This is a genomic window from Streptomyces sp. NPDC006610 (assembly GCF_040611575.1).
In the GTDB taxonomy this organism is placed as follows: Bacteria; Actinomycetota; Actinomycetes; order Streptomycetales; family Streptomycetaceae; genus Streptomyces.
Genome location: NZ_JBEXOP010000038.1, coordinates 1 through 57,671 on the forward strand (window position 1 = coordinate 1; position 57,671 = coordinate 57,671).

The 57,671-nt window shown below is 70.8% G+C and carries 44 protein-coding genes and 6 pseudogenes; 30 read left to right on the top strand and 20 right to left on the bottom strand.

Annotated features, from left to right (window positions below; genetic code table 11):
• Positions 1-283 precede the first annotated feature (283 nt).
• Complete coding sequence (locus tag ABZY13_RS26040; RefSeq protein ID WP_356634917.1) at positions 284-784, bottom strand: GNAT family N-acetyltransferase; 501 nt, start codon at positions 782-784, stop codon at positions 284-286.
• A gap of 123 nt (positions 785-907) precedes the next feature.
• A pseudogene (locus tag ABZY13_RS26045) lies at positions 908-1,042 on the bottom strand (hypothetical protein); the annotation flags it as partial.
• Here ABZY13_RS26045 and ABZY13_RS26050 point away from each other — a divergent pair.
• Positions 1,017-1,238 carry a hypothetical protein gene (locus tag ABZY13_RS26050; RefSeq protein WP_356634809.1) on the top strand — a complete coding sequence of 74 codons (222 nt, stop codon included), beginning with the start codon at positions 1,017-1,019 and terminating at the stop codon, positions 1,236-1,238. The pseudogene ABZY13_RS26045 and the gene ABZY13_RS26050 sit on opposite strands and share 26 nt — an antisense overlap.
• Before the next feature lie 156 nt (positions 1,239-1,394).
• On the opposite strand, the gene ABZY13_RS26055 is transcribed toward ABZY13_RS26050, so the two are convergent.
• The 3 genes from ABZY13_RS26055 to ABZY13_RS26065 form a co-directional block, all read right to left on the bottom strand.
• On the bottom strand, positions 1,395-1,526 hold the full coding sequence (locus tag ABZY13_RS26055; RefSeq protein ID WP_356634811.1) for a hypothetical protein: 132 nt from the start codon (positions 1,524-1,526) through the stop codon (positions 1,395-1,397).
• Positions 1,516-1,818, bottom strand: a complete 303-nt coding sequence (locus ABZY13_RS26060; RefSeq protein WP_356634813.1) for a hypothetical protein — start codon at positions 1,816-1,818, stop codon at positions 1,516-1,518. Before ABZY13_RS26060 ends, ABZY13_RS26055 begins: the two co-directional genes overlap by 11 nt.
• 438 nt (positions 1,819-2,256) lie before the next feature.
• On the bottom strand, positions 2,257-3,543 hold the full coding sequence (locus tag ABZY13_RS26065) for a cytochrome P450 (RefSeq protein ID WP_356634815.1): 1,287 nt from the start codon (positions 3,541-3,543) through the stop codon (positions 2,257-2,259).
• A 378-nt stretch (positions 3,544-3,921) separates the two neighbouring features.
• On the opposite strand from ABZY13_RS26065, the gene ABZY13_RS26070 reads away from it, so the two are divergent.
• A complete protein-coding gene (locus ABZY13_RS26070; RefSeq protein ID WP_356634817.1) occupies positions 3,922-4,584 on the top strand; it encodes a pyridoxal 5'-phosphate synthase in 663 nt (220 codons plus the stop codon).
• Positions 4,585-4,783: 199 nt separating this feature from the next.
• Here ABZY13_RS26070 and ABZY13_RS26075 read toward each other — a convergent pair whose 3' ends face one another.
• Positions 4,784-6,085 carry a hypothetical protein gene (locus tag ABZY13_RS26075; protein ID WP_356634819.1) on the bottom strand — a complete coding sequence of 434 codons (1,302 nt, stop codon included), beginning with the start codon at positions 6,083-6,085 and terminating at the stop codon, positions 4,784-4,786.
• 214 nt (positions 6,086-6,299) lie between these two features.
• Here ABZY13_RS26075 and ABZY13_RS26080 point away from each other — a divergent pair, with 214 nt between their 5' ends.
• A complete protein-coding gene (locus ABZY13_RS26080; protein ID WP_356634821.1) occupies positions 6,300-6,959 on the top strand; it encodes an acyltransferase in 660 nt (219 codons plus the stop codon).
• A gap of 89 nt (positions 6,960-7,048) precedes the next feature.
• Here the strand turns inward: ABZY13_RS26080 and ABZY13_RS26085 are convergent, their stop codons facing one another.
• The gene (locus ABZY13_RS26085; RefSeq protein WP_356634823.1) at positions 7,049-7,882 is read right to left on the bottom strand and encodes a PIG-L family deacetylase; all 834 of its coding nucleotides are present in this window, start codon (positions 7,880-7,882) and stop codon (positions 7,049-7,051) included.
• Positions 7,883-8,542: 660 nt separating this feature from the next.
• Here ABZY13_RS26085 and ABZY13_RS26090 point away from each other — a divergent pair.
• On the top strand, positions 8,543-8,968 hold the full coding sequence (locus ABZY13_RS26090; RefSeq protein WP_356634825.1) for a CBS domain-containing protein: 426 nt from the start codon (positions 8,543-8,545) through the stop codon (positions 8,966-8,968).
• 331 nt (positions 8,969-9,299) lie between these two features.
• The gene (locus tag ABZY13_RS26095) at positions 9,300-9,686 is read left to right on the top strand and encodes a nuclear transport factor 2 family protein (protein WP_356634827.1); all 387 of its coding nucleotides are present in this window, start codon (positions 9,300-9,302) and stop codon (positions 9,684-9,686) included.
• Between the two features lie 241 nt (positions 9,687-9,927).
• Here ABZY13_RS26095 and ABZY13_RS26100 read toward each other — a convergent pair whose 3' ends face one another.
• Positions 9,928-10,788, bottom strand: coding sequence for an SAM-dependent methyltransferase (locus ABZY13_RS26100; protein ID WP_356634829.1), 861 nt, complete (start codon positions 10,786-10,788; stop codon positions 9,928-9,930).
• A gap of 20 nt (positions 10,789-10,808) precedes the next feature.
• A complete protein-coding gene (locus ABZY13_RS26105; protein ID WP_356634831.1) occupies positions 10,809-11,150 on the bottom strand; it encodes an Os1348 family NHLP clan protein in 342 nt (113 codons plus the stop codon).
• A gap of 288 nt (positions 11,151-11,438) precedes the next feature.
• On the opposite strand from ABZY13_RS26105, the gene ABZY13_RS26110 reads away from it, so the two are divergent.
• Positions 11,439-12,230, top strand: a complete 792-nt coding sequence (locus tag ABZY13_RS26110) for a hypothetical protein (RefSeq protein ID WP_356634833.1) — start codon at positions 11,439-11,441, stop codon at positions 12,228-12,230.
• On the opposite strand, the gene ABZY13_RS26115 is transcribed toward ABZY13_RS26110, so the two are convergent.
• Positions 12,181-13,074, bottom strand: a complete 894-nt coding sequence (locus tag ABZY13_RS26115; RefSeq protein ID WP_356634835.1) for a hypothetical protein — start codon at positions 13,072-13,074, stop codon at positions 12,181-12,183. The two genes, ABZY13_RS26110 and ABZY13_RS26115, sit on opposite strands and share 50 nt — an antisense overlap.
• Positions 13,075-13,167: 93 nt before the next feature.
• On the opposite strand from ABZY13_RS26115, the gene ABZY13_RS26120 reads away from it, so the two are divergent.
• Positions 13,168-14,529: a 2OG-Fe(II) oxygenase gene (locus ABZY13_RS26120; protein ID WP_356634837.1), complete on the top strand. Its 1,362-nt coding sequence runs from the start codon at positions 13,168-13,170 to the stop codon at positions 14,527-14,529.
• The gene (locus tag ABZY13_RS26125; protein WP_356634839.1) at positions 14,511-16,667 is read left to right on the top strand and encodes a sulfotransferase; all 2,157 of its coding nucleotides are present in this window, start codon (positions 14,511-14,513) and stop codon (positions 16,665-16,667) included. Before ABZY13_RS26120 ends, ABZY13_RS26125 begins: the two co-directional genes overlap by 19 nt.
• A 3-nt stretch (positions 16,668-16,670) precedes the next feature.
• Here the strand turns inward: ABZY13_RS26125 and ABZY13_RS26130 are convergent, their stop codons facing one another.
• Positions 16,671-17,480 carry an aspartyl/asparaginyl beta-hydroxylase domain-containing protein gene (locus tag ABZY13_RS26130; RefSeq protein WP_356634841.1) on the bottom strand — a complete coding sequence of 270 codons (810 nt, stop codon included), beginning with the start codon at positions 17,478-17,480 and terminating at the stop codon, positions 16,671-16,673.
• Positions 17,465-18,229 carry a polysaccharide pyruvyl transferase family protein gene (locus tag ABZY13_RS26135; RefSeq protein ID WP_356634843.1) on the bottom strand — a complete coding sequence of 255 codons (765 nt, stop codon included), beginning with the start codon at positions 18,227-18,229 and terminating at the stop codon, positions 17,465-17,467. The genes ABZY13_RS26130 and ABZY13_RS26135 overlap by 16 nt, the downstream gene beginning before the upstream one ends.
• A gap of 162 nt (positions 18,230-18,391) precedes the next feature.
• On the opposite strand from ABZY13_RS26135, the gene ABZY13_RS26140 reads away from it, so the two are divergent.
• Both ABZY13_RS26140 and ABZY13_RS26145 read left to right on the top strand, forming a co-directional pair.
• Positions 18,392-18,958, top strand: a complete 567-nt coding sequence (locus tag ABZY13_RS26140; protein WP_356634845.1) for a DUF6492 family protein — start codon at positions 18,392-18,394, stop codon at positions 18,956-18,958.
• 36 nt (positions 18,959-18,994) lie between these two features.
• Positions 18,995-19,096, top strand: a pseudogene (locus ABZY13_RS26145) (AAA family ATPase); the annotation flags it as partial.
• Positions 19,097-19,106: 10 nt separating this feature from the next.
• Here the strand turns inward: ABZY13_RS26145 and ABZY13_RS26150 are convergent.
• A pseudogene (locus tag ABZY13_RS26150) lies at positions 19,107-19,223 on the bottom strand (5-methyltetrahydropteroyltriglutamate--homocysteine methyltransferase); the annotation flags it as partial.
• A gap of 27 nt (positions 19,224-19,250) precedes the next feature.
• On the opposite strand from ABZY13_RS26150, the pseudogene ABZY13_RS26155 reads away from it, so the two are divergent.
• A pseudogene (locus tag ABZY13_RS26155) lies at positions 19,251-19,406 on the top strand (IS5/IS1182 family transposase); the annotation flags it as partial.
• Between the two features lie 105 nt (positions 19,407-19,511).
• On the opposite strand, the gene ABZY13_RS26160 reads toward ABZY13_RS26155, so the two are convergent.
• Together ABZY13_RS26160 and ABZY13_RS26165 are read right to left on the bottom strand one after the other, a co-directional pair.
• Positions 19,512-20,765, bottom strand: a complete 1,254-nt coding sequence (locus ABZY13_RS26160) for a helix-turn-helix domain-containing protein (protein ID WP_356634847.1) — start codon at positions 20,763-20,765, stop codon at positions 19,512-19,514.
• Positions 20,766-21,298: 533 nt separating this feature from the next.
• Positions 21,299-21,688: a methylaspartate mutase gene (locus tag ABZY13_RS26165; protein WP_356634849.1), complete on the bottom strand. Its 390-nt coding sequence runs from the start codon at positions 21,686-21,688 to the stop codon at positions 21,299-21,301.
• Between the two features lie 431 nt (positions 21,689-22,119).
• On the opposite strand from ABZY13_RS26165, the gene ABZY13_RS26170 reads away from it, so the two are divergent.
• The 15 genes from ABZY13_RS26170 to ABZY13_RS26240 all read left to right on the top strand — a co-directional run bounded on the left by ABZY13_RS26170 (position 22,120) and on the right by ABZY13_RS26240 (position 47,752).
• Positions 22,120-23,913, top strand: a complete 1,794-nt coding sequence (locus ABZY13_RS26170; protein ID WP_356634851.1) for a non-ribosomal peptide synthetase — start codon at positions 22,120-22,122, stop codon at positions 23,911-23,913.
• Between the two features lie 17 nt (positions 23,914-23,930).
• Complete coding sequence (locus ABZY13_RS26175; RefSeq protein ID WP_356634853.1) at positions 23,931-25,364, top strand: condensation domain-containing protein; 1,434 nt, start codon at positions 23,931-23,933, stop codon at positions 25,362-25,364.
• A complete protein-coding gene (locus tag ABZY13_RS26180) occupies positions 25,361-26,272 on the top strand; it encodes a sugar phosphate isomerase/epimerase family protein (RefSeq protein ID WP_356634855.1) in 912 nt (303 codons plus the stop codon). Before ABZY13_RS26175 ends, ABZY13_RS26180 begins: the two co-directional genes overlap by 4 nt.
• Positions 26,269-31,371 (top strand): amino acid adenylation domain-containing protein, encoded by a 5,103-nt coding sequence (locus ABZY13_RS26185; protein WP_356634857.1) that lies wholly within the window; start codon positions 26,269-26,271, stop codon positions 31,369-31,371. Before ABZY13_RS26180 ends, ABZY13_RS26185 begins: the two co-directional genes overlap by 4 nt.
• Positions 31,368-34,925 (top strand): beta-ketoacyl synthase N-terminal-like domain-containing protein, encoded by a 3,558-nt coding sequence (locus tag ABZY13_RS26190; protein ID WP_356634859.1) that lies wholly within the window; start codon positions 31,368-31,370, stop codon positions 34,923-34,925. Before ABZY13_RS26185 ends, ABZY13_RS26190 begins: the two co-directional genes overlap by 4 nt.
• Positions 34,925-35,890: a 3-oxoacyl-ACP synthase gene (locus ABZY13_RS26195; RefSeq protein ID WP_356634861.1), complete on the top strand. Its 966-nt coding sequence runs from the start codon at positions 34,925-34,927 to the stop codon at positions 35,888-35,890. Before ABZY13_RS26190 ends, ABZY13_RS26195 begins: the two co-directional genes overlap by 1 nt.
• A gap of 52 nt (positions 35,891-35,942) precedes the next feature.
• Positions 35,943-37,250, top strand: coding sequence for an MFS transporter (locus ABZY13_RS26200; protein ID WP_356634863.1), 1,308 nt, complete (start codon positions 35,943-35,945; stop codon positions 37,248-37,250).
• Positions 37,251-37,254: 4 nt separating this feature from the next.
• Positions 37,255-38,055: an alpha/beta fold hydrolase gene (locus ABZY13_RS26205; protein ID WP_356634865.1), complete on the top strand. Its 801-nt coding sequence runs from the start codon at positions 37,255-37,257 to the stop codon at positions 38,053-38,055.
• Positions 38,048-38,281 (top strand): MbtH family NRPS accessory protein, encoded by a 234-nt coding sequence (locus tag ABZY13_RS26210; RefSeq protein ID WP_356634867.1) that lies wholly within the window; start codon positions 38,048-38,050, stop codon positions 38,279-38,281. The genes ABZY13_RS26205 and ABZY13_RS26210 overlap by 8 nt, the downstream gene beginning before the upstream one ends.
• On the top strand, positions 38,278-39,624 hold the full coding sequence (locus tag ABZY13_RS26215; RefSeq protein WP_356634869.1) for a cytochrome P450: 1,347 nt from the start codon (positions 38,278-38,280) through the stop codon (positions 39,622-39,624). Before ABZY13_RS26210 ends, ABZY13_RS26215 begins: the two co-directional genes overlap by 4 nt.
• Positions 39,625-39,660: 36 nt before the next feature.
• Entirely contained in the window at positions 39,661-44,136 is a 4,476-nt protein-coding gene (locus tag ABZY13_RS26220) for an amino acid adenylation domain-containing protein (RefSeq protein ID WP_356634871.1), read from the top strand.
• A 73-nt stretch (positions 44,137-44,209) separates the two neighbouring features.
• Complete coding sequence (locus ABZY13_RS26225; protein ID WP_356634873.1) at positions 44,210-45,346, top strand: acyl-CoA dehydrogenase family protein; 1,137 nt, start codon at positions 44,210-44,212, stop codon at positions 45,344-45,346.
• Positions 45,347-45,374: 28 nt separating this feature from the next.
• Entirely contained in the window at positions 45,375-46,256 is an 882-nt protein-coding gene (locus ABZY13_RS26230) for a 3-hydroxyacyl-CoA dehydrogenase NAD-binding domain-containing protein (RefSeq protein WP_356634875.1), read from the top strand.
• A 31-nt stretch (positions 46,257-46,287) separates the two neighbouring features.
• Positions 46,288-46,545: a phosphopantetheine-binding protein gene (locus ABZY13_RS26235; protein WP_356634877.1), complete on the top strand. Its 258-nt coding sequence runs from the start codon at positions 46,288-46,290 to the stop codon at positions 46,543-46,545.
• The gene (locus ABZY13_RS26240; RefSeq protein ID WP_356634879.1) at positions 46,526-47,752 is read left to right on the top strand and encodes a hypothetical protein; all 1,227 of its coding nucleotides are present in this window, start codon (positions 46,526-46,528) and stop codon (positions 47,750-47,752) included. Before ABZY13_RS26235 ends, ABZY13_RS26240 begins: the two co-directional genes overlap by 20 nt.
• A gap of 67 nt (positions 47,753-47,819) precedes the next feature.
• Here ABZY13_RS26240 and ABZY13_RS26245 read toward each other — a convergent pair.
• A pseudogene (locus ABZY13_RS26245) lies at positions 47,820-48,035 on the bottom strand (hypothetical protein); the annotation flags it as partial.
• 792 nt (positions 48,036-48,827) lie between these two features.
• Positions 48,828-49,295 (bottom strand): ATP-binding protein, encoded by a 468-nt coding sequence (locus tag ABZY13_RS26250; RefSeq protein ID WP_356634881.1) that lies wholly within the window; start codon positions 49,293-49,295, stop codon positions 48,828-48,830.
• A 613-nt stretch (positions 49,296-49,908) separates the two neighbouring features.
• Here ABZY13_RS26250 and ABZY13_RS26255 point away from each other — a divergent pair.
• The gene (locus tag ABZY13_RS26255) at positions 49,909-50,169 is read left to right on the top strand and encodes a WGxxGxxG family protein (RefSeq protein ID WP_356634883.1); all 261 of its coding nucleotides are present in this window, start codon (positions 49,909-49,911) and stop codon (positions 50,167-50,169) included.
• 627 nt (positions 50,170-50,796) lie between these two features.
• On the opposite strand, the gene ABZY13_RS26260 is transcribed toward ABZY13_RS26255, so the two are convergent.
• Positions 50,797-51,264, bottom strand: coding sequence for an SDR family oxidoreductase (locus ABZY13_RS26260; RefSeq protein WP_356634885.1), 468 nt, complete (start codon positions 51,262-51,264; stop codon positions 50,797-50,799).
• 97 nt (positions 51,265-51,361) lie between these two features.
• A pseudogene (locus ABZY13_RS26265) lies at positions 51,362-51,589 on the bottom strand (SDR family NAD(P)-dependent oxidoreductase); the annotation flags it as partial.
• Between the two features lie 300 nt (positions 51,590-51,889).
• Here ABZY13_RS26265 and ABZY13_RS26270 point away from each other — a divergent pair.
• Both ABZY13_RS26270 and ABZY13_RS26275 read left to right on the top strand, forming a co-directional pair.
• Positions 51,890-52,117 carry a helix-turn-helix domain-containing protein gene (locus ABZY13_RS26270; RefSeq protein WP_356634887.1) on the top strand — a complete coding sequence of 76 codons (228 nt, stop codon included), beginning with the start codon at positions 51,890-51,892 and terminating at the stop codon, positions 52,115-52,117.
• Between the two features lie 330 nt (positions 52,118-52,447).
• Entirely contained in the window at positions 52,448-53,683 is a 1,236-nt protein-coding gene (locus tag ABZY13_RS26275; protein ID WP_356634889.1) for a serine hydrolase domain-containing protein, read from the top strand.
• A 282-nt stretch (positions 53,684-53,965) separates the two neighbouring features.
• On the opposite strand, the gene ABZY13_RS26280 is transcribed toward ABZY13_RS26275, so the two are convergent.
• Positions 53,966-56,449, bottom strand: coding sequence for a SpoIIE family protein phosphatase (locus ABZY13_RS26280; RefSeq protein ID WP_356634891.1), 2,484 nt, complete (start codon positions 56,447-56,449; stop codon positions 53,966-53,968).
• A gap of 693 nt (positions 56,450-57,142) precedes the next feature.
• Here ABZY13_RS26280 and ABZY13_RS26285 point away from each other — a divergent pair.
• The gene (locus tag ABZY13_RS26285) at positions 57,143-57,613 is read left to right on the top strand and encodes a DUF6415 family natural product biosynthesis protein (RefSeq protein WP_356634893.1); all 471 of its coding nucleotides are present in this window, start codon (positions 57,143-57,145) and stop codon (positions 57,611-57,613) included.
• Positions 57,614-57,671: the final 58 nt, after the last annotated feature.

Sequence of the window (57,671 nt, forward strand, 5' to 3'; positions counted from 1 at the left end):
CACAACCCCCAACCCCACACCCAACACCCAACACCACCAACAAACCGCACGCTTGGTATATTTACCAGACCCACCCCCACCACCACACCCAAGCCCCCTTCGCCGACGGCGGCCGCACCCCCCGCTGGCCCCGCACACCCGCCCCAACCGAGCCCCGGGACCTGCTCCTCCTCCCCCTCACGCTCAAGAGACACCACCTCGTCGCCAGAACAAGCGACAAGAGCCCGCAGTCCGCCATGAGGACCTGCCCCCGGCGCGGCCATCGACTAGTGGCCGGGACCGCTCAGACGGCACGTTGCATGCACACCAGCCGGTCCCGCTCATCCCATGACCGGGCGACAGTGAAACCGAGTCGTTCGTACAGGGCGATCGCCGGGGTGCGCCATTCCCATACCGAGAGCCGGACGATGTTCACGCCGCTCTCGGCGACATGAGCCAACGCAACGCCGAGCAAGGCGGACGCAACGCCCCGGCCACGGAACCCAGGGTCCGTCCAGAGTCTCTTGATCTCCGACTGTCCATCCGCCAGGAAGGTCACCACCACACATCCCACAGCAGCGTCCCCCTGGACAGCCACCAATACGACATCTCCGTCAAAGGCGGTCCCAGGATCGGCGATCTCTGCCCGGTAGCGATCCGGCAACCCGCCCACATCCGCTACCGGCTCCCCCTTCTCAGCCTCGGTCCGCAGATGGTAGGCCGCCAGCAAGGCGGACAGCCCTTCCCCCACCACACGAGACCCACCGGGCCAGCGGACAACGGCAACCTCAAGGCGATCAGTCATGCCCGCCAGCATCACACGGCACTCACCGCCCACCCCAGCCCACGAAAGCACTCCGACACAGCGTCTCAGTGGCACGGAACCGAAGGCCGTGCGGGCCCACGGCAGGTGCACGGCGAGACCTCGCACGACGAAGGCGACGCCCAGGCATAGCCACAAGGTGCGGTTGCGAAACTGGTGCCACCCCGGCAGGGAGCCATCGTCTGTGCATGCACTCAGCGCATTCAAGAGCTGGATGAGCACGAACGCGGTGAACGCCATCGTCAGGGCGGTGTCCGGGTCGACGTACGAGCGGGGCGGGGGCGAGCAGGCCCACAGTGTCCAGGACCATGACCGCGCCGGCCCGGTCGGCGGCGAAAAGCCGTCGGGCGCCCAGCATCCGCGCCCCCGGGTCGCGCAGTGGGTGGCGCATCACGTCATCGCGGGCGAAGTCCACGACCAGGGCCATCGCCGGTGACCCGTCGAGTTGGGCAGCCGTGAGCCGGGCCGACCATCCGGTCAGGGATGGCGCCTATGTTGGTGGCCGGCTGGAACCGGACGAACTTGACGATGTTGTCGTAGACGGCACGCCCTTCGCGGACGGCTCGCACGATCGTGAAGAAGTTGACGTCGGTCAGGACCAGGTCGTGCTTCCTTGGCCACGTCCGTGCCGGTAGTGCCCCACGTCCGTGCCGGTGGTGCCCACGGCCACGCCGATGTGAGCGGCCCGCAGCGCCGCCGCGTCGTCGACGCCGTCACCCGTCATGGCGACGATGTGACCCTGACTCAACAGGGCCCGGACGATCGCGACCTTGTGGGGTCACCCGGGCGAACACTCCGATGTCGTCGACGCACGCGCCGAGTTCGTCCTCGGTCATCCGGTCCAGCTCAGCGCCGGTCATGACTCCGCCGGAGATGTGGAGTTCCCGCGCGATGACCGCCGCGGTGGCGGCATGGTCACCGGTGAGCATCCTCACGGCGACCCCGGCCGTACGGCACAGCGCCATCGCATCCCGTGCCTGCGATCGAGGTGGATCGGCGATGCCGGCGATCGACACCAGTGTCAGTGCGGACAGCGCGGGCAGCTTGGGCGGTGGGTGCGGGCGGCGCTCCGTCCGCGAGGTCGGTCGCCGCCCGCAGGACGCGAAGTACGGTACCGGCAGGTTGCGACGTCACGGTGAGGACGCCGATGCGTGTTCGCCGTCGAGGCCCCGCACACCGTCCTCGGCGCGGACATCGGTGCACAGGCCCAGCAACACGTCGACGGCGCCCTTGACGTGGACGCGAGCGGCCGTCGGGTTCGGTGTGGAAGATGGCCAGGTACGTGGTGTTCGCGTCGAAGGGCAGCTCGCCCACGCGCGGGCGCGTACAGATCGAGCAGACGGGCCCGAGCCGCGTGCGAGCGGCGAGCGGCGAGCGGCGAGCGGCGAGCGGCGAGCGGCCACGGTGCCACCCGGACGCGGACGCCGCGCCCCGCCGACCCACGCCGGACGGAATCAACCCGCAGGAGCCAGACGCACAGGCAGAGCGCGGTAGGAATTCACCAGGAAACTCTCCATGGGCCGCAGCTCCTCCGGCGCACACGCCAGCCGCATCCTCGGGAAACGCGTAAACAGCGCCGCGAACGCCTCCACCGCCTCCACCTCCGCCAGCGGAGCCCCCAGGCAGCGGTGCACCCCATGCCCGAAACCCAGACCGTCCCGATCCGTGCGCAGTACGTCGAACCGGTCGGCATCGGGACCATAACGCTCCGGATCCAGCCCCCCGGCCGCGAAGTTCACCAGTATCGCCTCCCCCTTGCGTATCAGCACCCCGTCCAGATCGATGTCCTCCACGGCGAACCGCATCGGTGAATACGCACCCGGCGTATGCACCCTCATCGTCTCCGCGCACACGTCCTGCCAGGACGCCCGGCCCGCCCGCACGTGCTCGAGCTGCTCCGGAAAACGCAACAGCGCCCCCACCGCATTCGTGATCAGCGCAGCCGTCGTGTCCTGACCTCCCGCAATCATCAAGAACAACGTCCCCAGCAACTCCTCCTCGCTGAGACGGTCCTCCTCATCCCTCGCCTGGATCAACGACGACGTCAGATCATCACCCGGCTCGGCCCGCTTGTCCCGCACCAACTGCGCCAGCAGAGCGAACGCCTCCTGCCGCGCCGCCTCAATCTCCCGCCCGGGCACGGCCGTCGCGAACACCCGGTGCAAGGCCGCGCACAACGCATCCGTCGCCTCCCCCTGCGCCACCCCGAACAACTCACAGATCACCCGCATCGGCAGCACTTCCGCGAACCCCGCCCGTACATCCACCACCTCCCCCGAGTCCGCCAGCCCTTCAACCAGCTCCCCCGCGATCCGCCGCACCCGCGGCCGCAACGCCTCCGCCCGCCGCACCGTGAACGCTCCGGCCACCAGCCGCCGCAACCGCCGATGGCTCTCCCCGTAAGCGAACAACATGTTCTCGTTCGCCACCCAGGGATAAAGCGGCCACTCCTCCGTCACCCGCCCCTCGATGAACTCCGGCCAGTGCAACCGCGCATCCTTCGACACCCGCCAATCCGTCAACAACCGCTCCACATACCTCTGACCCACCACGGCCCACGCCGCCACGCCCCCCGGCAACATCACCCGCACCGCCGGCCCTCCCGACCGCAGCAGCCCCATCTCCCCCGGCAGATCACTCCCCAAGACATCCAGCACATACGGACACGACGACCCACTCGCGCCCGACATCGCGACCCCGGCCATCCCCGACGCCCCGTCCATCCCCGACACCTCGGCCACCCCCGATGCCCCATCCATCCCCGACACCATTCCTCCCACGTCACCAACCGACGAACACAACACACGACCCCCACCACACACCCAACCCCCCACCCCGCCCCGCCACTACCCACCCCCACCCCCACCCAACCCAACCCGGCATGCGACGCCCCCTGCGCCCCTCCACAGCCACAACAATCACCGCGGGCCTCAACAGCCCAGGCATCGGCTGCGCAGGAGTCAAGCGACCTGCGGGACCGAACTCCCCGAGGCCGTCGCGAAGATCGCCAACTGCGACGCAGAGGGCTGCTGCGGCGTGCTTGACCACAACCTGCCGCTCAATCAAGCAGGTTGATAGGTTCGGTTCCACTTGAGCGTTCACGGCTGAGGGAGTGGAACGTGACCGGTGCGGCCAACCTGCGTCAAACGCTGCGGGACATCGAGGTCTTCGCGGGCGACCTTCCCGGGTTCGACCCGTCGATCGCGCCGGACACGCCGGTCGAGTTGTTCACCGAGTGGTTGCTCGCGGCGTTGAGCGCCGGGGTGCGGGAGCCGCATGCCATGACGCTGGCCACGGCGGACGTCGGCGGTGATCCGACAGCTCGCGTGCTGATCCTCAAGGACGTGAGCCCCGAGGGCTGGCAGTTCGCCACGGACGCGAACAGCCGCAAGGGCCGCGATCTTGCTGCCCGCCCTTATGCGGCGCTGACCTTCTACTGGGCACCGCTCGCCCGTCAGGTCCGGGTGCGCGGACCGGTGGTGCGGGAGAGCCCCGAACTGTGCGCTGCGGACTTCCTCGCCCGCAGCGTGGGGGCACGGGCCGAAGCTCTTCTCGGACGGCAGTCCCAGCCACTCGCGGACCTGGCCGAGAGGGATGCGCTAGTGGGGGCATCGATCGCGCGGATCGAGAGCGAGCCGGATCTCGTGGCCCCAGGCTGGACGCTGTACTCGGTGCGCCCGGAGTCGGTGGAGTTCTGGCAGGGCGACAAGCAGCGCCGACACACCCGCCTCGTCTACCAGTCCTCACCCATCGGGTGGACCAAGCAGATGCTGTGGCCCTGATTCCCCCGGCCCACGAGTACCGACAATTGCTCCATCGAACGATGAACACGCTCCCGGCGTCCCTTCGTCCCGTCGCGCCCAGATCTCAGGGCGAGATGGTCGAAGCGGTTGTTCCCGCAGAATGGAAGGTGCGTTACGGGATACATCGTGGATCTGCGGGCAATCCATCACCGGCTGACATCCCGTTGAGGGCTGCAGCCTAGTAACCGCCCCGGCATACGGATCGGATCTCCTGCAGAAGGGTCGGGTAGTCCTCTCCATACGCCGTCACACCCGCATACACCGCGTCCAGGGCCGCCCGCAGGGGATCAGCCCCGGCCGCGGCGAGCAGCGCGGGCAGAGCCATGTGGGGCTGGGACATCCGCAGGGACGGATCCGGCCGGCCTAGCGTGACCCGCATCGCGGACCCCCTACCCTTCCCTGTCTTCGGTGCCGACGGCTCGGGAGGACTCGACAACTGGGCCATGAAGGCCGCAGGACCCTCGAGACGCGGGCCGGAGGCGGGTTTGTGCATCGGTGCGTGCGCGTCGTCACGGGCGGGCGACTGAAAGGGTGGCCGCTCGGGTGGGACGGCCCGGCCGACCGTCCTGTCGGGCGCTTCGGGGTCGGAGTCCAGGGCCCGCCAGGCCCGGGCCGGGTCGTCGAGGGGCGGCGGCAGCGGGAGGCCCTCGGCGAGTGCGTTGAGCCCTGCGGCGATCCAGTACAGCTGGGCGAGACCGGCGGCCTCGCAGGCGCGGCGCGCCGCCAGCAGGGCCAGGGCCCTCTGGACTTCGGGGCCGGCCGCGTCGATGGCATGGACGAGGGACGGGTCGAAGGCGACCAGGCCGCGCACGTTGCCGCCGACGTCGCGCAAGGCCCGGCTCGGCAACCGACCGCCCCACCGCCACCGCTCATACGCCAGCAGGCGTTCCGTCTCGGCTCGTTCGTGCGCGAGACGTGCCTGACGTTCGGCTTCGGCGCGTTCGGCTCGTGTCGGAGGGGGCGGTTGCCGACGGGCGTAGTCGTGCCAGTACGCGGCGATGGCGGAGGTCTGCTTCAGGACGCGATCCGCTGCCGGCGGTGCGGGCCAGAACTGCAGGAGATAGCAGTCCAGCTGGGGCTCCTCATCCAGTCGCGTGTCCTTGCGGCGTGCCTCGTCCATGCCCCTGGCGCAATAGCGCACCCGGTAGTCGACCTCCTCCAGGCCGAGTTCCCAGGAGGCCTCCCCTGCCCACTGCACGAGCGCGTTCCTGGCCGACGCGGGGCGGAAGGACACCTCCACGACGTCCTCCCACGCCGGATCCACAGGCGGGGCCTGTTCGTGCACTTCGACGGTGAAGCCGACCCTGCCCGTGTGCAGGCCGGTGTGCAGCCAGAGCGTGCCGGGGAGTGCCGCCCCGCACAGCCCGGCGCTCTGCCCGGCGAACGCTTCCGCGAGGCCGGGGCCGTAGCTGTCCGGATCACTCTCGACGTAGATCTGGCCGTAGTGAACATGGACCTCGCCCGTGACCGGCCTGCGCACCGCTACCCCCCGTTTTCGCCATGAAGGTCTGTGTCCGGCAGCCTAGGGCGCGGCACTGACAGCGCCTCCCCCCACCGTCCTGCCGGAGCCGTTGCGGTCAAGTCCGTCTCAAGTCACGCCAGACGCGGCTGTGATGTCCAGGTCGTCGTGCCGCTGTGCGGACGAGGCTGACGCGCAGTTCGGCGGTGAGCGGCTCGCGCGGTACGGCTGCTCTGTGGGCGAGAATCTGCTCATGATTGCTGAAACGCAGGGAATCCGCATCCGGCATCGCGGGCATGAACCGCAGGTCCATCCCACCGCCTACGTCGCCCCGACGGCCACGTTGGTCGGTGATGTCCGCGTGGGGCCGAGAGCCAGGGTGATGTACGGCGCCGTGCTCGATGCCGAGGGATCCCGGATCGAGGTCGGGGAGGCGACCGTGATCTGCGAGAACGCGGTGCTGCGCGGGTCCGCGGTCGCCGGTGACCAGCCGGTGCTCGTCGGCGACCACGTGTTCGTGGGACCTCATGCCACGCTGCTGGGCTGTGAGGTCGACAGGTGCGTGTATGTGGCGACCACGGCGACGGTCCTGCAACGCGCACGGCTGGGGGCCGGCTCGGTCGTCGCCGTCGGCGCGCTCGTCCATGCGCGCACCGTTGTGCCGGACGAGTACTTCGTGCCGCCGCACACCGTGGCGCTCGACGAGCCGGTGCGTCTGCTGGCCCCTGGCGATCCGGGTCTGGCCGAGGCCGTCGGCCGGGTGGGTTTCGCCAAGGTGGCGTTCGGTGTCGACGCGGAATGGACCGACCGGGTCAGCCGGTACGAGCGCATCGCGGAAGTGCGCGTCGCCGAGTTCGGCGCGCACACGGACGACGAGGTCGTGAATCCCGGCTGACGTCGCCTCGGCGACTCGTGTGCCGTCCGAGGTGACGCTCCGTCCGGACGCGCGGTCGATGCCTTTCCCAGCCGGTCCGGCTTGGTCGATCAGCGCAGTCCGGCGAAGAGATCGTCTTCGGGGGTAGCCGCGCCGGTGGTGTCCTTGACACGCACGAAGGTCTCCATGCCCATCAATTCGCCGAACCTCTCCTTGCCCATCTTGAGGAAGAAGATGTTCTCGCCCTGACTGGCGTGCGCGGCCAACGCGTCGAACTTCTGACCGCTGAACCCGGTCGTGTCCACCCACGTGGTGATGTCCTCGTCGGGGAGTCCGATCTCGGCCATCGCGGCGGCCTCGGCCGAATCCGGCTCCGGCATGTCCTCATGAAACTCGCGCATGATCTCGCCGAACCGCTGCATCATCGAGCGGGGCATCGTGGTCCAGTACACCTTCGGTGTCAGCGCCGTCATCTCCAGCGCCGCCATCGTGATGCGGTGCGCCTGAATGTGGTCGGGGTGACCGTAGAAGCCGTTCTCGTCATAGGTGACGACCACATCAGGTCGGTAGTGCCGCATGAGCTCCGCGAGTCTGGCCGCGCCTTCCCGCACGGGAGTCTGCCAGAAGGATCCAGGGGCGTCGTTGCTCGGCCAGCCCATCATTCCGGAGTCGGCATAGTCCAGCGTCTCCAGATCGCTGACCTTCAGGACGTCACAGCTCGCTTCGAGTTCCTGACGGCGCATCAAGGCGACGGCCGCCGGGTCGTGCCCGGGATCACCCGGCTTGACACCTCCCGGACCGTCACCGCAACCGCCGTCGGTGCACGTCACGAGAACCGTGCGGATGCCTTCCGCCGCATACCGCGCGAGCACCCCTCCGGTTCCGGTCGCCTCGTCGTCGGGGTGGGCGTGTACTGCCATGAGCGTCAAAGGCCGGCCAGTCATGAAACAGTCCTCCTGCAGACATATGTCTTGGTCCGAGTGCACGACGGGCGTGCTGCGGTCTTGCGGCCCGGCTCCTGGTACGGCAAACGACCCTGTGGCCACCGTGTCCAGTCCCGTGCGGGCCGGTCCCTCGGTCACTGCAACTCTCCCAGTTGGCCCGTCTGTTCCCGGTGCGCTCGATTCCTGGGGCGGTCACCACCGGCACCTGGGACCGGTCGGCCCCGTACCCCGACACCGACCCGAAAGGCGACGCGCACACCGGCCGCGCCGACTTCGCGCAGGGCGTCACCGTCACCGAGTTGTCGGCGGCCAGCAGCCGGGTGACCCGCAGCGGCAGCATGGCGGCCCGGCGTAGGCCCTTGTCGCGGCCAGGCCGTTGGGAGCAGGTACGGGAAGAGGTGCCGCATGTGACTGCGGGCGTGGCGGAACCACCCGGCCTCGGAGATGAAGCCGAGCGTCGTCTGCAGCATTGCCCGCGTGACGAGTTCGGCATCGGTGAGCTGCGGGGCGAGCCGACGGCCGGAGGCCATGGCATGCGGCCGGCACGCCGCGGCCCGGGAGAGGGCGGGCCCGGGCGTCACTCGGATGACTTGTCCCGGGCGACGTGCGGCGCACACCTTCGGAGACTGGAACCGGCCGACACCGACAGAAGGAGCATCCATGACCACCGCCGCCGACATCATGCACCCCGGGGCCCAGTGGGTACCGGCGACCGAGACCCTGGACCGGGTGGCCCAGCTCATGCGAGAGCTCAACGTGGGCGCCATGCCGGTCAGCGATCCCACCGACACGAACGAGCGGATGTGCGGGATCATCACCGACCGCGACATCGTGGTCGGCTGTATCGCTGCAGGACACGACCCAGCGCAGACCACCGCCGGAGACCTGTGCAAGGGCACCCCACGCTGGATCAGCGCCGACGCCGGCGTGGAGGACGTGCTCAGGGAGATGGAGAACAACCAGATCCGCCGCCTGCCGGTCATCGACGAGAACAAGCGCCTCGTCGGCATGATCAGCGAGTCAGATCTGGCCCATCACCTGAGCGACGATCAACTCGCACAGTTCGTGGAACGCGTGTACGCCTGAGCGAGCCGGGCCGCAACCCGGCCGGGACCGGTGGACAGGCCCAGAGGCCCACGGACGGGCGGGCCGACAACGGCCAGGTGAACCGCTCCGGGATCGGTGGAGGCTCTATGCGTTGGCTCCAGCCCACCCGTGCGCGAGCGGACCGCGCTCCAGCTCCCGTTCCAAGCGTTCTGTCTGGGCCGGCCCCAGCCGTCGGACGGCCCGGCGCCCCTTCGACAGCAGCCCAACCTCACCCCGCTCGCGCCACGACCTGCGACAGCGCTCCACCGACCGCTCCGACACCCGTGAAATGGGTTGCGGCGGGAACCGTGAGTCCGGCGAGGATACGTCCATGGACGGTCCAACAGACGATGTGAACCAGGCTATCGCGTGCGAGTTGCAGCTCATGGATCCACGTGTCCGAGCCTCGCGGGAACGCGCCGCGCAGCTTCTCGACCCGGAGTTCGTGGAGGTCGGCGGGTCGGGGCGGCGATGGACGTATGAGGAGATGCTCGCCGAACTGGCCGACCATGTGGGCAGTTCGGCGGATGGTCCTCGCTACGAGCCCTCGGAGATCTCGGGAGTGCTGCTCGCACCGGGTCTGGTTCACCTGACCTTCGAGACCATGCTCGGCGAACGCAGGAGCAGGCACAGTTCGATCTGGCGCAAGAGGGATCAGATCGCAGGCTGGCGGATGTATTACCACCAGGCCACACGCGTGCCGCCCGGAGTGGACTGAAACCCCGGCATCTTGCCGACGAGCGAAATAGGACCCCATGGTGGCACCGTCACCGTCAAGGAGCTCGAACCAGGCGTTCCCCACCACGGCAGGACGACTGCCGTGGTGGGGAACGCTCCTCAGTAGGCCACCTTGTGGGAGGCAACCCACAAGGTGCACTCGGCGCGCTCCTTCCTCATCCGGCAGGGGCATGAACAGCCCGGGCCTGTGCCTGTGCAGGAGCCGGGCGCGGTGGCGGGGACTATCCCCGTGCACCGGATCCTGGTGCGGCGGTGTCGTGCGTGATGGCCCTGAGGTGGTCCACCGACTCGATTCTCTCGATCAGGTCCGTGTCGGCCACGGAGCGTCTGGTGAGCGGCGGGATGTAGAGCGTGAGCCCCTGGTGCAGCTGGTCGTGATGCTGCTCCATGGCACCCAGCGTGAACCTGACGACGGAGGCTTCGAACAGCGGGTGCGGGCTGCTGTAGACTGCGGCGACCTCGTGCTCCGGCGGGTAGAAGCGGAGCAGGTAGTCCTTGATGCGGAAGAACCGCTCGGGGCTGTTGGGCGCGCTGGAGTACAGGACCGACTCCACCGCCCCTACCTGCCACAGCATGCAGGGCACGTCGGTTTGCAGCGGGCGCTGGCGGACCAGCAGGTCCGTGGCCTCGTACATCTGAAGACCGTCGATGGCCGGATCGAAGTCCAGATCGATGATCATCGTGTCCAGCGCGGAGACGGCGGGGAGAACCCTGACGTTCAGTCCCAGGTACGGTGCGGCGTCGAGGATCTGACGGGTCGGATACACGTAGACCAGCGGGTGGCCGTAGGTTGCGAACGTCACCGGAGGATGATCGAGTGCCGCCTCGAGCACCATGGCGCTCATGGTGTCGTACGCGTTGAGCCGGTTCTCGTCCTCCTTGTAACTGACCGGGTGAAGGTCGGTGACCCGGTCGCAGAGGCTGCGCAGGAAGGTCATGCCCGCGGGCAGGGTGGGAACGGCCAGGATCTCCTGTGACCGCCGACAGGCGGATTCCGTCTCCCTGGTGATGTGTTCGATGCCTTTGATGCCCAGCCCGACGATGTAGACGTCAGGCTCCCTGCGGTCCGTGCGCGAAGTCATGTCGGTTCCCCTGCGTGCCGTCATCGGAAAAGAAGCAGCAGTTGCTTGAGCTGTTCGAAGCGGTCCCCCGGCGACTCGGTGATCCGGCGGCCCAGACGCTCGATCTCCGCCCTGCGTGCGTGATCGGAGGGAGCCAGCGCCACGATGTCGTGGTTGATCAGGGCGAACCTGATGGTGACGTGCAGGAAGCCGGGGAAGAGCGCTTCCACCCGGGAGAGGTCCCGCGAGAGCAGAACCTCGCGTTCCTCGCCGGTCAGGTCGTAGTCCTTCAGGGCATGGTCAGGGTCCGACTCGACGTCGGCCCGGAACTGTTCGTCCAGGAGCGCCCGGTCAAGGACCTCCTTCATGACCGTACGGGACATACGTCTCTCCTCGGCTCGGACAGGCGCCGGATGTTCCGGTCGGCAGAAGGCCGGGTCCTGTCGTCTCATCCTTGGCACGCCGCGGGCGGGTGCGCCTGCCCGACGCCGCCGAACAGGGAGGCACCGGGGCGGACCTGTACGCCGTATGGGTTCGTCGGGCCGCCGATCCTGCACGTCGTGCCGGGCCGGGAGCGCAGGCCCGGCTACCTTGCCGTTCGTGATCCCCTCCTCTTGCCGCGTGAACGTGTGCCAGAACTGCGGGCGTCGCGGCGCGCCCGGGCTCGCGGGATGACATCGGTTCGCCCGTCCGACGTCGTGCACGGGTCGGCGCACGGCGACATCGAGCTGCTGGCGGATCGTGCACGGAGCGCGGTCGTCGTCGTGCCGCCCGAGCGTCCGCCCTGGCTGGCGGAGCTGGACGCGGCCGTGACCGAGCGGCGGCTGGTCATTGCCCGCACCACCCTGGACTCGGTCGACCTGGACGGCTTCACGCGTTGGACGCGTGAAGCCCTCGCCCAGGCGCCCCCCGCCCTCACCGGGCCGCTCCTGGACGACATGACCGAAATCCTGAGGCGGGTCATGGGCGCGGCGCGCGGGAACCGGGTGATGGTGCGTGTGTTCACCGAGGCTCCGACGTGCCGGTGCGGCTTCCACGTGGACACCGTGCCGCCCCAGGCGCCCACCGTGGGCGCCGTCCGGGTCTACAACGGCCCGACGACGCAGTACGTGCACGGCGACGACGTGCGGGGGACGGCCGAGTTCTACGCCTACCTGGCCCGCAGGGAGCGCCTGTCCCGGATGGTCGCCGACGCCCGACGAGGGGAGCGGACGCGGCAGGCGGCGCTCGACGAACTCCGGGCCATGGACGCGGATCCGTCGTTCCTGCGTCCGGGGGCGGTGATCCGCCAGGTGCCCTCGGACGCCACCGTCTACTTCCGGCACATCGACGTCCGGCGCCACTGGTCGCCGCATCCGGTCCGGGACGCGTGGATCCACCGCTCCCCGATGCGCGGCGGGCAGCGGCTGGTCCTCAACGTGTCCCCGGCCGACCCGCGTGCGGTTCGCCCCGGTCGGCGGTGAGCAGGACGTGCGTGAGATCGGGCAGGGAGGCGTCGAGTCCCCGCAGCAGAGCGTGCACCCGCGCGCCGGCTCGCGCCGGCCCGTGGTGAGCGGTGAACCAGGCCCGAGGCCGGTGACTCCGGCCCAGCACGTCCTCGACCACTGTCACCACGTCGTCCTCGCCGTCGAAGAAGGCGCCGGTGAACGGGTTCACGTAGTGCCATCCGCCGAGGACCGCCCGGTTGACCACGACGGGGACACCGAGGCACAACGCCTCCGCGAGCACCCGGGGCGAGGGGTCCAGCACGGCCGGTACGAACAGACAGCGCGCAGCGCCGAGCACCGCGAGGAGCAACGGCCAGGGCAGGGGACCGATCAGGCGTACGCCCGGGACCGTCTGGGCCGTGGACGGCGCGTCGACGACCAGGACCCGCAGCCCCGTCTCCCGGGCCAGGCGGCGAAGGCAACGCGCGGCCAGCGGCCAGTTCTTGGCCTCCTGCTTCCAGGGGTCCCGCCCCGAGACGTGCACCACGTCCGCCCGCAGGTCCCGCGGCAGGGCAGCCGTCACCCGGCGCGGGTCCACTCGCAGCGGGTCCGTGAAGTCGGACTCGCTGACCAGGCGACGAGGCCCGTCACCAGGCAGGAAACGATCCGGGTCCCGGAAGCAGTGCAGCCACGCCTCGCACAACAGACCGTAGTCGCGTTCGTCGCGGAACCCCTCCCCGGGAAAGCCCAGATAGCTGGTGACGCCCGCGAACCGGCAGCCCTCCCGCACCAGGTCACCCAGCCGCACATGATGCGCCCGGGTGACCACCGGGGCCCGGACCAGCACCCAGGGCAGCACGCCCCCGCGGGGAGTGGTCACCCGTAGGAACGGGGTGTCCGCTACGGGATCCGTCCGTCGTCCGTCAGCCAAAACGGCACCTTCACTCAGCACAACGGCACCAGCAGGAGAGCCATGACCCAGCCCATCAGACGCGACTTCTTCTCGGATCTCAACGGCGGCACGCGGATCGAGATCTTCGACGAACTCAGCGACACCGCCAAAGCCGCCCTGCACGTGTTCTTCCGCCGCATGGGAGCGCCCCACCTCATGGACGAGGTCGTGGTGCCCCTCTTCTGCGACGGCGACTCGCAGATCTTCGCCGCCGTCCGCGACAGGCCGTGGCCGCCGTGGGGACTGGGAGCCCGCAATATCGTCGCCGTCCTCCAGACCCACCTCGTGGCGGACGGCTGCTGGGGACTGAGCCCGGTACAGGTGGCCGACGAAGACCTGACGAACGTGGGCCTGATCGCGGCCCTCTACAAGGAGGCCCTCGAGGCCCTGTCGGTCGACCCCACCGCGGAGGTGCACTACCTCCTCGGCGAGGACTCCCGGCTGGCCGACCTCGTACTGCGCCGTGTCGGCTTCGAATGCACCGAGGACGTCTTCCTCACCGAGGCCGCCCGCTACCTCACCTACCGCGCCCCGGTCGGCGAACTGCTGACCAGCCTCGGCCTGGCCGACCTGGACACCATCGACGTCCTCGCGGGCGCCCTCGACGACACGGCGTTCGAAACCAACGCCGCGTTCCACAGCACCGTCTACCTCGCCTCGCGGGCCGAGTGGGTCGTGGACCGGGTCTCGATCCCCTCCGAGATCGCCCGTCTGGTCCGCGGCGGCCACTACAGCAAACCGGCCGGCGTCCCCACCGGCACCGGACGCTTCGAGAGGGGCACGATCGCCGAGGTGGCTCAGGGCGTCAGGGAGTTCCTCACCGAAGCGGAACACAGCGACCTGCTGGCGTACGCGCTGCGCAGGAAGGACGACTTCACGCCCGCCGCCATCCAGCCGCGCGGCACGAACACCGCGGTGGTCGACGAGCGGGTCCGCAGCACGCTGATCCTCGACGACCTCGCGCACTTCGAGCGGCTGTTCACCGAACGCATCAAGGAGCACCTCGAAACCGTCCGCGCCCGTCTGAACCATCCCGCCTTCCCGCTGGGCCGCATCGAACTGCAGCTGGCGGCCAACGGCGACCGAGACTTCTTCGGCATGCACCGCGACAGCGACGACGGCGACACGCGAGAGCTCACCTTCGTCTACTTCTTCTCGCCCGAGCCCCGCCGGTTCTCCGGCGGGGAGCTGCGCATCTTCGAGACGGTCACCGAGAACGGGCAGATCGTGCCCACCGACCGCAGCCAGACGATCGTGCCCCGAGCCAACCTGGCGGTGTTCTTCCCCAGCCGCCACGACCACGAAGTCCTCCCGGTCCGGGTGCCGAGCAAGGCCTTCCCCGACAGCCGATTCAGCGTCACCGGATGGATCCACCGGCAGTGAGCGACCCCCGGCCCCCGACACCAGGAGCGCCCGAGCACGCCGACGTGGCCTGGACCGTCTGCGTCCACGCCGCGTTGGCACCCGCACGCGCCCGGCAGGCGGCGCGCCTGGTGCATCACGCCCCCTTTCCCACGGCGCCGCACCTGCTCGCCCGTGCGGTGACACCCGACGCCCACGGCCTGCGCGTGCGCTACCTCTTCGCGACAGCGGCGGCCGCCGCGGCCTTCGACGCGGGCACCGACACCGCGCTCAGCCCGTTCGGTTCCCCCCGCACGGGACGCGTCCGCGCGGTCCCGGCGGCCGATCTCACCGCGCCCGTCCTCATCATCGCGCCGCCCCGCTCGGGCAGCACCGCCCTGTTCGACGCCCTGGCCCGCCATCCCGGCCTGTGCACGACAGGCAGCGAGAGCGAAGGCGTGATCGAGGGGGTGCCGCAACTCCATCCCGCTGCCCGCCACTACGCCTCCCACGCGCTGGGCGCCGAAGACGCCGACCAGCACGGGGCAACCGTGCGGGCGGGGTTCATGGCCGGCCTGCGGGACACCACCGCACCGCACCGGCCCGCTCCGCCAGCCGCCCGCCTCCCCAGCCCGAGGCTGCTGGAGAAGACACCGGAGAACACCCTGCGCCTGCCGTTCCTGCTCCGGCTGTTCCCGGACGCCACGGTCATCCACCTGCATCGCGACGCCCGCGACACCGTGGCCAGCATGGTGCGAGCCTGGACCCATCCCGCGTTCGTCAACATCCCGGACCTGCCCGGCTGGCCCCGCCGCGCATGGCATCTGCTCCTGCCACCGGGCTGGCAGGCATGGCGAGACGACGACCTGTCACGCGTCGCGGTCCGGCAGTGGGGCGCCGCCGTGGAGGCGGCCCATCACGCCCGGGCGCTGCTGCCGCCGGAGCGCTGGCTGGACGTCGACTACGCCGAACTGTGCGCCGCCCCCGCCAGGACGATCCGCCGACTGGAGGCGGCGCTCGGGCTGCCCCCCGCCCGCCACGCCTGGGACCTGCCGCTGTCCGCCAGCACCATCAGCCCGCCGCGCCCCGGCAAGTGGCGCCGTACTCCCGGCTTCGACCCGGCAGCGCTCGACGCCGTCCAGCAGATCCGGCACCCACCCGAGAACGGACGCGCCCCCATGCCCCCTCCCCAGCTCCCGCCCCGCCGCCCGCCCGCCTACGCCTGCTGGCTGAGCGAAGCCCTCCCGAACGACACCGGCCAAGAAGCCCTCCCGAACGACACCGGCCAAGCTGGAGGCGCTTCCCCGTCCGAGCACGAGTGCGACACTGCCCGGGTCGACCCGACAGCCGTGCTCCAGACGGGCGTCACCATCCCGCTGGGCCTCGCCCGCCGCGCCCGGTTCAGAGACCGGTTCCTGCCCGGCTGCCCGATCCTGTGGACGCAGGACGCCCGCACCGGCGCCCTGACACCGTTCTGGGTCCGCCCGGAGGACCTGTGGCTGCTGCGCGACCTCGAACCCGGGCAGCCCCTCCCGGCCGCCTTCCCCGACCGGCTCAGGACCGCCATGACAGCGGCCGGGGCGCTGGGCCCGGCCGGTCACCGCGCCCGAACGCGGGCAGCGGCCGACTCCACCCTGTCCCGAGCCGCCGAGGACTTCGCGCACACGGACATGTGCCGCATCGGCCGGGCCATCCACCCCGCGCACCGCACCACGCTCCTCGACTACTACGAGCGGCTCATCTCCACCGGCGCCCGGCCGCTGGGCGACGCCCAGGTGCGCGGACGCTACGGATGGCACAACGAATCACTCTCCCGTTTCTTCCACCACCAGTTCCGCGACCTCGTCAGCCGGCTTGCCGGACGGCCCGTACGGCCGTCCTACTCCTACGTCTCCGCCTACCGGGGCGGTGCCGTCCTCGACCGGCACACCGACCGCGAACAGTGCGAGTACACCGTCTCGCTGCTGCTCGGGGAGTCGGGTCCCGGCATCGACGGAGGCTGGCCCCTGTTGCTGGACACCCCGCAGGGCCGCGTCTCGGTCATCCAGCAGCCCGGTGAGGCGGTGCTGTTCAGAGGAACCCGGGTACCGCACTGGCGTCCACCACTGCCCGACGGCAGCACCCACACCTCACTGCTCTTCCACTACGTCCCCGCGGAGTTCCGCGGAACCCTGTACTGACGGCTACTGGACGTCCAGGAACCCGATGTGACGGGCCTCGGCCTCGCGGACACCGGGAGCGATGCGCTCCCACCGCCTGACTGCACGCCGGCCGACCGGTTCGGCGACGGCCGGGGCACGCGTGAAGCCGGCCGGGGGCGGCCCCTGCCCGAACATCGCCGCACAGGCGTCCGCCGTCATGAGCATGTCCCACACCAGATGAATCCGCTCACCCGCCCCACCGTTCTCCGCGGCGTGCACACAGCCGTGGTTGACCAGGTAGACCGCCCCCGCCGCCAGGTGGTGCACCTCACCGTCGAGGACCACCACCGCCGCAGGATGCGTCACGAGCGGCAGATGGAAGCGGGCCCGCACACCCACCTGGCCGTCCCGCGAACGCACCACGCTGTGCTCCTCGTGCGGGGCCAGCGCGGCCCCTTGCCCCAGCACGTTGACCCGGAAGTTCACCAGGTGGGGAAGCGAACCGATCAAGGAAGCCAGCACCGGCAGCCGCTCCCCGTGATGGAAGCGTTTGCCGAAACAGGACAGATCATGGTCGCGGGAGAAGTCGTCGGCCCGCCCCGAGGCGTTGAGCAGACTGAACTGCTCGACCCGCCCCGTGGGCCCTGCCCACCGGGTCACATGCCCGACCGCCCCGGCACGAGACGGGCGCTGCCCGGCACGAAGACGAGCCACCTCTCTCAACAGGCCCGCGACCGTGGCCGCGTCCGCGGTCATCAGCCGCATGCACCGGATACCGGGGCGGTGGTAGTTGGCGTCCCGGATGCCTTCCAGGACACGGCGCAATCCGTGGTCGTTCACCGGAACGGACATCTCTCCAGGAGCAGATCGAGGTCGGGCAGCTCGACGGGCAGGGTCGCGAAATCCGCGAGACGGGCCGGAACCAGCCCCGCACCGAAACGGCCCACGGGGCATGGCGGTGGGACGGGCACACCGACGGAGAGGAAGTAGTCGTGGAACTTGCTGTCATCCCCCGCGGGAAGCGGCCCGTAGGTGATCCACACGGCCGGGATGCCGTACGCATGGCTCAGGATGATGCCGTGCAGACTGGACGAAGCGACCAGAGAGGCTCCCGACAGCCGGTCGACGACGTCCTCCACCGGCTGCTGCACATCGACGAACCGCCAGCCGTCCGGAACTCCCGCCAGAGCGCGTGCCTTGTCCGAGAAGTGCGGCACCAGCGCGACAGGCCCGCCCCGCGAACCCCCCGCACAGGGAAGGAAACGCGGCACGAGCAGGGCGGGATCACCGTACACGGGCGGGCAGACGGCACCCGAGCGCAGCGCGGCCTCACGCGTGAGCGGCCCGCGGACGCCGATCAGCTCCGCCCGCGGATCGACCACCTCACCGGCGTCCATCACACCGGCTCCCCACACGAGGGCACCCGGTCCCGCCAGGCTGATGACGCTCCCCGTGACGAAATGCTTGCGCCCCGGCCAACCCGGTGCGACCCAGCGCGCGGGGACGCCGCAGATCCGCCGGATCAGCCAAGGAGTGAGCCGGTCACCGACATTGCCCTGGCTGGGCGCCCGGCACCAGAAGGCGGGTACGGCCTCGACCACACGGGCGACCTTAACCGCCGTACGACGCTGCTGATCCGCACCTACCACCGGGATGTCGCCTGGTTGCACTACGCGCTGACCGCCATCCGGACGTGGTGCCGGGGCTTCACCGAAGTCGTTGTCGTCACCCCGCGCACCGGATCATCCGCCGTACGCCGCGCCGTGAGCGGCGACGTCCGCCTCGAAGTCTGCCCGGACTACCGCGACGACTACCTGGGACAGCAGGTCACCAAACTGTACGCGGACGACTTCACCGCGTCGGAATTCATCTGCCACGTCGACTCGGACGTCATCTTCACCCGCCCCGTCACCCCGGCGGCCCTGTTCGCCGACGGCCGCCCCTGGATCGCCCGCCGCCCGGTCAGCGACCTCGGCCGTCACCGGCCCTGGCTCGCTCCCACCGAGACCTTCCTCGGCCAGCCCGTCACCCACGACTTCATGCAGCAGCCCCCGTTCACGTACCCGCGCTGGATCTACCCCGAACTGCGGGCCCTGTGCGTCGAACGCCACGGCCTGCCCCTCGACCGCTACGTCATGGGACAGCGCCCCCGGGGCTTCTCCGAGTTCAACGTCCTGGGCGCCCACGCCCACACCGCCCACCCCGCCTCGTTCACCTGGTACGAGGCGACCAGCGGCCAGGCGCCCCGACTGTGCCGCTGGTACTGGAGCAGAGCGGGCATCGATGCCGACCTGCGCAGGGAACTGGACCGGACGGTCCACCGGGGCTGACGCCAGCCAGGCAGGGAGCACGGCGAGGCAGACGTCCGTCGGCGAAGACTCACCGAGCAGGCCGCCACCACCGCCGTCGACCAGGCATGCCGCATGCTCCGGCTGCCCACCGTCCGCTCCCGGATCCCCGACCTCGCCGTCCAGATACTGCTTCGGCTTCGGTGGTGCGGTCGTCGGGGAAGGCTTCACGGTGGTACCCGTCGATGCCATCGGATGGGTAGAGCAGGCTGAGCGCGGCCGGCGTGATGACGGCCTGTTTGGCCGGCGCGGTCGTGTGCCGGAGGACGGCGCGCTACCCCTGCTGGGCAAGGTTCCGGCCGTGGCCGGACTCGTCGGTCGGGCCCGGCGCCGACCCGACGCCCTCCTGGCCGACTGCGGCTACGACCATGACACGTACCGGCGTCCGCGGTGGCGGCGCGGCATCCACCCGGTCATCGCCGAGCGAGGACAGAGTGCCGGCATCGCGCTCGCCGTCGCCCGGTGGTCCATCCGCGCAGCCACTGGCCGGACGACGGGTGATGGCGGCGTCGCGCCCGGACGGGGCCGCGTCCGATCACTGGAGAATGCCGATCACTTCACGGATGTGCCCCAGCATGGAGTAGCGGTACTCCGCTCCGCGGCAGACCTGGAGCATGGATCGATCGACGAGATCGGAGACGAGGTCGAACAGATGCGGGAAGTCGTCGGCGACGGCCTCCCGGTCCGGGCGACCGAGGAGATCCCTGACCGTGAAGGCTTCGAGGAACGCCGACAGCCAGTGCAGAAGGCGGCGCTGCTCCTCCCCGAGCATCCCGTAGCTCCAGGTGACGCTCTCGACGAGGGTTCGCTGATGGGGAAGGCCGGCAACGCTCGGTTGGGCGACGATCTGGCGAACCGGTGCCTCGAGTAATGTGTCGATCGATAACGAGCGCAGCCGCAGCGCCGCCACCTCCAGCGCGAACGGCAGTCCGTCCAGCTTGCGGCAGATCTCCGTGACAGCGGACCCGCGGCCGGTCAGGTCCAGGTCCGGGCATGCGGCCTGCGCGCGGTGGAGGAACAGCCGCTCGGCATCGACCGGGGACAGCGGTCGAACCTCCACGGTCTTGACCCCGGCTGCGGCCACGGCATGTCGAGAAGTGATCAAGATCCATAAATCAGGAAACTCCGCCAGTAGCCGCTGGCACGCCCGGACCGCAGGCGTCTGCAGATGCTCGATGTTGTCGATGACCACCAGCCGCCGCATCGCTTCGGAATCGTCGCCCGGCGATCCCTCGCTCAGCAGAGCCTCGCAGACCGCGCGCCAGATAGCCGTCTCGTCGTGGTCCTCGGACTTCTCTCCGAGGTCGACGACCGATACGCCTCCTGCGAACTGACTTCGTGAACGGTCCGCGACGGCGAAAGCCAACTTCGTCTTGCCGACTCCCCCAGGCCCGACCAAGGTGGTCCACCGGTCTCGATGCAGACTTTCGCACATGCGGGAGATGTCGTTCTTCCGCCCAACCAACGAGTCGTGATCGTCTCCGGCGCGCACGCCGTTCGACGCCGACACCCCTGCCGACCGACCGGGCAGGGCTACAGATATCTCTATCCCGTTCCTATCGGTGAAATCCCGAAGCACATACTCCGCCTCAAAGCGACCCGCCGCCTGGAAAGCCGCCACCACGAGCGACAGCGACGAATTCCGGGGCGACTGCACCGCACCGGTCTCGATGTTCCTGACAGTTCGTACACTCACTCCCGAGCGATCAGCAAGTTCCTCCTGGGACCAACCCGCATCCATACGTTGCCGGGCAAGCAGTCCCCCGAGGGTATTGCCATGTCCCATCATTCAGACCTTCGGCCCCAAATCCTGAGATCGAGCACACACCAACTCGCGCAGCAATCCATCCAGCATCGAGAATCAGAAGTACTCACAGGCCCCCGGCGCGCCACCCTCAATGAAGTGATGACGAACAACCGTGCTACCAAGGCTTCCCGTCTGCAACCCAGGCGTCAACCCTTGGCCGAACCTTGATCGCTGGGCATTAGCAAAGTTTGGCGCCAGCCCGCCACCCCCTCGACACTCTCCTGTCAGGGATGACTTCATTCCGTAATCAACAACCGGGGATCCCCGTGTGATGTTGATCACATGAGAGATCATATGGCGTGTAGGGGTCTCAAGATGCTTGACGGTTCGGCCACGGGCGCTGCTTGACGACCGTCCGGTCGACCTCCGCCACGGCCGCGCCTGCGGCGCCGGCGCGTCTGCCCTTGGCCCGGCCCGGCGGGCGTCCCGCTGGACCACGAGCCGACCGGCGGCGTGTGCAGCCGCGACGTACGCGCCGAATGAAGGCGGGGCGGACGGCTGGCCGGCGCGGGCCATCACGACTTCCCGCCGACCAGCGCGCAGAAGGCGGAGGTGAATTCCCTGATCACCCTCGGGTTGTCGGAGAACACCGCGTCGAACCCGGCGGACAGAAGGCGCTCGACATCCTGTCGTCCTCGGCCGGAGGTACTGAGCTCGCCGCCGATGACGACAGCCATCCCGACTGGCGCGCCCGGCGCCCGCAGATGCTCGATGGCTGCCAACGCGTCCTCCGTCCCGTGACCGTTGACGGTCCCGAGGACAAGCACGTCAGGACGGAGCCGTGAGCACGCCTCCGCGAGAACCGGCGCGGGAACGCACGGACCGGCATTGCGGACGTGATGCCACGATTCCTCGAGCAGGAGCTGGAGGAAGACCAGCCGCCTCAGCGGCGATTCGTTCCCCATACAGCTCGATGATGTCCGGTGCCGGATTGCGTGGACCAGACACGAACACGGCAACTGACAGGCAAGTTCTACGCGGCGCGGGCGGGCCTTCGGCCTTCCGGCCAGCCGAGTTGCCGCCCGAGTTGCCTGGTGCCGCCCGGCCGGGGCGAGCATGATCGTGAACCACGCGACTCAGGTGAGGAGGCGAGGCAGTCGGATGGACAACAACCGCGAATTCGACCTCGTCGTCTTCACGGAGGATGTCGGATCAGGATCCTCGCGATGAATCACTGAACCTCGACGCGCTCAGAGGGCTGCTCAGCGTTGCCGGAGCCGGCCCACAGCGCGGGAAGTGGTAACGGGGAGTGGTAACGATGACTTCTGATTATGCTTCTGACCTGTCCGGAAATCTCTGGTCTCCGCGTGGAATCCGTACTCTGATCCAGGAGCGGGTGGCTGCCCACCCGGACGCCTTGGCGGTCTGTGACACCGCGGGCGCGGCGCTCAGCTATGCCGAACTCTGGGAGCGGTCCGGGTGGCTCGCCGCCGAGCTGGCCGGCCGCGGGATCGGTGCCGGCGACCGCGTCGCGCTGGCCCTGGGGCGCTCGGTCGATTTCGTGGTCGCGGTGCTCGGCGTGATCCGTGCCGGGGCCGCCTACATCCCGCTGGACCCGATGGCCCCGCCCGAGCGGGTGGACGGCATCCTGGCGGACGCCGAACCCGCCGTGATCCTGGCCGCGCCGAATCCGTTGCCCGCTCTGCCGCCGACACGGACACGCGTTGTCACCGGGCTGCCCGACCGGGACCCGGGCACCCCGCTCCCGGATCCCGCCTCCGATGCGGAATCCGTCTTCTACATCGGCTTCACCTCGGGCTCGACGGGCCGGCCGAAGGGCGTCATGATTCCGCACCGTGCCGTCGAGCGCTTTGCCACCGCACCCACCTACGTACGCTTACAACCGGGCCTGCGGGTCGCGTGCCTGGGAAACCCGGCGTTCGACATCATCCTTTTCGAGGTCTGGACCACACTGGCCGGCGGCGGAACCGTGGTGATCCTGCCGGACGCCGTCGACGTCCCGATCGCGGACTGGGCCGCCGTGCTGGCCGGGGAGCGGATCGACATGCTGTTCCTGACCACGGCGCTGCTGGAGATGATCGTCCTGGAGAATCCCGGCGCCTTCGCCTCGGTGCGGACGGTGCTTTTCGGCGGCGACGTCGTAGACCCGGGCGCACTGCGTGCGATCTGCGCGGCCGAACCGCCGCGCGAGCTCGTACACGTCTACGGCCCGACTGAGACGGCCACCTTCGCCAGTTCGCACGTGTGCCGAGGCGAGGAGCTGCGCGACGCTCGTCGGGTCCCGATCGGCAAGGCGGTCCAGTCGACGACGCTGTCGCTGCGCGACGCGGACCTGCGACCGGTGCCGTCCGGCGAGGTCGGCGAGATCTGCATCGGCGGGCCCCAGGTCGCACTGGGCTACCTCGGCCTGCCCGGGCCGACGGCGGAGCGCTTCGTCGTCCTGCCGGACGGCGAGAGGATCTACCGGACCGGTGACCTGGGTCGGCTGCTCCCGGACGGCACCTTCGACTTCGTGGGCCGCGTGGACCGCCAGGTCAAGGTGCGCGGCTTCCGGGTGGAACTGGGCGAGGTCGAGGCGGCCGCGCTGCGCACCGGTCTCGTGACAGCCGTGGTGGTGGAGCGGGTGGGCGAGGGACCGGAGGCGCACCTGGTGGGCTTCGCGGCCCCCACCGCCGAGGCCGATCCCACCGATCCGGTCGCCGGTCTCATCAAGGCTTTGCGTCAGGCCCTGCCCGAGTACATGGTCCCCCACCGGTGGCAGCTTTTCCCCACGCTTCCGATCAACTCCAACGGGAAGGTGGACCGGACCGGGCTGCTGGCCGGCCTGGCGGAGTCCGCGACCGCGGCCGACGTCGCGAACGGCGCGAGCGGCAGCGCCGCCCCGGTCGACGCGGACGCCGACGTCGCGACAGACTCCGTCGAGCCGGAATCAGAACTCTGCGCCCTCCTGTGCGAGGTCGTGGCCAGTGTGCTCCACCTCCCGCAGGTGAGGCCCGAGGACAACTTCCTCGACCTCGGCGGCACCTCCATCCTGGCGCTGCAGGCGGCGAGTCGGCTGCGCAAGGCGCTGAAGTCCGACGTCCTGTTGAACCCCGCGGAGATTCTTTTCGCGGACAGTCTCAGAGACCTGAGCCGAAGCCTCCTCGACCCGACCGACGCCGTACGGTGAGGGGCGAGTTCGGGCCGGTGCCGACGCGTCGCGCGGCCAGGACGGCGCCGCTGTCGTCGGCCCAGGAGTCGCTGTGGTTCCTGCGGGCCGCCGATCCGGAGGCGACGACCTATCACATACCCACGCTGTTACAGAGACCGCGGGGTATTGACGTCGGCACCCTCCGTGCCGCCCTGACCGCGGTCGCGGCGCGTCACGAGATGCTCCGCACCACCTTCCCCGTGCGGGACGGCGGGCCGGTACAGCGGATAGGGGATCCCGGCCCGATCGACGTCGAGGTGGTCGACGTGCGAGACCGCCCTGATGCCGAGAGCTTCGTGGTACGCGACGCCCGCGCCCGGTCCGCCGCGGCCTTCGATCTGGAGGACGCGTCGCCGCTCCGTTGCGTCGTGTGGCAAGGACTGGCCTCCGGCGACGCGGTACTGCTCTGCGTCCACCACATCGCCATCGACCAGTGGTCCCTGGCGATTCTGGTCGAGGACCTGGCCACGGCCTACGACGCCGTCGAAGCCGGGACCGACGTCCGGCTTCCCGAGGTCCCGCTCCAGTTCGCGGACTTCGCGGCCTGGGAGAGGGAAGCGCTCGGCACCGATCGGGCGCGCCTGACGGAATCGCAGCGGATCGCGGACCTGCGCGGTTACCCGTACCAGCTGCGGCTCGGCGCGGCGCCGCCCGGCGACGCCGCGCAGGCCGGACCGGACAGCGAGCGCGGGCTGCTCGACCTGATGTTCCCTCAGAGCGTCCGGGAACTGTTGCCGCGACGGGCCCGGGAGCTGCGGGCGACGCCGTTCCTCCTGGCGTTTGCGGCCTTCCAGGAGACTGTACGGCGCTGGTCCGGTCAGGAGCGGTTCCTGATCGGCACCACGTTGACCCAGCGCTCCGGCGCCGAGCTGGACCGGACCGTCGGCTACTTCCTGAATACGGTGCCGCTGCGCTGCCGCGTCCGGGCGTCCGCGAGTTTCGCGGAGCTCTGCGGCGTGGTCCGCCAGGAGTTCACCGAGGGCATGCGGTGCCAGGCGACGCCGTTCGACCGCCTGGTCCGGGGCCTTTCGGTGAGCCGTGCCGGCCGGCCGCTGACGCAGCTCGCGTTCAGCGTGCTGCCGGCCGGGCCGACCGAATCCGTGGGCCCATGGCGAGAGTTGCCCGTCCCTCCGCTCGGCAAGGCGGCGTTCGACCTCACCGTGCTGGTGGCCGCGGGCGGCGGCCGGCCGACCGGGGTGATCGAGTTCGACCCGGCCGTCTATCCGCGGCAGACGGTCGCGGCGCTGCATGACGACTTCACAACCCTGTTGGCTGCCGCCCTGGCCGACCCGGGCGTCCCGGTGTCCCGGCTGCCGCTATCTCCCCGCCCCGGCGGCGGATCACAGGGAACGTTGATCGGGCCGCAGATGGATCTCGTGACCATGGTCCGTAGCCGCGTGGCGGCCACGGGGAAGGAAGGACGCGGATGACCGAGCAGACCGCCGACCAGAGTGCCGAGACAACCCCCCAGGTGATTGCCGAGCCCTGGAAGGCCAGCGTGGGCCTGGTCGTCGACCAGGCGTACCTGGGCTCGCCGTACACCGGCGTCGACGCGTGGCGCGCGGCTGCGGAGGCCGGCGCGGAGTGGCTCAGCGTCGTCGTGGAGGCGTACGACCTCCCCGCGGAGAGGATCCACCAGCTGCGCGACGACGCCGACAAGGCCGGCATCCCGATCAACCTGGTCGCCTGTCCCGCCTTCGGGCTGGCCGACCCCCGCGACGCGGTCCGCGCCTTCAACCTGGAATGGGCCAAGGCCCAGGTGGACTTCGCCCGGGGCGTCGGCGCGCGCCGGGTGAAGGTCCTGCTGGGCGAGTGGATCTGGAAGGGCAACTGGTCGAACGAGCTGCAGTGGCAGCTGGTCGTCGAGAACCTGCGCCGTCTGTGCGACTACGCGGAGCAGCACTCGATCATGGTGAGCGTTGAGCCGGAAGCGCTGGAGAACGCGTACGTCAACGACACGTACTCCTTGGTGCAGCTGCTGGACGATGTGGCCTCGCCGGTACTGTCGGCGAACGTCGACACCTCCCACCTCGTGGTCCGCGCGGTCCACCCGAGTGGAATCAGGCTCCTGAAGGGCCGACTGGACACCGTCAACTTCTCCGACTCCAACGGCCGCTGGCACGAACACCTGCCGCCCGGCACCGGGGTGAGCGACATGGCGGCCTTCGCCGCCGAGGTGAGCAACGCCCGGCAGTCCGACGACGCTCTGGTCGCGGTGGTGGTCGGCCCGTTCGCCGACCCGGAGAACGCCTACGAGAAGGTGGCCGCGTCGGTGGGCGCCACCCGCCGGCTGTTCGGTGTGCCCCTGGATCCGGCCGGCGGCGGGACGGATCTGTGACGCCGGGCGCACCGGACTCCCGCACACAACTGCTCGACCTGGTCGTCGCGCAGTTGGCGACCGCCCCGGCGACCGCGGGCGTCACCTGCGGCGGCCGTTTCACGCCCTACAGCCGGATCGACGCCTGGGCCTGGGAGGTCGCCGACGCTCTGCGAGGCGTCGGCGTCGGCCGCGGCGACATCGTGCCTGTCGCGTCCGGCCGGGGCGCCGCCATGGTCGCCGGCTGGCTCGGCGTGCTGCGCGCCGGGGCCGCCTACCTGCCGATCGACGTCGACCTGCCGGACGAGCGCGTCGCCTACCTGGCCGCCGACAGCAAGGCGCGGGTGGCGCTGGTCGACGCATCTCCGGGTGCGCCGACGGCAGCGTTCGACTCCAGCGTGGCAGTGCTCAGCATCGACGATCTGCCGACGCCGGTTCCGTCCGTGGGCCTGGATCCCGCCGCGGACACCGGACCGGCCGGCGCGTCGGCCGCCGGTCCCGAGCTGACCGAGAGCGACCCGGCGTGCGTCCTCTACACCTCCGGCAGCACCGGCCGGCCCAAGGGCGTGGTCATCGATCACGGCACGCTGCTCCAGGCGGCGCTGCGCTGGTGCTGGCTGTTCCCGTTCGAGCGCGGCGGCCGCGTCCTGTCGGCTGCCTCCGTGTCCTTCGACGCCGGCAACGCCGACATCGCCGCGGCGCTGGTGTCCGGCACGGACCTGATACTGGCGACCGACGCGCAGCGCCGCGACCCGGCGCTGCTGGCTCCACTGCTGACCGCCGAGCCCGGTGTGAGTGCGCTGTTCGGGACCCCCAGTGCCGTGCACGCCGCGCTGGCCGAGGTCGCCCCCGGCACCGGCCGGGTGCGGCACGTCGTCATGGGCGGCGAGGTGCTCACCGGCGGCCGGGTACGCGAGGTTCGCGCCAAGCTCGGCTGCCGGGTCACCAACGTCTGGGGCGTCACCGAGGCCCCGGCGATCACCACGACGCACACCGCCGACCCGGAGACGGATCCGGAGCTGCCCGGCATCGGGACGCCGGTCCCGAACACCCGGGTCTACCTGCTCGGCCCGAACCTGGAACCGGTGCCGGACGGAGCCGTCGGCGAGCTCTACATCGCCGGCGCCGGGGTCGCCGGCGGATACTTCGGCAGTCCCTCCCTGACAGCGCGGCGCTTTCTCCCCGACCCCTGGTCCCAGATCCCAGGCGCCCGCATGTTCGCCTCGCGCGACCTGGCGGTCCTGCGGCCGGACGGCGGCCTCGAATACCGCGGCCGGGCCGACCAGCAGGTCAAGGTGAACGGGAACCGCGTCGAACTCGGCGAGGTCCAAGCGCTCCTGGAGGCGGTACCGGGCGTGCGAAGCGCGGCGGTGCTCGCCGGTCGCGAGGCCGACCGTGACCGGCTCGTCGGCTATGTCGAAGTCGACGAGTCCGCCCCGCCGACCGCTGGGCAGGTCCGCACCGCCCTGCGCCGCTGGCTGCCCGCGGCCGTCGTCCCCACGTCGGTCCGGGTCGTCGCGACCATGCCCCGCTCCGCGCACGGGAAGCTCGACGTCGCTGCGCTGCGCTCGGCCCCGTGGCAGGAGCTGGCTTCCGCGGCGGATGAGAACGGTCCCGACCCGGCGGCCGGCTCCGCCGACCACGCTCTGTCCGTGCGTTTCTTCGCCCGAGCCCTGGGCCGGGACGAGGAGACCGCCGACTTGGCGGCGGACGCCGACTTCTTCGCCCTCGGCGGCACGTCGATGCTCGCTGCACGGATGATCACCGAAGCTCAGACCCCGGACCACCCCGCTCTGGCGCTGCGCGACTTCCTCGCCGACCCGACGGTCGGCGGGTTCGCCAAGGCGCTGGCCGCTGCGGCGTCCCCGTCACCGCAAGCCGCGGCGTCGAGAACCACCACATCGTCCCTAACCGCTTCCTCGGACGCCGGACACTCCGACGGAGTCGGTGACACGTTCCCTGCCGACAGCGCCCAGCGGCGGCTCTGGATCCTCAACCAAGTTCCCTCCTATCGGACCGCCTATCTGATTCCCGGTGTGCTGGAGCTGACCGGACCGGTGGACCCAAAGACGGTGTGCTCGGTGGTGCGGAGGGTGCTGGAACGGCATCCCATGCTGCGCGCCCGCTTCCGTCTGACCGCCGACGGCCGCGGTGTCGAAGGCCGGCTCGGGCCCCCGCCCGAGGTCGGCCGCCTCGATGCCGCAGGCCTGGACGACGCGGCGCTCGCCGCTCACATCGACGCCCTGTGCGGCGACCCGTTCGACCTCCAAAACCAGGCTCCGGTGCGGGCCGAGGTGATCACCCACGGCACGCGGGTGCTCCTGGTGCTGTGCGCGCACCACATCGCCGTGGACGGGGTGTCGCTTCGCTTGCTGCTCGGCGAGATCGCCTCGACGTACCGGGCCCGTCGATCCGGCGCGCCGGACGCGGCGCTGCCCCCGACCCGGCTGCCGGCGCTGCCGGCGACGACCCAGGAGCGCACCGACGACCTGGTCGCGTCGCTGCGCGGCGCGCCGACCGACGTGCTGCTGCCGCACGACCGACTGCGGCCGCAGACCGCCGACACCGCCGCCTGCTCCTGTCCGGTGCCGCTGGACGCCGCGGTGGCGGCCCGGATCGCGGACTTCGCCGCCGACCACGACGTGAGCGTGTTCATGGTGCTGGCGGCGGCCGTGGCGGTCGCCCTGGCCCGCCGCTCCGGACAACGCGATTTCCTCCTCACCTCGCCGTGGGCCGGCCGGGAGGACGCGGACCGCGCCGAGGTCATCGGGATGCTGGTCAACACCCTGGTCATCAGGGCGGACCTGCGGGGCGCGCAGACCTGGACCGACGTCCTGGCCCGTGTTCGGATCGCGGCGCTGACCGCGTACCGGCACGCCGACGTGCCGTTCGACGACGTGGTGGCCCGGCTCCAACCGGAGCGGGACCTGAGCCGGCCGCCGCTGACCCCGGTCGAGATCTCCCTGTCCGACGGCACCCTGCCGCCGATGGACCTCGGTGCCGACGTCGTGGCCCGCTGGCTGCCCACCGGGTTCGCGCGGGCCAAGTACGAGCTCGTCGTCGACGCCCAGACCACTGACGCCGGGCTGGACCTCGCTCTGGGCTACGTGACCGCGCTGTTCGACGCCTCCACCGGCGCCCGGATCGCCGCAGACCTCGGCCGCGCGCTGACCGACCTGGTCACCGACCCGGCCGCCGGGCTCGGGCTTCCCGAGACCGGCCCGGCCCTGCCGGTGGCGCTCGGTGCGCTGCCCGGCGCCCCGGACGGCACGGTGCTGATCCACCGCGACACCGAGCTCACCCGCGCCGAACTCGACGCCTGGGCCTGGGGCGTGGCCACGCGGCTGCGGGCGGCCGGCATCGGTCCCGGCGACGTGGTACCGGTCGTGGCCGCCCGCGGCACCGGAATGGTGGCCGGCTGGCTGGGCGTGCTGCGCGCCGGGGCCGCGTACACGCCGGTCTCCGCCGACGTCCCGCCGCCCCGGCTGGAGTACATCGCCCGGGAGGTGCGAGCCCGTGTGGTCCTCGTCGTCGACGGGGCTCGCGCCGCCGTCGACGACCTGGCGATCATCGACATCACCGGCCTGAGCGGGCCGGCGACCGCGCCGCCACCGGTCACCGGGACGGATCCGGCCGCGGTCCTGTTCACCTCCGGCACCACCGGCAATCCCAAGGGCGTCGTGGTCACCCACGGCAATCTGACCTCGTACATCGCGGCCCTGCACGGGACGTACCCGGGCCTGGTCGGCACCCGGCACCTGCTGGCCAGCACCGCCGACACCGACTTCTCCGGCACCGTTGTACTCGCCCCGGTCGCCACCGGCGGGTCCACGGTCATCGCCGATGACGCCGAGTGCCTCGACGGCCGTCTGCTGGCCGACCTGATCCGCCGGCACCGGATCGAGGTCGTCAAGCTCACGCCGTCGCACGCGGCGCGGCTGCTCGACACCCCGTTCGGCGCCGCGCTGCGCGATGTCGACGTGCTGGTGCTCGGCGGCGAGCCGATCACTGCCGCTCTGGTCGGGGAGCTTGCCGCGGCGCGCCCGCCGGGCACGCTGACGATCAACCACTACGGCCCGACCGAGACCACGATCGGCGCCGTGACCCACGCGCTGGACCCGGGTGTCCCCGGGACGCCGCCGGTGGGCCGGCCGCTGCCGGACGTCAGGGTCCTGGTCCTGGACGAGGACCTGCGCCCGCTGCCGGACGGCGAAGCCGGGATGCTCTGGATCGGCGGCCCACAGGTGACGGCCGGCTACCTGCGCCGCCCCGCCGAGACGGCGCGCGCCTACCGCCTCCTGGCCGCCGACCCCGGGGCCGGGCCCATGTACCGGACCGGCGACGTGGCGGTCCGGTCGGCGGATGGCACCATCCGTTTGCACGGACGCATGGACGACCAGGTCAAGATCCGGGGATTCAGGGTCGAGTTGGGCGAGGTCCGCGCCGCGTTGCTGGCCCTGCCCGAGGTGCGTCAGGCCGAAGTGTTCGCCCACGACGGCCGGCTCGTCGCCTTCGCCGTGATGGACGGCGGGGGAAACGAGGGCGGGGCGGGCGGCGGGTTCGACGCCGCAGCCGGCCGGCACGTGCTCGACCGGCTGCGCTCGGCACAGCCCGCCCACTTGGTTCCCGAACTCCTGGTTCCCGTCCCGGCGATCCCACTGGCCCGCACCGGCAAAGCGGACCGGGCGGCTCTGCGGGCCCTGCTGAACGGCGAACCGGGCGCGGCGCCAGGGGTGGGGCATCAGGCCTCTGTTCCGCCCGGGGCATCCGGCCCGGCCGCCGGCGAATCCGGTCTGGACCAAAAGATCCGTGCCATCTGGTGTGCACTGCTCGACCGGCCGGATGTGGGGCTCGACCAGCCGTTCTTCGAGGCCGGTGGCAACTCGCTGCTGCTGATCGCGCTCCTGGAGCGGCTTCGCGCACTGGGCGTCCGAGAGGTGGCCGTAGGTGACTTGTTCTCGCACGTCACCGTGCGGGCGCAGGCCACCCTGCTGGCCGGGGGCGACCTTCGGCTCGATGATGGGCGACCCGCCCCGACGGGGCGGCGCGACGGCCTGGCGGCCCGTCGGAGCCGGGCGAAAGCGGGGACGAGTCAAGACAACGGGGTGCGAGAGCGATGACTTCACAAACCGACATCGCCGTGACCGGCGTCGCGGGCCGGTTCCCGGACGCCTGGTTGCCGACGACGTTCTGGCAGAACGTTCAGGACGGGCGGGTCTCCGTCCGGGAACTCGATGACGAGGAACTCCGTACGGCCGGGGTGAGCGAGGACATGATCGCCGCGCCGGACTACGTCCGGTTCGGTACGCCGCTGCCCGGCTACGACCTGTTCGCGGCCGATTTCTTCGGCATCACCCCGGCCGAGGCCGAGGTCACCGATCCTCAGCAGCGACTGTTCCTCGAAGCCTGTTGGGAGGCGCTGGAGGCGGCCGGGCACGCCGGTCGGAGCCGCGAACGGCTGGTCACCGGCGTCTACGCCGGGGCGAGTTTCAGCACCTACGCGATGGCCCAGTACCTCGCACGGGCGCGGGAGGCCGGGTTCTCGGCCTTCTCCGACGGGGACATCCGGCGCGGGAGCCTCCCCGACTTCCTCCCTGCGGTCGTCGCCTACCGCCTCGGTCTGCGCGGGCCGGCGATCTCGGTCCAGACGGCGTGCTCGTCGTCGCTGACCGCGGTGCACCAGGCCGTGAACGCGCTGCTGGCCGGGGACTGCGACCTGGCGTTGGCCGGCGGCACCTCGACGGTGCACCCGCCCGACGGCCACCGGCGCGACCCGGCCGGGATCATGTCGGACGACGGCCAGTGCCGCAGCTTCGACGCGGCCTCGACCGGCACCACAGCCGGCGCGGCGGTGGGCGTCGTGGTGCTCCGGCGACTGGCGGACGCGCTCGCCGACGGAGACCCCGTTCTCGCGGTCGTCAAGGGCAGCGCGGTCAACAACGACGGCCCCGACCGGCCGGGGTTCACGGCGCCCAGTCCGGCCGGGGTGGCCGACGTGGTGTCGACCGCGCTGCACACCGCCGCCGTCCCGGCCGACCGCCTGATCTACGTCGAGGCGCACGGCTCCGGCACGCCGCTGGGCGACCAGGTGGAACTCCTCGGCCTGACCCGCGGGCTGCGCCAGACCACCGCGCGCACCGGGTTCTGCAGCCTGGGCTCGGTCAAGGCGAACATCGGCCACTGCGGCTCGGCGGCCGGAATCGTCGGCATGATCAAGGCCTTGCACATCGTGCAGACCGGCGAGATCCCGCCACTTCCGCACCTGCGCACTCCCCGCGATCCGGGCCTGCTGGCCGAAAGCCCGTTCGTCCTGGACACCGTGGCCCGGCGGAACGCCGCCGGCGACAGGGCCGTGCTGGTCCATTCGATGGGACAGGGCGGGACCAACGTCGCCGTCGTGCTGGAGCCGGCGCCAGAGGCGGTCCGGACCGACCCATCAGGCGTGGCCGATACGGTCGAGCCACCGGTTCGGCTGATCCTTTCGGCGCGCACCCGGGCCGCGCTGGACGCGGCGTCCCGCGAACTGGCGGACGAGTTGGCGGCCGGTCGGCACCGGCTCCGGGACGTCGCACACACCCTGCGCGTAGGGCGGCGGCACTTCGAGCATCGCCGGGTGGTGAGCGGCGACCGGTCGGCACTGATCGCCGCGCTCCGCGTCCCCCGGCCGCCCGCGGCGCGCACCGCGTTGGTCGAGCCGCGCTCGGCGCTGGTCGTCCGGACCGCCGACGGCGCCCGGCCGACGCTGATCGCCGACGCCGTGGCCCGGGCGCTGGGGTGTCCGGTGACCGTCGCGGACGAGGCCGCCGAGCAGCTGCCTTCCGAGCGCGCGTTCGTGATCGTCGCCGGCCCCGGCGCGGCCGCCGCGCACTGCCACGTCATCCAGTCGGCGACCGACGCGGACGACGACGAGATCGCCGGCCTCGTCGACGCGGCCCTGACCGCCGCGTGGCTCGACGGCGTCGACGTCGACTGGGCGACCTCGACACCGACTGTGGCCGGTGCCCGGCGTGTGCCGCTGCCGACCTATCCGTTCCAGAGGCGGCGGTTCTGGGCTCTCGACCGCATCCGACACGTCTTCGCCGCCGGCGGGGGGACTGTGCCCGGCGGTTCCGTCGAGGGCGACGGCCCGGCCGCGGCGGACGGAACCCGGCCCGAGTACCTGCCGTCCGCCGTGCCCGCGGCCGACGATGTCGAAGCCGCTCTGGTCGGGCTGTGGCAGGAGATGTTCGGCTTCGCCCCGGTCGGCGTGACGGACGAGTTCTCCGCTCTCGGCGGGACCTCCCTCACCGCGACGCGGATGGCGCTGGAGATCGCGCAGCGCCACGACGGCTTCCAGGTGAACCTGCACCGCGTCGGCGGAACCCGGACGACGGTGCGCCGCATCGCCTCCGTACTTCGCGCACGCGGGCTCGGCTCCGCCGCCTACGGCTCCGCCGACGCCGAGGGTGCACTGATCGATGCCGACCTCGACCTGCCGCTGGGCACGGCGCGCCCGACCCGGTCGGATCCGCGCCGCGCGGTGCTGCTGACCGGCGCGACCGGTTACGTCGGCGCATTTCTTCTGCACGAAGCGCAGATCGCAGGCCACGACGACATCCGCTGCCTGGTGCGCGCCCGCGACGAGGCACACGCCTGGGAGCGGGTCCGAGCCGCAGCCGCCGCCTACGGCCTGCCCGCACCGGACCCGGAGCAGGTCCGGATGGTGCCCGGCGACCTGACCGACGTCCGGCGGGCGCTGACCAGAGCGGGCAGTGGGCCCGACGGCGAACTCGGGCGGGCCGTCGGCCAGGTCCTGCACTGCGCGGCGAGCGTCGTCTTCACCGAGACCTACCGGACATTGCGCGCCGACAACGCGGTGGCCACCGCCGAACTGCTGCGGTGGGCCCGGGAGAACGGAGTCCAGGACTTCGGCTACGTCTCCTCGTTGGCGGCGTGCTCGCCCACCGGCCCCGACATGCCGATCGCCGAGACCCGCGCGCAGCCGCTGGCCGACCGGGCCGGCGGGTACGGCACCGGCAAATGGGTCAGCGAACGGCTGGCCGAGCGCGCCGAACGGGACGGGATGCGGGTCCGGATCTGGCGACCGGGGCTGATCCTCGGCGACTCGCGCAGCGGTGCCTGCAACCCCAAGGACATGACATGGCGGCTGATCGTCGCCGGCCTGGCCGTGGGCGCGCATCCGGCCGACGACCGGCTGCTGTACTCGGCCCCGGTGGACGTGGTGGCCAAGGCGATCGTGGCCGGGCTGACCGAGCCCGGCGCCGTGGGCCGGGCCCAGCACCTGGTCCACCACGAGCCGCTGTCCATACGCGGCCTCTTCGCGGCGTTGTCCGCAGCCGGGCTGCCGACCGTGCCGCTTCCGCCCGCGCGGTGGCAGCAGCTGGTCCGCGAGCGGGCACTGGACGCAGGCGACGACGTACTCGCCCCGGTCGCGCTGTTCGGCTTCAGTGAGGAACCGGGCGACCTGATCCGTGTCGAGGCGGAGGCGTGGCGGGGCTGGCTGACCCGAAGCGGACTGAGTTCCGCCGTGGACGGCCCGGCGCTGGTCCGCAGCATCCGATGGCTGGCCGGCACCGAGGGCGGGATGTACCGGGAAGTGCTGGCGGACGTCCTCGGGCACGGAGATTCCCCACGCCGCGCCGACGGCGTAGCGCTCGGCAGGAAGGTCGTGTGATGAACACTCCCATCGGCATCGGCGATATCGGCATTCTGCTGCCTGACCGCTTCGTCACCCCGGCCGAGCTGGCCGAGGCCGAGCAACTGGACAGCCATCAGCGGGAGTTCGTGGAGCGCACGGGTGTCCAGACCGTTGGCGTGCTGGATGAGGAGGCCCGGGCCCTGGCCGCCCGGGCGGTCCGGACGCTGGTCGCGGACACCGGTGCCGACCCGGACGTGCTGGTGCTGGCCGCACCGCGGTCGCCGGACGTGCTGCTGGGATCCGACGTCGCCGCCGTCCAGGCCGCCGCGGGACTGCGCCGCGCCTTCGGCTTCACGGTCGACGGCCTGGGCTGTGTCGGGTCCAGTGCGGCCTGGGCACTGGGCGCCGACCTGCTGCGCGCCGACCCCTCCCGATCGTCGGTGGTGATCGCGCACGCCAGCCGGCCGACCGGACCGGACCGGGTCCGGTTCCCGGTCACCGTCGTCGGCGACGGAGCGTGCGCGATGACGCTCGTGCCCGGTGAGCGCCCGGTGTTGCGGGCGCACCGCGCCGAGATGGACGGGCAGTTCCACGACCTGTTCCGGGTGGACTACAAGGCGGGCCCGGCATACGAGTGGCGCGAGGTCTGCGACAACGTCGACGAGTACCAGTTCAAGCTCGCGCTGCACAGCCGGGACAGACTCAAGCGGCTGGTCGACCAGGTCCTCGTCGACGCCGGAGTCGACGCCGGCCGGGTCGCGGCGACCCTGATGCAGAACGTCACGGTGGGCGCCTTCGACTTCTACGAGAGTCTGCTGTCCCTGAACATCCACGACGTCTGCCGCGAGAACCTGCGTCGCTACGGCCACCTCGGGGCCATGGATGTGGTGCTCAACCTGCGCGATCTGCTCGCGGGCGGCGACCTGGCGCGGGGCGACCTCGTGCTGGTCCTCAACAACAGTCAGGTGGCGGCCTGGGCCGTGACCCTGTGGGAGGTCTGATGCGGCCAGATGCGGTCCCAGTGACGGTCCGGAGACTGCGGAGGAGGACGCGGTGAGCGACGTGGACGACGCGGCGGGCTCGCCTGCGGACACTGCCGTGCTGGAACGGACGCGCGGATGGGGCGGCGCAAACCGGCTGATCGCGGCGGCGGGCGTGTCGGCGCTGGGCGACGGCCTGCGGGCCACCGCGCTACCGCTGCTGGCGGTCACCTACACCACCGATCCCACGCTGCTCGCGCTGGTCACTGTGGCCGGCACCGTGCCGATGCTGCTGTCGCCGCTGGCCGGGGTGGCCGCCGACCGCTGGCCGCGCCGGAGCCTGATGGTGTGGCTGGACCTGGGGCGCGCGGTGATCGTCGGATTGGTCGCCCTGCTGATCTGGACCGAGTCCGCCGGTCTGGCCGTGCTCTACGTGGCTGCCTTCCTGCTGGGTATCGGCGAAACAATGTTCGGCATCACCGCGCAGGCCTACTTGCCGGAGGTGGTGTCCAAGGCGCGGCTGACGTCGGCCAACGGCCGGCTCCAGGCCGTCCAACTGATCTTCCTGGACACCGTCGGGCAGCCGCTTGGCGGCCTGCTGTTCGCGGTATCCGCGGCGCTGCCGTTCCTCTTGGACGCCGCGTCGTTCGCGATCGGTGTCGTAATTCTGCTGACCGTGCATTCGCTGTCCACCTCCGCCGCGACGTCCGCGGCGACATCAGTCGCCGGCACCGGAACCGGCTCGGCCCCCAAGCCGCCGGGCTGGGGCGAGATGGTCCGGGACGGATTCCGCTACCTGCGCGGCGACCGGCTGCTGATGCTGCTGGCCGTGATGCTCGGGTGGCTCAACTTCTTCTTCGCGGGGGTCAGCGCGATCCTCGTGCTCTACGTCCTGGAGGTCCTGGACCTGGGCAAGATGGCGTACGGGTTCTTCCTCGCTGTCGCCGCGCTCGGCGGGCTGGTCGGCGGGCTGGCCGCCTCCCGGCTGCGGGAGCGGTTCGGGACGTTCCCGGTCGTGTCCACGGCGCTGATCGCGCTCGGCGCAGCCTGTCTGCTCATGGGCCTGGTGCACGACCCGGTGGCCGGAGTGGCAGGCTTCTTCGCCCTCAACCTGGCCGCGGTGGTGTACCAGGCGCTCACCGTCGCGTTCCGCCAGACGACGGTCCCGCGCGAGGTGATCGGCCGCATCAACGGTGTCTACCGGCTGATCGGCACGGGGGGCGCGCCGCTGGGCGCGGTCTGTGCCGGCCTGGTCGCCGGGCAGACCGAGATCTGGACGCCGTTCGTGGTCAGCGGGGCCGCGTTGCTGCTGCTCGCGGCGGTCACCTGGCGGCCGCTGCGGCGGCTGGGCGGGCCGCGCGGCGCCGAGGCGGAGGGCTGACCCGATGGCGATGATCACCGCGAACTGGTGGAGTCCTGACGACGTGGCCGCGCCGGACCAGCCTCGCGTGCTGCTGTTCCCCTTCGCCGGCGGCGCGGCGCACTCGATGCGGGAGTGGATCGTAGAACTCGAACCCGAGTGGCGGCCGCTGGTCATGCAGTACCCGGGCCGGGGATCGCGCTCGCGGGAGCCGTTCGCCGCCTCGGTGGCCGACCTGGCCGCCGCCGCGTTCGCCGACTTCCTCGCCATGGACGACGGACGACCGCCGCTGGTGTTGGGACAGAGCCTGGGGGGCTACGTGGCCCAGGCGTTCACCGCGGCCCTGGAGACAGCCGGAATCACACCTCGGTCGCTGGTCGTGGTGTCGGTACGGGCGCTGGGCGACGCCGGCGGTCCGCCGGATGCGGCCGCCGGCCGGCTCGGCCGCACCCGGTGGCACCAGCAGTCGGACGATGACCTGCTTGCCCGTCTCCATGAGCTCGGCGGCGCCGACCTGGAGGTGTTCGAGCATCCGGCGCTGCGCGAGGCTCTGCTGCCGATCGTGCGAGCGGATCTCGCGATCGGTGACGACCACATCGCGCACGCCAGGCCGCACCGCGTCCGCTGTCCGGTGCTGGCGGTGCACGGCATCGGCGACCGGCAGGTCAGCGCGGCCCAATCGGCGGCGTGGGCCACCTGGACAACAGGCGCCTTCCAGGCCGTCTCCCTGCCCGGCGGCCACTTCCTCCAACAGCGGGGCCCGGTGGGCCTGCGCGGGATTCTCGCCGGCCTGCCGGCTCGACGATCGGAGCTGAACGATGACTGACACACCGACCGAAGATCAGCGGATGCGGGTCCTGATCAACGATGAGGAGCAGCACGCGATCGTCCCCGAGGAATTCCCCGCACCGGCCGGCTGGCGGGAGGCGGGGTTCGCCGGCAGCGTCGACGCCTGCGAGCGCTGGGTCGAGGAGCACTGGCCGGACATCCGGCCGCGGTCCGTCCGGGAGGCGATCGCGGCTGCGCAGACAGGAACCACGGGGACGGTATGACCATCGCACACGGGGCGGGCGGGTCCGCCGCGGCGGGAGAGACGGCCGACGCAGACCGGGTCGTCGCGACCGGCGGGCCCGGTTCGCCAGAGGCTGTCGCATCCGCCGCGGAACCCGGAACCGGCGTCGGGCTCGACCTCACCCGGCCGAGGGCCTTCGTCACCGGCGAGCTCGACCCCTACTTCGCCGAGCTGCGCCGGGACTGTCCGCTGGCCTGGCACGAGCCGCCCGCCGCCGGCGGGCGGGGCTTCTGGGTGGCCGGCCGGCACGCCGACGTCGCGGCCCTGGCCCGGGACACGACCCGGCTGTCCTCGGCGCGCGGCAACATGCTGGAGACCCTGCTGGACGGCGGCGATCCCGGCGGCGACCGCATGCTCGTGGTCAGCGATCCGCCGCGCCACACCGCGCTGCGCGGTCTGATGAAGTCCGGGTTCATGCCGGCCGCGCTGGAGTCGCTCGCCCAGCGGATCCGTCGGGTCGCCCGTGACCTGTGGATCCGGGCCGCCTTGGACGGACACTGTGACGTGGCGGCGGACATCGCCGCGAAGATCCCGCTGGCGGCGATCTGCGACCTGCTCGGGGTCCCGGAGACGGACCGTGAGTACGTGGGCGAAAGGACCACCGCGGCACTCGGCTCGGACCTGGCCACACCGGTGCAGGACGCGTCGCGGCTGGCGCAGGCCGAAATCCTCCTGTACTTCTCACGGCTGGCCCGCAACCGGCCGCGCGCCATGCTGCGGGTGCTGGCCGAGGGATCGCTGGACGGCGTCCCGCTGACCCGCGACGAACTCGTCCTCAACTGCTACAGCCTCATCCTCGGCGGCGACGTGACGACCCGGCTGTCGATCGTCGGCGGGGTCGCCGCGCTGGCGGCCGACCCGGCGCTGTGGGAAGGGCTGCGGGACGGCGAGGTAGAGATCGGGTCCACGGTCGAGGAGGTGCTGCGCTGGGCCACGCCGGTGGTCCACCTGGCGCGCACCGCGGTCGCCGAGATCGACCTGCACGGCCGGCGAATCCGGCCCGGAGACATCGTCACCCTATGGCCACGGTCGGCGAACCGGGACGAGCGCGAGTTCGCCGACCCCGGGCGCTTCGATCCGGCGCGCCGCCCCAACCGGCACCTGACGTTCGGGTTCGGGCCGCACTTCTGTCTGGGCGCGCACCTGGCCCGGATCGAGGTGACGGCGGTGCTGGAGGGCATGCGCCATGCCGTCGATCGGATCACGCCCGATGGTCCGCCGCAGCCGGTGTACTCCGCCTTCGTTGCCGGGTATTCCGCACTGCCGGTCCGCCTGACGCCCAGCGTCGACGCCCTGCGATCCGCCGCCGGCCGGGCCGGCTGAGCGCGCTGTCGCCATCGAGCCTTGCGGAGGTTGCCCATGGACATCCCAGACATCCCGGTCCGCCCGACGACTATCACCGCCCGCTTCGACGCGGTCGTCACCGCGCACGGCGACCGCGTCGCGCTCCAGGACCGCGCCGAGGCCGTCACGTACATCGAGCTGCAGCGGCGGGCCGAGGCGCTGGCGGCGTCCTTCGACCGCGGCCTGGCGCCGGAGACCCGGGTCGCGCTGCACCTTCCGCGCTCGATCGACCTGATCGTCGCGATGCTGGCGGTGCTGAAGGCCGGCGGGACGTACGTGCCGGTCTCGCCGGAGTACCCGCCCGAACGTGTCCGCCTTCTGCTCGCGGACAGCGGTGCGTCACTGGTCCTCACCTCCGACGGGTTCCGGCGCGACCCGGCGCCGGCCGGGCCGGCCACGGCCGCGGTCGACGATCCGCCGCGGGTCGCGGCGTCGGCGACACCGGCCTTCGCGACCGGCACTGCCGGCCCGCTGTCGGCCGCATACGTCATGTACACCTCGGGTTCGACGGGACGGCCCAAGGGCGTCGTCGTCACCCAACGGGGCGTGCTGAACCTGGTGCTGGACCAGGACTACGTCGCTTTCGGCCCGGACAAGACCGTGCTTCAGATGTCGCCGGCGGCCTTCGACGCCTCGACGTTCGAGATCTGGGGTGCGCTGCTGCACGGCGCCCGGCTCGTGGTCGCCGCTCCGGGCTATCAGGCCGTCGACGAGCTCGCCGCGACGGTCAAGGAGTTCGGCGTCAGCACCCTGTTCCTGACTCCGGCACTGTTCCACGAGCTGGTCCGCGGCCGGACGGACGTCTTCGACGGCCTGGCGGAGCTGGTCGTCGGCGGCGACGTGCTGTCTCCGGCGCGCGGGGCCCGGTTCCTGGAGTACGCGGCCCGGACCGGGGGACCGAGGCTGGTCAACGGGTACGGCCCCACCGAGACGACCACGTTCGCACTGACCCACCAGGTCCGTACCGCGCCCGCCGAGGGCGGCTCGGTCCCGATCGGCACCCCGCTGCGGAACGTCCGGATCCACCTGCTGGACGACAGACTGCACCCGGTCGAGCCCGGCGAGATCGGCGCCATCTGGATCGCCGGCGACGGGGTGTCCCGCGGCTACCTGGGCCGGCCCGGCCAGACCGCGCGCAACTTCCTGCCCGAGCCCGAGCCGGCCCCGCCGGGCGCCCGCATGTACCGCTCTGGTGACCTGGGCCGCCTGTCGCCCGACGGGACCGTCGAGTTCCTCGGCCGCCAGGACGATCAGGTCAAGATCCGCGGCTTCCGGGTCGAGCCGCGGGAGACCGAGCACGCGCTGCTGTCTCTGGCCGACGTCACCGACGCCGCGGTCGTGGTGGTCTCCGACGCGGACGGCGCCAAGCGCCTGTCGGCGTTCGCCGTGCCGCGAGCCGGAAGCGGGCTGACGGTGGAGCGGATCAGGACGCTGCTGGCAGACCTCCTGCCCGCGCACCAGATCCCGGCCAAGGTCGCGCTGACGGACGCGTTGCCGCTGAGCCCTTCAGGGAAGATCGACCGTACCGCCCTGGCCCCAGGCGCCAAGCCGGGGCCGGCCGCCGCTTCCGTCGCGCCCGCCTCCGGACCGACGACGGATCAGCGGCTGCTCGCAGAGATCTGGGCCGAGGTCCTGGACGTGCCCGAGGTCGGGCTGGACGACGACTTCTTCGGCCTGGGCGGCGATTCCATCCTGGCGATCCGGGCGATCGCGGACGCCGAGGTCCGCGGTCTGGAGATCTCGCTGACCGACATGTTCGCCACGCCGACTGTCAGGGATCTGTGTCCGGGCTCGGGCGGTGCCGACACGGGCCCGGCGACCGGCAGCGCCTCCGATGAAAGGATCATCGACCGCGGGCACGAGGACATGGCCTCCGACGGCCTCGCCGCCGCCCCGCCCGATGCCGCGTCGGCCGTCGAGTCGTCCGTCGACCTGCCCGCCGACGTCGAGCGCGGCTATCCCGCGACACTCCTGCAGCTCGGCTTGGTCTATGAGGCCGCCGGCAGCCCGGACCAGTCGCTCTACCACGACGTGGCCGGGTACCGCGTCGAGACCGCTCTGGACCCGGAGGCGCTGCGGACCGCGCTCCACCACGTCGCCGCCGCGCATCCGACGCTGCGCACCCGCCTGGATCTGGCCGACCCGGCCGGTCCGCGCCAGCTCGTCGAACGCGAACCGCGGCTGCCGCTGACCGTGCTGGACTGGCGAGAGCGCGACGATGCGACGCTCAGCGTGGCGTTGGAGAAGCTGGCCGCCGAGGCGGGCCGGCCCTTCGACGTCGAGGACGGACCGATGATGCGGGTGTACGCGGCCGCGGTCGACGACGCGTCCTTCTGGCTCGTCTACGGCTTCCACCACGCGATCATCGACGGCTGGAGCGAGTCCGTCTTCCTGGTCGACCTGCTCACCGCCTATGCCCGCGCCCGCGACGGCGCACCGCAGCCACAGCGACCCGCGTGGGCGGATGGCGGACGGCATGCCGAGTTCGCCCGGCTTCAGGCCGCAGTCCTGGAGTCGGAGGACAGCCGCGAGTTCTGGCGCGGGCGCTTGGCGCGGATAGGGTCGGACTCCCCGTCGCCGGCACGACCGCACTCGCGCAGCGTCGAGCGGGTCCGGATCGGCGCGGATCTGCCCGCCGGTCTGCGCGCCCGGCTCGAAGAGGCTGCGGCGAAGCTCCGTCTTCCGGTGAAGTCCCTGGTGCTGGCCGCCCACCTGGCGGCGCTCGGTCGGCATCGGGACACTGCGCGGCCGGTGACCGGGATCGTGCTCAACGGCCGTCCGCAGACCGCCGACAGCGATCGGCTGATGGGCCTGTTCCTCAACGTCATGCCGATGGACGCGGACCTGGACGCGCCGAGCTGGGCTGTGCTGGCCCGCAGGCTCTTCGAGGCCGAGACGGCGATGCTCCCGCACCGGCGCTATCCGTATCCCGCGCTGCGTCAGATGGCCGGGCGGCCGCTGTTCGACACCGTCCTGAACTACGTTCATTTCCATGTCCGCAACCGGCTCGCCGACACCGGCCTGCGGGTTGGCGATTCCCGCATGTGGGACAAGTCCAGCCAACCGCTGCTGGTCGACGTGATCGCCGACGCGGCGTCCCGCGAGCTGCGGTTGGACCTGACCGGCGACGCCGGCGTCTGGGACCAGGCCGCGCTGACCCGCTTGTGGGGGCACCACCACGACGCCCTGGTCGCGCTGGTCGCCGATCCGTCCGGCGCGGTGCGGCCCGGCGGGCCCGAGGACGGTGTGCCGCTGACGCCGATACAGCGGGCGATCTGGACCCAGCAGCAGATCACCGGCGACGCCACGCTGTACCGGGAGCACATCGGCTACGAGATCCGGGGACCGGTGCACAGCGCCGACCTCGGCCGGGCCGTGGAACGCGCGCTGGCCGACCATCCGGGCACCGGCGCGGCGCTGGCCGTCGTCGGCGGCGTCCCGGCGCTGTTGCCGGGCCGGCACACCATCAGGGTCGAGCACGTCCTCAGCGACAGTCCGCCGGACCCGGTCGCTCTCGCCGCGCTGGTCGAGGAGCAGATCGAGACCGGGGTCCAGGTGCCCGACGGACCGCTGTTGCGCTGCGTGCTGATCACCGTGAGCCCCGAGCGGCGCCTGCTGTTGTTCGTCTGGCACCACCTGGTGATGGACGGGTTTTCCTTGCGCGTCCTGCTCGGCGACGTCGCCGCGCACTTCGCCGATCCGGCCCGCGGACCCCGGGAGCCGGGCGTGAGCCTGGCCGAGGTGCACCGCCGCCATCTCGCGCACGCCGCCGACCCCGAGGTCGACGGCCGGGCCGCCACCCTGGCCGAGCGCTACGCCGGTCTCGACCCGGCGCCGCTGGGCGCCCGGGTCGACGGCGCCGGGCGGGCCGAGGTCGTCGTCATCTCCGACCGGCGCGGCCGGCTGCCCGGCCTGCGCGCGGCGGCGCGCGCGGCCCGGGTGACCGAACCGGCGGTGCTGGCCACCGCCTATCAGCGCGCCGTCGGGGAAGTGCTGGGCCTGCGCGAGTTCCTGATGGGGTGCGTGGTCGCCGGGCACACCGCCGAGGACGAGGAGCGCGTGGTGTCCTGTCTGCTGAACACCGTCCTGATGCGCGGTGAGGGAGCGGCCGACACCGAAGGCGCCGACGCCGCCGCGCTCATGGCGACCGCCAAACGCCTCGTGGGCGCGGTCACGGACCAGGACATCCCGTTCTCGGCGGTGGCCAACCGACTGCTCCAGGATGTGCGGCCGAGGCCGCGCCAGTTCCCGCAGCTGTATCTGAGCATGGACTCACAGACCCCGCTGGACCTGCCGGGCCTGCACTGCGCGGAGTACGTGATCCGGCTGCCGCAGCCCAAGTTCGACGCGGCGCTCATCGTGCACTACGGCCAGGCCGGGATCCGGGGCATGTTCCAGTACCACACGTCGGTCCTGTCCGCCGGCGTCGCACACGACCTCGTCGACTCCTTCCTCGATCATCTCGCCGACCTGTGCCGGGGGCACGCATGAACAGTTCTGAACCGTGTCGTCATGTCACCACATCGGAGAACGAAATAGCCCGGGATGGCAGGAGTCCGATTCGATGAGGAATCTGCTCACCGCCGAACAATCGGCGGAGCGAAAGAGGTTTCACGCGTTCGCCGCCGACGCGATCCGACCGCGGGCGGCGGAGGCGGACGCCCGGCAGGCGGTGTCCCGCGACGTCGTCAAGGCGTTGGCGGCCGAGGGACTGCTGTCCGCGATGGTCCCGGGACCTGGAGGCGACCCGGCCCTGGATCCGCTGGAGTACGGACTGCTCACCGAAGAGATCGGCTGGGCCTGCCAGAACGTCCGCAACTTCGTCGCCGTGTCGGACATGGTGGCGCACTCCGTGTGGCGGTGGGGCACCGACGCCCAGCGTGACCGCTGGCTCGGACCGATAGCCGCCGGCGAGAAGACAGCGGCGTTCGCGCTCACCGAGCCCGGGATCGGCAGCGATGCCAAAAGCATCGCGACCACGGCGGAGCAGGCCGGGAACGAGATCGTGCTGCGCGGCCGCAAGAAATGGATCAGCTTCGGCGCGATCGCCGACGTGTTCCTGGTGTTCGCGCAGTACGACGGGAAGCACACCGCGTTCCTGGTGGAGCGTGACGCCCCGGGCCTGGACATCAGCCCGATCGTCGACCTGCTGGGACTGCGCGGCTCACTGCTGGCGGAGCTGACGTTCACCGACTGCCGGATCCCGGCCGCGAACCTGGTCGGCCGGCCGGGGACCGGCCTGACCTTCGTCGCGTCGTCCGCCTTGGACGTGGGGCGGTACAGCACCGCCTGGGGCTCGGTCGGTCTGGCGCGCGCCTGCGCCGAGGATTCCGCGGCCTACGCCACCCGACGCTCGCAGGGCGGCGGGCCGATCCGGGACCACCAGCTCATCCAGGCGATGCTCACGGACATGCACGTCAACAGCACAGCGGCCCGGCTGCTCTGCCACCGCGCCGGCCTGGCGCGCGCGGCCCGCGATCCCGAAGCCATCAACCAGACCCTGGTGGCGAAGTACTTCGCGTCCACGGCGGCGATGAGGGCGGCCGCGGACGCCGTGCAGATCCACGGCGCCGTCGGCATCGGGAGCGAGGTGCCGGTCCAGCGCTATCTGCGGGACGCGAAGGTCATGGAGATCATCGAGGGCACCAGCCAGCTCCTCCAGTCCATCCTGGGCGCCGCCGCGACCGGGGCGGGCCTGTGATGCCGCGTGAAGAAAGGAGTCCGACACCATGACAGGGGGCGAGCAGAACCACATGAACATCCGGACGATCGGCGTCGTCGGCGCCGGGACCATCGGGCGCGGCGTCGCGCACACCTTCGCCGAGCACGGCTTCGATGTCGTGCTGACGGACATCTCGGAAGCGCAGCTGGCCGACGCTCGCAAGACGATCGCCGAACTCCAGCGCCTCCAGCGGTTGTACACCAAGCGCGAGGTGGTCGCCGACCCGGCCGCCGTGCTCGACCGCATCACGTTCGACACCCGCCCGGAGCTGCTGGAGCGCGCGGACTTCGTAGTTGAGAACGTCACCGAGGACTGGGACGTCAAGCACGACGTCTACCTCCGCCTCGACCAGATCTGCAAGCCGGACGTCCTGTTCGCGGTCAACACCTCGGCGGTCTCGATCACCAGGGTCGCCGGCGTGACCGGGCGTCCGGACCGGGTGCTGGGGATGCACTTCATGAATCCGGTCCCGCTGATGCCCATGGTGGAGGTGGTCAAGGGATTCCACACCTCCGAACAGACCATGGCCGCGGGCCTGGAACTGCTCGGCCGGATCGGCAAGGAGGGCGTGGTGGTGGCCGACCTGCCGGGCTTCGTCACCAACCGGGTCCTGATGCTGACCGTGAACGAGGCCGTGTTCTGCGTCCAGGATCAGGTCGCCTCGGCGAAGGACGTGGACCGGATCTTCAAGGGCTGCTTCGGCCACAAAATGGGGCCGTTGGAGACCGGCGATCTGATTGGCCTGGACACCATCCTCAATTCCCTGACGGTGCTCTACGAGAGTTACCGGGATCCCAAGTACCGACCGGCTCCGCTGCTTCAGAAGATGGTCCATGCCGGGCTGCTCGGCGTGAAAAGCGGCCGAGGGTTCTATGAGTACGCACACTGAGAAGCCCGATCCGTCCCGCAAGGAGGCTCATATGTCGCGCAACGACGTCGTCGACCGCATCCGCGCCTTCCTCGCCCCCCACATGGGCGAGCACGTCCTGGCCGACGAGGAGGACATCTTCGCGGCCGGCATCGTCAATTCGCTCTTCGCCATGCAGCTCGTCGTGTTCATCGAGGGGGAGTTCCAGGTGACGGTGACGCCCGAAGACCTGGACATCGACCGCTTCCGGTCGATCTCGGCGATCGCGGATCTGGTGCTGGCGAAAACCGGTGCCGTACGCCATGCCTGAGGCGAACCTGATCCTGCCGACGCCATTACCGGCGGCGCTCGCACCGGAGATCGCGCGCCGGGTCTACTTCGTGGACTCGCGGATCTCCGACTTCTCGCTGGTGGAGCGGGACGGGCTGATCACGTCGATCGAAGTGAGGACCGACACCGCGGTCGACGTGGAAGAGCTCGCGGCGCGTGCGGCCGCGGTCTTCGAATCCGAGGTCCTGCCGCACGGGGTGCTCCGGAGGAAGGTCATCTGGGAGTCGGGCGTTCGGCGCCCGGCGCGGCCCGAGGTCTTCGACGACCTCGTCGTCGCCGGAGAGGCGTGCTCGCTCGGTGAGGGCCAAGTCGGCATCGGCGGCAACCTGCTCGCCCTCATGGACTGCCTGGACGACCTGATCCGGGACCTCGTCGTCGAGGAGTTCGGCGCCGTGGAATTCCGGTATCCGACCCTGATGCCCACCCGCGTCCTCGAGAAGTGCGACTACTTCGCGTCCTTCCCACAGTTCCTGATGTTCGTCACGAGGCTGCACAGCGACTCACGCACCTACGGAGCGTTCCGTGAGTCCTACGCCGCGCGCCGTCAGGTGTCGGCCGACATCCTGACCGACTGCGACAACGTCGACTACTGCCTCCCGCCCACCATGTGCTTCCACACCTTCAGCCAGCACGAGGGGACACGGCTCCCCGGCTCGCGACACCGGGTCGTGACCGCCAAAGGGAAGTCCTTCCGCTTCGAATCGCGCTACGCGACGACGCTGGAACGCCTGTGGGACTTCACGATCCGCGAGATCGTCTTCATGGGATCCCGCGACTTCGTGACCGCATCCCGCCGCCGCTTCATGGGCCTGGCCTTCGAGCTCATCACCGACCTTGGCCTCGAAGGCCACGCCGAGGTGGCCAACGACCCGTTCTTCTCCGCCGAGGACGGGATCGCGAAAACCGTGTCCCAGCGCCTCCTGGAGCTCAAGTACGAACTGAGGCTCAAAACCGGTCCCGACCGAACCATCGCGGCCGCCTCCTTCAACTTCCACGACACGTTCTTCACCGAGCGCTTCGACATCCGCGAAGCCGACGGCGCCACCGCCCACAGCGGCTGCGTCGGCTTCGGCCTCGAACGGCTGATGTTCGCCTTCCTGTGCCAACATGGCGCTGATCCGAAAGCCTGGCCTGACCGGGTGCGCGAGCAGTTGCGTGGGGCGAGGCTTTCGCCGCGGGGCCGGTGACCGGGGAGCGCCGTGGATTACGGGGCACGGGTCCATTCCCGCGAGAGGCTGAAAGCCATCAGCATCAGGGGCAGGCCTGAAGGCAGGCGGCGGCATGCTGGTGGCGCAGCTCGCGGGCGAGGTCGGGGAGACCGAGGCAGGAGGCGATGAGCGCGGCCTGGTTGTAGACGGCCGATGCGAGCCCCTGATCGGTCTCCTTCACCGCGGTGCCGGCCAGGTCGGCGAGTGCGCGTACGCGTTCAGGAAGGGGCAGACAGGCGGTGGATCTCGAACGTGGCCTCATGGCCTCGGTACTTGTCCCTTGTATCGAAGGCGGCGAGCTTCGCCGGCAGGAACTGGAGCAGGCAGCCGCCGAACTCGTGCCGGGCGGGGCGTACCAGAGCAGTCCGAACCGAAGGATTCCGCCGCTGCCTCCCCCGACTCGGCGGCACATCGGGCAGGGAGCGGTTTCGTGACCGAACAGGACGGGCAGGACGGGCCGCACCGCCAGGAACGTGCGGACGCGGTGGACCGCGAGATGGCCGGACGCCTGCTGCCCGACGCCGTCGTGCGAGCGCTGGGCCACTGGTAGGAGGTGAATGCGGCTGCATACGCGGACGGGACACCCGGCGCTCACACGATCCGACAGCACCCTCGCCGAGGTGCGTGCCGCGATGAACAGCCGCTACTGACATCCTGGCGCTGCCCGCATAGGAACAGAGCCCCGGGCACGCGAAAGCGCGGCCGCGGTCACTATGCGTAATCGGTGGTTGGGGGGCCGTATCGGCAACAAGCCGCCAGATCTTTTGGAGTCGGTGCTCACCCCGACCGTGCGGGTCAGCCTTGACTATGGGCAGACCGTTACGCAGCCGGGGGACACACCGCACCTGGAGATGGGGACCACGGTGTGAGCCGGACGCCACGGTCCTCCTGGCCGTGCAGTGCACCCACCGGCCCGCTGGGCAGTGCCCAGCGGGCCGGTGGGCAAAGACGAGGGGTGGTCCCGGGTACGTGGCCGGCGTTGCGCGGCTGCTGGGCAGCGGTCGACCGTTCGTGCTGCGCAGTCCCGGCTGCGCGTGGCGCGGATTGGCGGGAGTCACGTCAGGGGGCTGCCGACGGGTGCGGCGGACAGGGCGAGGCGGGCCGTGATGCGTTTGCCGTCGGGTTTTTGCTCCATAAGCAGGGTCTCGGTGGCCGCTGCGACGATCTCCAGGCCGTGCTGGCCGATCCGGCCGGGGTCGGCCAGCTGGGCGGTGGGAAGCACGGGATCGGCGTCCCACACCGCAACGTCCACGACACGGGCGTTGACGCGCAGTTCCATCAGGACCGGGCCGGGAGCGTACTTGCACGCGTTGGTGACCAGTTCGCTCACCACCAGCAGCGTCAGGTCCTTCACCCGTGCGCACATCGGCAGGCGATGCTCGTCGCCGGCCCTGTCGAGGAGGGCGGCGGCGTGGCGGCGGGCCTGGGCGATGCAGCCTTCGCGCCCGTCCAGGGCGTAGTCGGCCCGTATCAGGTACTCGTCCGGCCCATTGCAGCCGTCACCGACAGCCTGGCTTTCCACTGGTATCGCCGCCTTCGTCCGCTTTCATGCGAGGCCGGGTATCCCGCTTTGCCCTCCGTCATGCGCCGGGGTCTCATGCGCGGCCGTACGGGTGAGCGCATCCGCCTGGACCCGCGGGCAGAACTCCGTGCGCCTGCCCCGCCTGAGCACGTCCCGGCGCAGTCGAGGAGACCGCGAGCGACATGCCGAGAGGGGAGACGGCTGGCCCCCCGTCGAGCCCCCCCCAGCGGCGTCCGCGTCGTGACCGTACGGGGCGAGATCTACCACGACGGCACCGGGCGGTTCAGCCAGGCCCCGCGGGCCGGACGCGACCCCGGCACCCGGATCGTGGCGACCCTCCGATACGTCACCTTCATGGACTCCAGCGGCATCGGCATCCTCGTCGCCCCCCCACCGGCGGACGGGCAGCGCGGGCGGATGGCCGCGCATCACCGCCGCCCAGGAATCCGTCCCGCGCGTCCTGCGACCCGTCGGCCTGGACGCAGTCGTCCCCTGCCACCCCACCGTCGGAGATTTTTCATGCATATACGGGCGAAATGTGCATTAATTTCCTTACAGGATCAAGGCGACACAGCGACTGCTGGAACAAACAGCTCCCACACAAGGAGAAACCATGCGCAAACTCGTCGGCACAGCACTCATCGCCCTTGTGCTCGCCCTCGCACCGGCAGGAACGGCTATGAGCCAGAACGCTTCTGTGCAAACGCCGCCACTTACCACGGCAACTGTCCAAGCCCAGCAGAATCAGAACGAGGACGACGACATGGGCTTGTGGGGCCTGCTCGGCCTGCTCGGCCTGCTCGGCCTCATCCCGTGGCGCAAGAACCGCGATCGCGACCGCCATCAGGGACCGACCCGTTCCACCGGCATGTGAGGCTGCGGGGCAGCGTGACGGCAAAGACGCTCGAGACGGGCCATCCGCCGCGAGCACGCCGGTAGGACTGCCCTCCCCCTTTGCCAGACCTTCGCACGACCCGCGGCACCCTCACCATCGGCTCCCGCGCGCTGCCCCGGGGCGGAGCGGCTTATCGCTCAGTGCGTCATCATCGCGGCACCCACGGTGCAACAAGCCCCCGGGCGGCAGCCTCAGTGCCCCTTCAGGGCCTGTCACACGCCGAGGAGGCCCGTGCAGCGCCTCGGGTCGCTGCGAGACGCCGACTGCAAGCGACCGTCCACCAGTCAGGTCCACCAGTGGTCGCCCTCGCTCGCCAGGCCCTCGCCGTGCCCTGGCGCTCGTCGGGCACGCGTCCGCCGTACCTCGTGCGGGGGCACCCATCCGACTGGTTCCGCCAAGACCAGCGATCCACGCTGTGCCGACCGACAAGCGGCCAAGGGGATCACCGCCTGCCCCTCCCCCGGCCACCGAACGCTTTCGACACCGGCTGAGGCAGCAGGCTGGGACCATGCTGTGCGGGCACGTTTGCGGACCTTTGGGGCGCATCCGGGGGCCGACCATGCGTTCCCGCTGGCGATGGAGGGCCCGAAGGCCGGGCGGTCCAGGTCAGGGGTTGGCGGGTACGGTGAAGGCATCCAGGGATTCAGGGAGGGTCTGGCCACCGTCGACGGTGAGGGACTGGCCAGTGACGAAGGAAGCCTCGTCGGAGGCGAGAAAGAGCACGGCGTGCGCGATGTCGAGCGTCTCACCGAGCCGTCCCAGCGGGATGGAGTCGGTCATCCGGCGCAGGTACTCCGGCCCGAGGCCGGTCAGCCCTTCGGTGCGCACGTTCCCGGGCAGGACGGCATTGACCGTGATGCCGTACGGTGCCAGCTCCAAAGCCGCGCCACGCAGGAAACCTAGCTGTCCTGCCTTGCTGGCCCCGTAGTGGGACCACCCGGCGTAGCCAGTCGTCGGGCCGGTGATCGAGGAGGTCAACACGATCCGGCCGCGGCCGGCCCGCTGCATCGCGGGCAGACAGGCCCGCACTGACAGGATGGAGCCCCGGAGATTGACCTCCAAGACCTCGTCCACGTCGTCGGCGGTCAGCTCGCGCAGCGAACGTTGCGGGATTCCCCGCGTTGGCGCACAGCACATCGATTCCGCCGAACTGCCGCTCGGCCTCGGCTGCCATCCTCTCGATCTGTCCGGGCTGCCGTACGTCCACGCCCATGCCCACGACCTGCCCGCCGGTGACCTCAGCCATGTCGCTCGCCACTTCGCGGGCCCTCTCCTCGTTGCGGCCTGTGAGCAGCACGGCGGCACCCTGCCGTGCGAAGAGTTCGGCGATACCGAGTCCGATCCCCCGCGTGCCCCCGGTCACGATGACGGACCGGTCCTCCCAGCGCGTGAACGTCATGTCGTTCGCACCCCTCGCCGCTATTCCTTCACGCCGGGGAAGCCCGGCCGCTGTCCCGGTCACGCTAGCGACAGATGCGGACGGGGCGGCGAAGACCAGCCGACACGCGGGTCCTGCGGGCTACCGGTCCCGAGGACGTCCTACTCGACGGCACGCTCACCCGGTGTGACCGGGTCGGTGACAGCCGGGGACCGACTTCTCCCACTGCCGCTGCCACCGCTGCCACCGATTGGACGTGGCTCGTCCCCCAACGCGGGTAGACGGTGCTCGGACGGTTCGGATCACTGGAGGAGACGAGCAATGGACAAGGGCAAGCAGATCACCGGCACGGCCCGCGAGAAGATCGCGCGGGAGATGAAGAAGCAGTACGAGGAGGGCCTTTCCATACGGGCCATCGCCGAGGCGCACGGACGGTCTTACGGGTTCGTCCACCGGGTGCTCAGCGAGGCGGACGTCAGCCTGCGCAGCCGCGGAGGGGACCGTCCGCGCCGGCGTCTCGAAGACGCGGGCCGTTTGCAGGGACGGTGACCGACTGGACTGCGGGCGCGGTCGTTTCGCGAAGCCTCGGCCGACCAGCCGTGTACAACCGCCCGCCGGCCGCATCCCGGATGCGTCACGCGGCCGGTGCCCGCATCTTCCGGGTGAGCGCGGCGCCGGGGCGGTCCGTCCAAAACCCGGCACGGGTCCGTGCCAAACGCGGGGATGCGCTTGCCGAGTCCGGCTGATGGCTCGCCTCATCCGCATTCTGCAGTTCGGTCACCATCGGCAGAGCCGCTCGCGTCTTGGAGGTATCCCCACCTCTGTTCCGGAGGCTGCCGCCATGGGCGCAGCCGATCCTCTTGGGCAGAGTGTGGGGGCATGAAGGCAACGAAGAAGGCTTTTCGAGCCCGCCTTGTCAGCGTCGCTCTGCTCGCTGCCGCGGTCGCGTCCACGGCACTCGCGCCTGGTACTGCGGCCGGCTCCCACCCGGCGTCCTCGGCTTCCGCGGACGGCCGGCTCACCTCCCGGCAGCTCCAACGCGAGGCGGCCCGCGTCCTCGCCGAGGGCGGGTTCGTCGGCGTTGCGGTGATGGTGCGCGACGGCACTCGCACGGTACGGGCCCGGGCGGGCGAGGCCGAGCTGCACACCGGCCGCCCTGTGCCGCGCGGGGCGGAGTTCAGAATGGGCAGTGTCACCAAGACGTTCGTGGCCACTGTGGTGTTGCAACTCGTCGCCGAGGGACGTGTGTCTCTGGACGACACCGTCGAGCGGTGGCTGCCGGGCCTGGTTCGCGGCAACGACAACGACGGCAGTCTCATCACCGTCAGGCATCTGCTGCAGCACACCAGCGGCATTCACAACTACGGCCCCGAGGAGGACGCCGGGAACACGGCAGCCGATTTCGAGCGGACGAGATTCGAGCACTGGGATGCCGAACAACTGGTCGCCGGCGCGTTGCGTCACCAGCCTGACTTCCTGCCCGCACCAGACCATGGGCCCGAGCCCGAATGGAACTACTCGAACACCGGATACGTGCTCGCCGGCATGATCATCGAAAAGGCCACCGGGCGGCCCTGGGCCGAGGAGGTGCGCGACCGCGTCATCCGCCCGCTCGGCCTCACCGGCACCTATGCCCCTGGCGACGACCCGTACCTGAAGCCACCGCACGCCCACACTTACCACTTGTTTCCCGGCGCGGACACCTGGACGGACACCACGGTCAGGAACATCTCCAGGATGGACGCAGCAGCTGCCCTCATCGGCACCGAACGCGACGTGGACCGCTTCTTCACCGCCCTGCTCGGCGGGCACCTGCTGCGTCCTGCCCAGCTCGCGGAGATGCGCAGGACCGTGCCCGTCAGCGAGAACTTCCAACTGGGGTTCCCAGGCCTGCAGTACGGCTTGGGACTGATGCGGCAGCCGCTGACGTGCGACGGCGACACCTGGGGCCATGGAGGGGACCTGGAGGGATTTACGGTGCGCACCGGCTTCACCGCAGACGGGCACCGCGCGGTCATCGTCGTCGCCAACGGCACCAGCGACGAGCGGCTGCTCGCCGCCGAGCGGGCCGTACGGGGGCTTGTGGACCGTGCTTTGTGCGCCGGTACTGATTGACGCGGCATCAGGCACGCGCAGGGCACACCGGCCGCAGCCCGCCGCCCCAGTGGCGGCCGCGGCCCTGGCCAGACTCCCCCGTCCGGCCGGGGTCCACACCATCGCTGCCGCTGTCCTGGAAGCCGCCAGATCAGGGCAGCGGCCTTCCGGCCACGCGGCAACCACTGTATGGCCGCGCCCTTGTCGTCGGGTATCGGGCCTGTCGTGCGCTGGTTCCGGCACGTTCCGGCACAGGGCGTCGCCTGGGCCAGGCGGGTGGGCACCAACGCGGCTGCGCACGTCTCAACCGTCGGCGCCGCGGTCGTCGAAGAGGGCGAAAAGCGCCTGTTCGTCCGCCTCCGGGGCAGGCTGCTGCGCGTGCGGATTCAGTTCGGCCCATACCGTTTTGCCCCGCGGCATGTAGCGGGCTCCCCAGCTGCGGGTGAACTGTGCCACGAGGAACAGGCCGCGTCCGCCCTCTTCGGTCGTGGCCGCCCGCCGGATACGGGGAGAGGAGTTGCTGCGGTCGGAGACTTCGCAGATCAGTGAGTCGTCGCGCAGCAGCCGCAGGCCCACCGGCCCCGGGCCGCCGTACCGCACGGCATTGGTCACCAGTTCACTGACCACCAGCCCGGTGTTGAAGTCCAGCTCGGGCAGGTTCCAGGCGGCGAGCTGGGCCCTGGTCAGGGCTCTGGCGCGGGCCACTGCCGAGGGTTCGGCCGGCAGCTCCCAGCACGCCACCTGGTCCTCGGGCAGTGCATGCACACGAGCCAGCAGAAGGGCCACGTCGTCGTGGGCGCCGTTGGGCAGCATGGTGTCCGTCACCCGGTCGCAGACGTCTTGCAGCTGCGGACCGGCACCGACCAGCGAGGCCAGAAGCTCCTCGGTGCGGGCGTCGGTGTCGCCGTAGCCGCGGCCTTCTTTGAGCAGGCCGTCGGTGTACATCAGCAGCAGGCTGCCCGTCGGCAGGTCGACGCTGGAGGACTCGTACGGCTGGATGCCGCCGAGCCCGAGCGGTGGTCCGGCCGGCAGGTCGATCAGCCGTGCCGTGCCGCCCTGCGTCACCACAGCGGGGGGCGGGTGGCCGGCCCGCGCAGCGGTGCACCTGCGGGAGGCCGGGTCGTACACCGCGTAGAGGCAGGTCGTCCCGGTGGCAGGGTCCGGTTCGTCGGCCGTTTCGCCGGTGGCGCGACTGACCAGGTCGTCCAAGTGCGCCAGCACTTCCTCGGGCAGCAGGTCCAGCCCGGACAGCGTTCGCACTGCCGTGCGCAGCCGGCCCATGGTCGCTGCGGCCTGCAGACCGTTTCCTGGCACGTCCCCGACGACCATCGCCACGCGCATCCCGGACAGCGGGATGACGTCGAACCAGTCCCCGCCCACCCCTGCCCCGGCGTCGGCGGGCAGATAGCGGGAGGCGAGGTCGACGGCGCTGACCTGGGGCAGGACCTGCGGCAGCAGGCTGCGCTGCAGGGTGAGGGAGGCGTGATGTTCCCTGCGGTAGTGACGGGCGTTCTCCACGCTGATCGCGGCCCGGGCCGCCAGTTCCTCCGCAAGGGTCAGGTCGTCCTGCTCGTACGGCTTCGTCCTGCCACGGCGGTAGAACCCCGCTAGGCCCAGAATGGAGCCGTGCGCGGACAGCGGAGCACCCAGGTAGGAGTGCATGCCCTCGCCGAGCAGGTCGACGGGCTGTGCTCGGCCCGCCGAGGACTCGGCCGGGACGGTGGCCCACACCGAGTCCGTGACCGGCTGCCCAGTCTCCAGACACCGTGCCTGCGGGGTGCCGGCGGGGTAGTGCACCGGCTCGTTCACACCGCCGGTCCAGGCGTCGGGAACCATGCCGTCGGCCCGGGCGGCCGCCCGGCGCAGCGCCGCGTCGGAACTCGACTGTCCGGGCGGTGCACCTTCGCCCGTCCAAACACTGTCCACCAGATCGACGACGACCAGGTCGGCGAAGCGGGGCACGGCGATCTCCGCGAGTTCCTCGGCGGTGCGCCGCATGTCCAGGGTGGTGCCGAGCCGGTTGCCTGCCTCGTTCAGCAGAGACAGCCGCCCACGCGCCTCGGCTGCGAGGCGTCCGACGCCCGGTTCGCCCACCATCAGCAGCCAGGCGTCGGCCGGTGTCACCGTGTGCGGATCCCCTGCTGCCTTGGGTGCAGTCGCCTCCGTCGCGCTGGGAGAGCTCATGAGCTGCGCACGATGACCATTGAAGGCTGTCGCGATGGCTGGACTTGGTGCTCCTTTGTCGCGGATGTCCTCGAAGCTGACCTCGACGGCTGCGCCCTCCGCGTCGCCGTGATGCAGCTCCCGGCGGCGCAGCATGGCGACACGGCTACCCGCGAGAGGTACCTCAAGGAAGGTCTCCTCGGTCGAGGAGATCAGCTCGATGGCGCGTTCCAGCAGTATCAGCCGCTCTTGCGAGGCCAGCGAGGGCGGCGGTCCCACGAGTGCGGACAGCTCCCCCGAGCTGAGGTCCAGCTCGGCATGCCTGCCGCGCTCCCGTGCCCGCTGGAAGGAGTCCACCAGCTCGCGCTCGCGGGCCGAGCTCATCTCCAGCAGGCGCACCCCGATGCGTTCGGTGGCGTCCTGCAGGATCAGTGCCATGGTGGGGTCGGCCAGCGCCCGGGGCACGGAGAGGTTGACCGCGCCCCGCACAGTGCCGCCCACCGGGTCGCGCACCGGCGCGGCCATGCAGGTCAGCTCTTTGAGGTCGTGCAGGAAGTGTTCATGGCCGACGACCACGAACGGCGCCCTGGTGCTGAGCGCCATGCTGACACTGCTGGTCCCCATGAACCGCTCATCGACATTGGCACCCGGCACCAGAGAGGCCGCGTCCATCAGCTTCAACCCTGCCGGGCCACCCCACCGATGCACGATGCGCGCCTGCGAGTCGGCCAGCGCCACGGTCACCGGCACGCCGGAGAATTGCTCGTACAAGCGGTCCAGCACCGGAGCGGCCGCCCTCATCAGTCGCGCGTCGGGATCCAGGTTGTCGTCGATCGGCAGGGCAGCCCGGTCACGGTCAATGCCGAGCGACTGTGAGCGTTGCCAGGAGGCCAGAATCTCCGGTCGCACCCCGAAAGACGGCGGCGTCCGGTCGCCGCTGCCCGGATGAGTCGGATGCGAGTCCACAGAATCCAGAGTAATCACTCAAAGTGGACATACGTCTGGTGTCCGCCTGTCCGGGACCACCGAAGGAGTTGCCCGTCAGACTGCGGAGTCGGCGCAGCCGTCGACCGCCGACACCGCGATCCGGGCCGGGGGCGCCCCCTACCGATCACCCCTGACGCTCTGTAACATCTTCGTGACGGAACGATGTATTGGGAAGGACGCATGCGCTTACCCACGGATACCGCCGTCCCGGCCTCTCAAGGCTGCAGACCCGTCTCCTGCGCCCGCTGCAATCCTTCCCCGGCCCTGCTCGCCCGAACGGCCCACACCTTCGCTCGGTTCCTTGCCGAGCAGACCACCGGCTGGAACGACATGTCCGACGACGACACGGAATACCCGCAGACCACCGCCGACCAACCGCCCGGTCGAGCCCGCGCTGCCAGGCTCTGTGCGCACACCAGCACACACACGGTTCTGCACGACCCTGACGGTCTGTTCGAAGGGCACCTTCCGCTTGACCGTGAACCATATGAGAGGCTCGTCGAAACCGTCCTCACGTGGGCGGGTTCTGACCCACTGACACCGCGCGACTATGAGCAGATCGCCCTCCAGTTGACCGGTCACGCTCGCGCGGTCATGGCCGGCGTCGAGCGCTGCGTCGGCCAGTGGCCGAGAGGCAGCGAGCCCCGGTTGCTCGCCGACGTGGTCCTGCGCGAGGCGGACGGTCGGTTGTCCCTGAAGCCGGAGGGCACGAGGCGCTGTGTACAAAATCGTGCCCGCCTCGTGCGCGCCCTCTACGCCAACCTGGACCGTTTGCGATGCACGCCCTCTCAGTACACCTAACGTCACGACGCTCCCGCTGCTCGCTCGCCCCCCCCCACGAACAGCTCACATCGAACAG

Coding starts and splice junctions, on each gene's coding strand:
- ABZY13_RS26235 (WP_356634877.1), top strand. CDS start 46,288: ATGTCGCGCAACGACGTCGTCGACCGCATCCGCGCCTTCCTCGCCCCC.
- ABZY13_RS26190 (WP_356634859.1), top strand. CDS start 31,368: ATGACTTCACAAACCGACATCGCCGTGACCGGCGTCGCGGGCCGGTTC.
- ABZY13_RS26095 (WP_356634827.1), top strand. CDS start 9,300: ATGGACGGTCCAACAGACGATGTGAACCAGGCTATCGCGTGCGAGTTG.
- ABZY13_RS26195 (WP_356634861.1), top strand. CDS start 34,925: ATGAACACTCCCATCGGCATCGGCGATATCGGCATTCTGCTGCCTGAC.
- ABZY13_RS26280 (WP_356634891.1), bottom strand. CDS start 56,449: ATGGGGACCAGCAGTGTCAGCATGGCGCTCAGCACCAGGGCGCCGTTC.
- ABZY13_RS26120 (WP_356634837.1), top strand. CDS start 13,168: ATGACCCAGCCCATCAGACGCGACTTCTTCTCGGATCTCAACGGCGGC.
- ABZY13_RS26090 (WP_356634825.1), top strand. CDS start 8,543: ATGACCACCGCCGCCGACATCATGCACCCCGGGGCCCAGTGGGTACCG.
- ABZY13_RS26220 (WP_356634871.1), top strand. CDS start 39,661: ATGGACATCCCAGACATCCCGGTCCGCCCGACGACTATCACCGCCCGC.
- ABZY13_RS26255 (WP_356634883.1), top strand. CDS start 49,909: ATGCGCAAACTCGTCGGCACAGCACTCATCGCCCTTGTGCTCGCCCTC.
- ABZY13_RS26165 (WP_356634849.1), bottom strand. CDS start 21,688: ATGGGGAACGAATCGCCGCTGAGGCGGCTGGTCTTCCTCCAGCTCCTG.
- ABZY13_RS26110 (WP_356634833.1), top strand. CDS start 11,439: ATGACATCGGTTCGCCCGTCCGACGTCGTGCACGGGTCGGCGCACGGC.
- ABZY13_RS26100 (WP_356634829.1), bottom strand. CDS start 10,788: ATGACTTCGCGCACGGACCGCAGGGAGCCTGACGTCTACATCGTCGGG.
- ABZY13_RS26130 (WP_356634841.1), bottom strand. CDS start 17,480: ATGTCCGTTCCGGTGAACGACCACGGATTGCGCCGTGTCCTGGAAGGC.
- ABZY13_RS26215 (WP_356634869.1), top strand. CDS start 38,278: ATGACCATCGCACACGGGGCGGGCGGGTCCGCCGCGGCGGGAGAGACG.
- ABZY13_RS26055 (WP_356634811.1), bottom strand. CDS start 1,526: ATGACGGGTGACGGCGTCGACGACGCGGCGGCGCTGCGGGCCGCTCAC.
- ABZY13_RS26225 (WP_356634873.1), top strand. CDS start 44,210: ATGAGGAATCTGCTCACCGCCGAACAATCGGCGGAGCGAAAGAGGTTT.
- ABZY13_RS26160 (WP_356634847.1), bottom strand. CDS start 20,765: ATGATGGGACATGGCAATACCCTCGGGGGACTGCTTGCCCGGCAACGT.
- ABZY13_RS26205 (WP_356634865.1), top strand. CDS start 37,255: ATGGCGATGATCACCGCGAACTGGTGGAGTCCTGACGACGTGGCCGCG.
- ABZY13_RS26270 (WP_356634887.1), top strand. CDS start 51,890: ATGGACAAGGGCAAGCAGATCACCGGCACGGCCCGCGAGAAGATCGCG.
- ABZY13_RS26040 (WP_356634917.1), bottom strand. CDS start 784: ATGACTGATCGCCTTGAGGTTGCCGTTGTCCGCTGGCCCGGTGGGTCT.
- ABZY13_RS26275 (WP_356634889.1), top strand. CDS start 52,448: ATGAAGGCAACGAAGAAGGCTTTTCGAGCCCGCCTTGTCAGCGTCGCT.
- ABZY13_RS26050 (WP_356634809.1), top strand. CDS start 1,017: ATGAGCACGAACGCGGTGAACGCCATCGTCAGGGCGGTGTCCGGGTCG.
- ABZY13_RS26085 (WP_356634823.1), bottom strand. CDS start 7,882: ATGACTGGCCGGCCTTTGACGCTCATGGCAGTACACGCCCACCCCGAC.
- ABZY13_RS26125 (WP_356634839.1), top strand. CDS start 14,511: ATGGATCCACCGGCAGTGAGCGACCCCCGGCCCCCGACACCAGGAGCG.
- ABZY13_RS26105 (WP_356634831.1), bottom strand. CDS start 11,150: ATGTCCCGTACGGTCATGAAGGAGGTCCTTGACCGGGCGCTCCTGGAC.
- ABZY13_RS26180 (WP_356634855.1), top strand. CDS start 25,361: ATGACCGAGCAGACCGCCGACCAGAGTGCCGAGACAACCCCCCAGGTG.
- ABZY13_RS26285 (WP_356634893.1), top strand. CDS start 57,143: ATGTCCGACGACGACACGGAATACCCGCAGACCACCGCCGACCAACCG.
- ABZY13_RS26210 (WP_356634867.1), top strand. CDS start 38,048: ATGACTGACACACCGACCGAAGATCAGCGGATGCGGGTCCTGATCAAC.
- ABZY13_RS26230 (WP_356634875.1), top strand. CDS start 45,375: ATGACAGGGGGCGAGCAGAACCACATGAACATCCGGACGATCGGCGTC.